Source organism: Paenarthrobacter nitroguajacolicus (genome assembly GCF_031455195.1).
Lineage (GTDB): Bacteria > Actinomycetota > Actinomycetes > Actinomycetales > Micrococcaceae > Arthrobacter > Arthrobacter nitroguajacolicus_D.
The window spans coordinates 115,344-172,734 of the sequence record NZ_JAVDSH010000012.1 but is presented as its reverse complement, the minus strand read 5'-3'; the positions used below and the strand labels follow the sequence as shown (position 1 = coordinate 172,734).

Below are 57,391 nucleotides of genomic sequence, written 5' to 3'. Positions count from 1 at the left end.
CAGGGACCGGGCGCTCCTGGAGTTCCTCTACTCCACCGGGGCGCGCATCAGCGAGGCCGTTGGCCTGGACGTGGATGACGTCTCCCTTGAAGACTCCGGTGGCGATCCCGCGATCGTCAGGTTGTTCGGCAAAGGTTCCAAGGAGCGTTTGGTGCCTCTGGGTTCGTATGGTGCCCGCGCCGTCAGCGCCTATGTAGTCCGCGGCCGGCCGCTGCTGGCGTCCAAGGGGAAAGGGACGCCGGCGTTGTTCCTCAATGCCCGGGGCGGCCGGATCAGCAGGCAGAGTGCGTGGACCATCCTCAAAGCTGCGGCCGAGAAGGCCCAGATCACCAAGGATGTTTCGCCGCACACGCTGCGCCATTCCTTTGCCACCCATCTGCTTGAGGGCGGAGCAGATGTCAGGGTGGTGCAGGAACTCCTGGGCCACGCGTCTGTCACCACTACGCAGGTCTACACCCTGGTCACGGCGGACACTTTGCGGGAAGTCTACGCAGCTGCGCACCCGAGGGCGCTCGGCTAGGCCGTCCTGCCAAGCCGGAGGAGGCTAGCCTATGACGTTCAAGGTCAACTCGACGGCGTCCACAAACAGGGCAAGCAGAGACGTGCCCAGCCCAGCCACCAGCAGGAGGCCCGGGTGGGCCAGGCCGACCACCACCCGCTTGAGCCGGGGCCGGCCGCGGAGGAACTTCTTGGGAACCCGCGTCTTGACCGGCACTTGCCGCCAACCGCGCAGCCGCCGGAGGAACCACGCGCACCGGACAATGAACGCCATCCAGAGGACGGACAGCACCAGGGGAACGGCGGCCAGCATGAGGTTGAAGCCAAGAGCAGTGACTTCCTTTTCCGAGTCGCCAATGACGGACTGGACAGTGGTGGAGATGGACGCGCTCATTACCACCGAAGCCGCCCACACCATGAACGCCGCCACCAACGCCAGGAACCGGACAAAGAAATGTCCGAGTACTGTCGCATCAACCGCCCGGAGATGGCTGCGTGGGGTGGCATGCAGCACCACAAGCGTGGAGATCAGCGTGGGCATCGCTGCCATCAGGACCAGCAGGTACCAGGTCCATCCAGCCAGGTCCACCACTTCGTCCAGGACAATCAGCCCGGCCCACAGGAGGGTCCACGCCCATCCGGCGTACAACGGATGAGCCACCAGCCAACGCGGCAGCCAGGAGTCCCGCTCGGCTTTGGCTTCGGCGTCTATAACAGTCGCCCCGTCCTCGGCGCTTCCCGCCGTAGACGGCGTCCCTCCATCTTCCTCGACGGCGGCCGCTTTGGCGCCCGCGTCACCCCCACCTTCGCTCATGGGCTCACTGTAGCAATGGCGGCTTTGGCTGGGGAGATCAGGTTAAGGTAGGCAGCATGACTGCAGCCCAGGTAACTTTGTGCTTCCTCCTTCGTGATGCCGCGGACGGTGAGCACGTGCTGCTAGGCACCAAGAAGACTGGCTTCGGCCGCGGCAAGGTGGTGGGCGTTGGTGGACACCTGGAAGAGGGCGAAACCGCGGAGCAGGCTGCTTGTCGTGAGGTCATGGAGGAAATTAACGTGGTAGTGGCGCCGGAGGACTTGGTTCCTGCCGGGACAGTTGATTTTGTTTTTCCGGCCCGGCCCGAGTGGAACATGGCTACCACCGTGTTCCTCACCCGCGCCTGGGATGGGGAACCCACCGAAAGCGTTGAAATCGCGCCTGCTTGGTTCCCGGTGGCCCGTCTCCCAGTGGAACGCATGTGGGCGGACGCCGAGCACTGGTTGCCTGCCATGATTTCGGGGCAGCGTATCGCGGTCCGTGTCGCCTTGGCCGCCGACAACGAAAACGTCGCGGAGGTCCGCACCGAGGCGTGGGTGGGTCCGGTTTAGTACCACGGACGACGGCGGTCCGGCCACCTTAGGTGACCGGACCGCCGTCGTTCTTCCTGCTTTGAGGCCTGAGCCCTACGGCACGTGCCGCTCTTCGGGGCCGTTGTATTCGCTCAAAGGCCGGATGAGGGAGTTCGATGCTACCTGCTCCATGATGTGCGCGGTCCAGCCGGTGATGCGGCTGGCCACGAACAGGGGCGTGAATGTCTGGGTGTCGAAGCCCATGAGGTGGTACGTGGGTCCGGCCGGGTAGTCGAGGTTGGGCTTGATGGCCTTGGCCTCGTCCATGGCCTGCTCCAGACCGTTGTAAAGTCCAAGAAGTTCGGGTCGTCCGTAGTGGGCGATCATCTTGTCCAGTGCGGCTTTCATGGTGGGAACACGGGAGTCGCCGTGCTTGTAGACACGGTGTCCGAAGCCCATGACCTTCTTCTTCTGGGACAAGGCGTCTTCCATCCACGTCTTCGCCCTGGATGCGGCCTCTTCAAGGGACTCCTCGCTGCGGATGCCGATTTCGTCAAACGTGTGCATGACGGCTTCGTTGGCGCCTCCGTGCAAGGGGCCTTTGAGGGCGCCGATCGCGGCGGTCACCGCTGAGTGCAGGTCAGCGAGCGTGGAGGTGACCACCCGGGCGGTGAAGGTAGAGGCGTTAAAGGAGTGTTCTGCGTAGAGGATCATCGAGACGTTGAACGCCTCAACCACTTCGGGGACCTGTTCTTCGCCGAACGTCATCCACAGGAAGTTCGCCGAGTAGTCGAGGTCTTCGCGTGGCTCCACGACGTCCTCACCGCGACGGCGGCGCTGGTCATAGGCCACGACGGCGGGCATGGCAGCCCACAGGTCGATGGCCTTCTTCATGTTGGCCTCAGGCGATGAATCCTCGGCCAGTTCGTGCCGGGCGCCCAGCACGGAAGCTGCCGTGCGGCAGACATCCATGGGGTGCGCCGTGGTGGGCAGCGTATCAATAACGGACTTGACAACGGGGTCCAAGGCTCGGCCCGCGCGTTCGCGGGCAGTAAATTCCGCGAGCTGCGATTCGTTGGGCAGTTCGCCGTTCCACAGCAGGTAGGCCACTTCTTCGAAGCTGCATTTGGCGGCCAGTTCCTGAACCGGGTACCCGCGGTACAGCAGCGAGTTGGTGTCCGGGTTGACCTTCGAGACGGCGGTGTAGTCCACCACGACGCCGGCGAGGCCCTTTTTGATGTCAACAGCTGCCATGCTGCTCTCCTTCGTTCATGATGCAGGGCCCGGTAGGGGGACCCTGCGTTCCCCTTGATGAAATTGGAACCTAGCGGATGCCAGGAACCTTGAAGTTGAATACGCCGGTATCGAACTGGTTATATGCCTCGTAGTCCACGAGTTCGTAGAGGCGGGCACGCGTGAGCATGTTCTCCACTTGCGCCTCTTGGGTCCCCGCAGCCTTGATCGATTCCAGAGTACGCTCTGCAGCGCCCATGGCAATGCGGAGGAGCGTGACAGGGTAGATGACCATGTTCACGCCGACGGTTTGGAGCTGGTCGACGGTGAAGAGATCGCTTTTGCCGAACTCGGTCATGTTGGCAAGGATGGGCACGTCCACGGCGTCTCGGATGGCCTGGAACTCGTGCAGGTCCCGCATGGCTTCGGGAAAGATCGCGTCTGCCCCGGCGTCCACCAGTGCTCGGGCGCGGTCTTGTGCGGCCTGGATTCCTTCAACGGCGCGGATATCGGTCCGGGCCATGATGAGGAAGTTCGGGTCCCTGCGGGCGTCTGCTGCAGCGCGGATGCGTTTAGTGGCGGTGTCGATGTCGACGACGTTCTTGCCGTCCAGATGTCCGCAGCGTTTCGGGTTGAACTGGTCCTCAATGTGGCAACCGGCCAGGCCGGCGTTCTCGAGTTCCTGGATGGTGCGGGCCACGTTCATCGGTTCGCCAAATCCGGTGTCGGCATCCACCAACGACGGCAAATCGGTCATACGGGCGATCTGCCCGGCGCGCGTGGCTACCTCGGTGAGGGTGGTCAGGCCGATGTCCGGCAGGCCGAGGTCATTGGCGAGGACGGCGCCGGAGATGTAGACGCCGGCGAAGCCCTTCTCTTCTATGAGCCGGGCCGAGAGCGGGTTGAAGGCTCCCGGGAACTGCTGCACGGTCCCGGAGGCCAGCAGTTCCCGGAGTTTCAGCCGCTTCTGTTCGGGGGTGACTTTGGAGTACAGCATTTAGAACAGTCCCTTGGGTGCGTTGTTGAGGTCGATCACGCCGGGGGCTGCGGTGATGTTCAGCTGGTCCAGTTCGCCTTCGCCCAGTTCAGTGACGCGTTCGACGGCGGCGAGGAACCTTTCGATCTCGGCTTCCTCCACCAGCCCGGCAGCAAGCGTGCGGAACTTGTTGATGTACTGCTCGCGGGCGAACGGCCGGGCGCCGAGCGGGTGGGCGTCGGCCACAGCGATTTCATCGGTGATGACCGTGCCGTCGTTGAGGGTGATTTCAACGGAACCGCCGAACGCCTTCTCTGCGATGTCCAGCGAGTGGTAGCGGCGGGTCCATTCCGGGTCCTCCACGGTGGTGACTTTGTGCCAGAGTTCCACCGTGTCCGGGCGGGCTGCGCGTTCGGGGGCGTAGGAGTCCACGTGGTGCCAGGCGCCGTCCTGTAGTGCGACGGTGAAGATGTATGGGATGGAGTGGTCCAGGGTTTCGCGGGATGCGGTGGGGGAGTACTTCTGGGGGTCGTTCGCGCCCGAGCCGATGACGTAGTGGGTGTGGTGGCTGGTCTTGATCAGCACGGACTTCACGTTGGCGGGATCCGTGGTCTCCGGGTGTTCGCGGTTCAGTTTGCGGGCGAGGTCGATCCACGCCTGGGCCTGGTACTCGGCGGAGTGTTCCTTGGTGTAGGTGTCCAGGATGGCGCGCTTGGCTTCACCGGGCAGCGGCAGCGGAACCTCGTAGGAGGCGTCCGGGCCGTCCAGCATCCAGGCGATCACACCGTCTTCGCCTTCGTAGATCGGCACAGGAGAGGTCTGGCCGCGCATGGAACGGTCCACGGCTTCGACGGCCATCTTGCCGGCGAAGGCTGGTGCGTGGGCTTTCCAGGTGGAGATTTCGCCCTTGCGGGACTGCCGGGTGGCGGTGGTGGTGTGCAGGGCCTGGCCTACGGACTGGAAGATCTTCTCAACATCCAGACCAAGAAGTGTTCCGATGCCAGCGGCGGCGGAGGGGCCCAGGTGGGCGACATGGTCGATCTTGTGCTTGTGCAGGCAGATGGCCTTGACCAGGTTCACCTGGATTTCGTAGCCCGTGGCGATGGCCCGGACCAGGTCGGCGCCGTTGGAGCCAACGTGCTGGGCTACAGCCAAGATCGGCGGGATGTTGTCGCCAGGGTGGGAGTAGTCCGCGGCCAGGAACGTGTCATGGTAGTCCAGCTCACGCACGGCCACGCCGTTCGCCCAAGCGGCCCACTCAGGGGAGACCTGCTCGCTGATACCGAAAACCGAAGAACCCTTGCCGTTGGCAGACGGTGCGTGGGTCAGGGCCTGGGCGCGGGCTGCGACGATCGGTGCACGGTTCAACGACGCGATGGCCACGGAGGCGTTATCGATGATCCGGTTGATCACCATGTCGGTGACCTCGGGGGACACCTCGACGGGGTCGGCGGCGACCACGGCGATCTTGTGCGCCAACTGCTCCTCGCGGGGCAGGTTCTCTTCGCTCTTGTAGACACGGACGTGATGGTTCTTAACCATGGTGCTCCTTCTGGTCAGTGGGTGTATTCAGGCAGGGGTGTGGGTGGCTTTGACGTGGGTGAGACTGCGATGCAGGTGGACTGTGGTGGCTGCTTCTGCCAGCCGGGGGTTGCCGGCGGCGATGGCTTCTGCGATGGCGGCGTGTTCGGCGGCGGCCGCGTGGAGGCGGGCGGCGTCATCGGCCGCCAGGCGGCGTACCCGGACCAAATGGACGCGCAGGCTCCGCATCGCGTGGGCCATGTAGGTGTTTGAAATGGCGGCGTCGATGGCGTCGTCCAACCGGCCCACCAGCGCGTAGTAGTCGTGCCGGGCGGGGTCGTTTTCGCTGAGCAGTTCCGGGGCGAGCAGCAGTTTGGCGTGGAGTTCGGCGAAGATGCCGGGCTCGCCGCGTTGGGCGGCCAGCCCTGCGGCCCGCACTTCGAGTGTTTCGCGCAGTTCGAACAGTTCGTCGATGCTCTCCAGCGAGATATCGGTGACGACGACGCCGCGGCCTCCTGCCGCCGCCGTCAATCCCTCAGCTGTGAGCCTGCCCAGCGCCTCCCGGACCGGTGTGCGGGACACGCCGAGGCGCTCGGACTGCTCAACCTCCGCCAGCACCGTGCCCGGACGAAGGCGCCATTCGATGATGTCTTCCCGGAGGGCAGTATAGGCCCGGTCACTGGCGCGCATGCCCTCAGTGTATACACACAAACAGGCAAAAGCGACAGAATGAGTGTTTTCTGCCCGCTGTGTATACAGAAATTAGCTTCGGTTCCAGCCGTATTCGTTTTCGGGCCGCCCTGGAGTTCCGTACCGGGCCGCCCTGGTAACCGTCCCAGCGTCGGCCAGGTACTCCAGGTACCGGCGGGCGGTGACGCGGGACATACCGAGCGCATCCATGACTTCGCTGGCCGACACAGGCTGTTGCCGCGCCCTGACCAGGTCCTTCACGGACTCCAGTGTCGAGCCGGACAGGCCCTTCGGCAGCGGCAACTCCGTCGGAGCGCGAAGGCTCGCGAACGCCTGGTCCACGTCGCTCTGCGACGCTCCGGCCTTGGAGATCCCGGACATCGACCCAGCCAACTGGTCACGGAACGTCCGGTAGCTGCCCAGCTTGTCGGCGAACGTCGCGTAGGTGAAAGGCTTGATGAGGTACTGCACGACGCCGATCGACACGGCACTGCGCACGATGTTCAGTTCCCGGACGGCGGTAATCGCGATGATGTCCGCAAAAACTCCTGCCGACCGCATGCGGCGTGCCACGTCCAGGCCGTGCAGGTCAGGCAGGTTCATGTCCAGCAGTACCAGGTCAACCGGTGCGCCGGCCGCGGCAAATTCACGAAGGATGCGCAGGGCCGACTGCCCATCGGGTGCCGTACCTACCAAAGTGAAGCCTTCAAGGCGGCCGATGTAGACGGAGTGGGCATCGGATGCTATCGGCTCGTCCTCAACCACCAGGACGCGGATGTCTGTCATTCCTGCTCTTCCTCGGGATCCGGCACGGGCAACACAACATGGAACTGCGCGCCGCCGGGATTGCTGATGGTCATCGTACCGTTCAGCCGCTGCACCGCCTGCCTCACCAACGCCAGTCCGACCCCGCGGCCATGGGCTCCTCCTGCACCGGCTGCCGGTGATTTGGTGCTGAAACCGTACTGGAGTACGTCATCAATGGACCCGGGGTTGATGCCACTGCCGGTGTCCCGCACCGTGAATTCGACGGCGGCAACCCCGGCTTCCACGTCCAACTCCACCGTTCGTGGGGACTCACCAGCGGCTGCCGCGTCGATTGCATTGTCCAGCAGGTTGCCGAGGATGGTCACCAGGTCCTGGATCTCCAGCCCGCGGACACCGGAACTGCCGGAGGTACGGACCGCCAACTCCACCCCACGTTCATGGGCTTCGGCGGCCTTGCCCATGACCAAGGCGCTCATCACCGGCTCGTCCACGGATGCCACCATGTCATCGGTAAGCTGCTGGCTCAACTCGAGGTCCTTCGTGGCGAAATCCAGGGCTTGCGGCGTACGGCCCAGCTCCAACAGCGAAACGATCATGTGCAGCCGGTTTGCGTGTTCGTGGGTCTGGGCCCGCAAGGCATCGGACAACGTCTTCATGGTCTGCAGCTCAGTGCCCAATGATTCGATCTCTGTGCGGTCGCGGATGGTGGCCACCGTGCCGTAGACGGCTGGTTTCACCCTGCTGCGCCCGGGCACCGGCGCCACCGCAGGGGCCTGGTTGACCACCAGGATCCTGGACCCCGTGAGGTGGATTTCATCATGGGCCGGCCTGCCGGACTCGAACAGCGCCCGCAGGCTGCCGTCGAACGGCAGGTCGGCCAACCGTGGGGCAGCATCAGGTGACCGATCGGCGTCGGATGGCTCCAGGCCCAGCAGTTCCGCCGCTTGGTCGTTGTACATGACTGCTTTGCCGCGCGTGTCCACCAGGATGAGTCCCTCGCGCACGGAATGCAGGACTGATTCGTAATAGGCGAAGAGTTGGGCCAGTTGTTCCGGACCCCAGCCGCGCGTCACCGAACGCAGGTATCGCCCAAGCAGCCAGGAAGCGATGGATCCGAAGGTGAGCACCACCAAGGCGATGCCGCCGATCACGCCCAGGCGTTCGGCGACGTCTGTGTCCACGGTCCGCACTGTCACACCAGCCGCTACGAGCGCCTTGACCGTGCCACCTTGGTCTTTGACGGGGGAGATGGTCCGGACCGAGGGGCCAAGTGTCCCGGCTGTGACCTCGGTGAACGTGTTGCCGTTCAAGGCTGGTTCGATGGTTCCTATGTACGGCTTGCCCAGCTCCTCTGCCCGGGGATGGGTCCACCGCGTCCGGTCCGGAGCCATGATGGTGATGAAATCCGCATCAGCCTCACTCATGACCTTCAGGGCGTAGGGCTGAAGTACCGCCGATGGGTCCGCCGTGGATGCAGCCTGGAGGACAAGCGGGTTGTTGGCTATGGACGTTGAGATGGCACGCATTCGGCTGCCCGCGTCGTCGTAAGCACGGTCCCGGGCCTCCAGCACGGAAAACGCACCGAATGCCGCCGTCAGTACCAGGACGAACAGCAGGTTCGCCACAAACAGACGGCGGGCGATGCTCCAGCTGTGAAACACGTGGGCCTCCCATGACCAATATGACCGCAATGGTGATGTGTGTCACCAGCGACTCAATGATGGATATCACACAAGGGCAGCGGATTGGACATCAGTGCAGGACCGCAGCGCCTTACACAGTATCCAGAAGGAGAATCCTATGACCTCTCAACGAGGAGAGTCGGCAGTCGCTGCCAAAGGTGGACGCAAGGGGCTCGACAAGTCCCACTACCTGTATATCGCCGTCATCCTGGCCGTTGTGCTGGGCGCCGTAGTCGGCCTGCTGTTCCCTGAGGTCGGAAAATCCCTCAAGCCGCTGGGCGACGGTTTCATCAAGCTCATCAAGATGATGATCGCCCCCGTCATTTTCTGCACGATTGTGCTGGGTATCGGTTCGATCGCCAAGGCCGCAACGGTGGGCAAGGTGGGTGGACTGGCGCTGGGCTACTTCGTGGCGATGTCTACGTTCGCCCTTGCCATCGGCTTGGTTGTCGGCAACCTCATCCACCCGGGAGAGGGACTTAAGCTGACCCCCTATGACCCGAACAAGAAGGCCGCAACGGACAGCACCGCGGACTTCCTCCTGGGTATCATCCCGGGCGACATCCCGGTCCTGCCCACCTTGCTGGCCGCTATCCTGGTTGGCTTCGCCCTGCAGAAGATGGGCAAGGAGGGTGCTCCTATCCTGAAGGCCATCGGCCACGGACAGCGGCTCGTCTTCCGCATCCTGATCATGATCATGTGGCTTGCCCCCGTCGGCGCCTTCGGTGCGATCGCCGCCGTCGTCGGTGCAACCGGTGCCCAAGCGATCTTCAGCATGTTCACCCTGATGCTGGCTTTCTACATCACCTGCGCCCTGTTCATCGTGGTCATCCTGGGAACGCTGCTCCGGGTCGTGGCCGGCGTCAACATCTTCCGGCTCATGAAGTACCTGGCCCGCGAGTACCTGCTCATCTTCTCCACGTCCTCCTCCGAAGCTGCCCTTCCGCGCCTCATCGCCAAGATGGAGCACCTTGGTGTCTCCAAGCCGGTTGTTGGTGTCACGGTCCCCACGGGCTACTCCTTCAATCTGGACGGCACAGCCATCTACCTGACCATGGCGTCCCTCTTCGTCGCCAACGCCATGGGCACTCCGCTGGACCTGGGCGCCCAGATCTCGCTGCTCATCTTCATGATCATCGCCTCCAAGGGTGCTGCCGGTGTCACCGGCGCAGGCCTGGCAACACTCGCCGCCGGCCTCCAGGCACACAAGCCGGAACTGCTGGGCGGCGTGGGCATGATTGTGGGAATCGACCGGTTCATGTCCGAGGCCCGCGCCTTGACCAACTTCACCGGCAACGCCGTGGCCACGGTCCTGATCGGCACCTGGGTCAAGGAAATCGACAATGGCCAGGTGGAGCGGGTGCTGTCCGGCAGCGAGCCGTTCGACGAGCAGACCATGATCGCCCACGGCAGTGACGAGGAAACTGTTCCCGAGGGTGGGCCCCGGGAGAAAGCAACCGTCTAGCGCCGCAACGCGAAGCATGCAATGAAACGAAGGCCGGCACCTGTTGGGTGCCGGCCTTCCGTGCTCCCGCTCCGACACAACGCCCCAACCGAAACCTTCGACCTCTACTAGAGGGTCAAGGCTCAATACGCGGCCAATGTCAAGTTCCCCGGAATACCGTGTCGGGGCCTGTAGCCTAAGTGGGTAGTAGCGCTGAAGCCGGGGGCACAGCAGCAGGGAAGATCGTCGTCGAAAGAGTGGTTGGATACGTGAGCATCGAACGGGGTTCCGCAACGTTGGAAGGTACCGGGCTCGATCTGGAAGACGCCATCATGGGGCCCACTGGGCGCCCCCACCGCGAATTTCCGGAACCCGCTCCGTTGGCCTCCCACGGCCCGGCGAGAGTCATCGCCATGGTCAACCAAAAGGGTGGCGTAGGCAAAACCACGTCCACCATCAATCTCGCGGCTGCGCTCGCAGAGTATGGTCGGCGTGTCCTCCTGGTGGACTTCGATCCTCAGGGAGCACTGTCTGCTGGGCTGGGTGCCAATCCGCACGAGCTCGACCTCACCGTCTACAACGTCCTCATGGACCGTAAGGTGAGCATCCGCGACGCCATCCAGCAGACCGGAGTGGACGGCGTGGACCTCCTGCCCGCCAACATCGACCTTTCCGCGGCCGAAGTCCAGCTGGTGAATGAGGTAGCCCGCGAGCAGGTCCTGGACCGCGCACTGAAGAGCGTCGAAGACGATTACGACGTCGTCCTGATCGACTGCCAGCCTTCCCTGGGCCTCCTGACCGTCAACGCCCTGACAGCAGCACACGGAGTCATCATTCCGTTGATCTGCGAGTTCTTTGCATTGCGCGCTGTCGCCCTCCTGGTAGAGACCATCGAAAAGGTGCAGGACCGCCTCAACCCGCGCCTGCAGGTGGACGGCGTCCTGGCAACCATGTACGACGCCCGGACGCTGCACAGCCGCGAAGTGATCTCACGGTTGGTTGAGGCCTTCGGCGACAAAGTCTTCGAAACCGTCATCAAACGCTCCATCAAGTTTGCCGATGCCACCGTGGCGGCTGAGCCGATCACCAGCTATGCCGGCAACCACATTGGCGCAGACGCCTACCGCCGCCTTGCCAAGGAACTGATTTCGCGCGGCGGCGCGCCGTAGGGGACGGTGGGACCATCGCTCGCCCCCATGACTGACACTCCCGCGGCCGCGTCAGCAACCGTGGGGGACACAGCGTCTGACGCCGGTACCTCCGAAGCCCGCAAGCCGGGCTTTGAGGTACGGCTGGCCAACTTCACCGGCCCCTTTGATCTCCTGCTTGGCCTCATTTCCAAGCACAAGATGGACATCACCGAAGTGGCATTGGCTACCGTCACCGATGAGTTCATCAAGTACATTCGCCGCCTGCAGGAACTCGGCGAGGACTGGGCGTTGGACGAGGCCAGCGAGTTCCTGGTGATCGCCGCAACGTTGCTGGACCTTAAGGCCGCGCGCCTCCTTCCGGCCGGCGAAGTAGAAGACGCCGAGGACATCGCGCTCCTCGAGGCCCGGGACCTGCTGTTCGCCCGTCTCCTGCAGTACAAGGCGTTCAAGCAGATCGCCGGGATTCTGGGCGAAACATTGGAACAGGAAGCCCGTCGATACCCCCGCCAGGTTGCTTTGGAAGGTCATTTCGCCGCCCTGCTGCCGGAGCTTGTTTGGCGGCACACCCCGGATCAGTTTGCGGAACTGGCTGCCAAGGCGCTCAAGCCCAAAGACGCCGTGCCCGAGGAAGTGGGCTTGGGCCACCTCCATGCTCCGCCGGTCAGCGTCAAGGAACAGGCCGAAATCATGGGATACCGCCTGAAGTTGGGTGCGCCCTTGTCCTTCCAGGCGTTGATAGCCGATGCCGAAAACACCTTGGTGGTGGTGGCGCGCTTCCTTGCATTGTTGGAAATGTTCCGGGACCGGGTAGTGGCCTTCGAACAGCCCGAGCCTTTGGCGGATTTGACGGTGCGGTGGACCGGTGATGACGCAGACTGGGACAGTTCCAGTCTGAGCGAGGAATACGAAGCGGGACCCGGACAGGGAAGCACGGAGAACAGCGATGAATGAGCAGGAAGCGGCCCAGGATGGCCTGGCTGAACTGGACGTGCTGCCCGGGGGTGCAAAGGCGGCACTGGAAGCAGTCCTCATGGTCATCGACGAGCCCGCCACCACCGAAGAGCTGGCCGCGGGACTGAACGTCACGGTGGCCGTCGTCGAGGGTTTGCTGCATGACCTGCAGCGGGAGTATAGCGGCTATACTGTTAAAGCCCCGGACGTGGATGCTGTCGGCTTTGCCGATGCCAGCACTGCACCCCGGGGTTTTGAATTGCGGAACGTCGCCGGAGGGTGGCGGATCTATTCGCGGTCGGATTTCGCCGACATCGTGGGCAGGTTCGTCCTGGAAGGGCAGACCACCAGGCTGACTCAGGCGGCGCTTGAGACTCTGGCGGTCATTGCCTACCGGCAACCGGTCTCCAGGGCCCGGGTGTCCGCGATTCGCGGCGTTAACGTCGATTCCGTGGTCCGGACTCTTACCCAGCGTGGTTTGATCGAGGACTCCGGAAACGATCCCGAATCCGGGGCGGTCCTGTACAGGACTACCTCCTACTTCCTTGAACGGATGGGCATTGGCTCGGTGGCGGAACTGCCCCAGCTCTCGCCCCACCTTCCTGGTTTGGAAGGGATCGACGAGTACTACGACGCCACCCGGATGTAGCCAACGGCCACAAACGGCGGCACCAGAACTTAATACGGACACACGCACCGCAACAAGGTGCACAGCAACAAGGGGCAGACGATGTCTGTCCGGCTGGCTAGTGTTGATTTCAACACCAAATGCCGGCCATTACTACACAAGGACGGGTCATGACACAGGCGGGACGCCAGAGTTCACCACGTAACGGTTCGGGGCGCAACAGCTCCGGACGCAATGAGGCCAAGGGCGGCGCAGGCCGCTCCAACGCCGGCGGCTTTTCCGGCCGCGGCGGCAGCGCCGGCGCTGGAAAGCGCAACTTCACCCAGGGCGAGGGCCGCCCCTTCAAGGCTTCGAAGCCGCGCGAAGCGGCTCCCTTCGATCCCGACAACCCCACATCGGCCGGCGATTACGATCGTGGCCAGGCCGCCAGGCCAGCCAAGCCTTTCCGTAAGCCCGGCTCCAACAAGCCCGGCTTTGGCAAGGCTCCCGGTACTCCGGGCGCGCTGAAGCCCAAGCCGAAGCAGGCAAAGCAGTTCGGCTCCAAAGCGTTCGGCAGCGAACGCTTCGGCCAGAACCTGGGCCCCATCCGCAAGCCGGGCCGCAACCGCGGCCCGCGACAGGAAGTCCCGCAGTCGGACCTTCACGACGTAGACGGCGTACGCCTGCAGAAGGTCATGGCGCAGGCCGGCGTGGCTTCCCGCCGCGTCTGTGAGGAAATGATCCTCGAAGGACGAGTCGAAGTGGACGGACAGGTCACCACCGAGCTCGGTATGCGCGTGGACCCCACGTCCGCAGTGATCCACGTTGACGGCATCCGGATCCAGCTCGACGAAACGCTGGTCTACATGGTGTTCAACAAGCCCAAGGGCGTCGTCTCCACCATGGAAGACCCCGAGGGCCGGCCCTGCATCAGCGACTTCCTCAAGAACAACAAGAACAAGGGCGAACGACTGTTCCACGTCGGACGCCTCGATGTCGCCACCGAGGGACTGCTGCTGCTGACGAACGACGGCGAACTCGCCAACCGCCTGACGCACCCTTCCTATGAGGTACCCAAGACATACCTGGTGCAGGTGCGTGGCCCGTTCCCGCAGGGCGTCGGCGCCAAGCTCAAGAACGGCGTCGAGCTCGAGGATGGCGTAGCAGCTGTGGACTCGTTCAAGCTGGTTGACTCCACTCCCGGCCACGTCCTGATCGAGGTTGTCCTCCACTCCGGCAAGAACCGTATTGTGCGTCGCATGTTCGACGCCGTCGGTTTCCCGGTGGAGCGGCTGGTCCGTGTCAAGGTAGGTCCCATCGGTTTGGGCGACCAGCGACAGGGCAGCATCCGCAACCTCGGCAGGCAGGAAGTCGGGCACCTCCTGGCATCCGTAGGGCTCTAGGGCATGTCGGCATTCGGTACGCACGGCCGGGGCCATCTCGATGGCCCGGTCGTCGTTCTCGGTACAGGCCTGCTTGGGGCCAGCATAGGCCTGGGCCTGCGCGGCCGCGGGGTTCCCGTCTTCCTTTTTGATCCGTCACCGACCAATCAGGCGGTTGCCGTGGATATCGGTGCGGGGCGTCCGTTGGCGGAGCTGGACCAAGAACCCCAGCTTGTTGTTGTTGCCGCGCCGCCGGACGTCACGGCCGATGTCGTGGAGAAGGCGCTGGGGGACTACCCGTCCGCGGTCGTCGTCGATATTGCCAGCGTGAAAGCCACCATCCAGGCTGAACTGCGTGAGCGGGGCGTTGATCTCACCCGGTACGTGGGCACCCATCCCATGGCCGGCCGGGAAAAGTCGGGCCCGGTCGCGGCGCGCGGTGAGCTTTTCACGTCCATGCCGTGGGTTATTTGTCCGACGGAGGAAACCGGAAGTGCGGCCCTGCAGGCGGCCCGGTCCCTCGCCGGAGATCTCGGGGCGACCGTTTCGCAGTTCACCGCGGACGAGCACGATGAAGCGGTGGCCTTGGTTTCGCATCTGCCGCAGATCATGTCATCCCTGCTCGCCAGCCGACTTCAGGGGACGCCGATGCATGCCTTGTCCCTGGCCGGCAACGGGCTTAGGGACACCACCCGCATCGCGGCCAGCGACCCCACCCTGTGGGTGCAGATCCTGGGCGGCAATGCGAACAAGGTGGTTTCGATTTTGCACGGCGTTCGCGAAGACCTGAACCGCCTGATCGGAACACTGGAAGAACCACTGGCACCCGGAGCCCGGCTTGACCTTGCACAGCTCATCAGCGAGGGCAATGCGGGGCAGGCCCGGATTCCGGGCAAGCACGGCGGCCCGCCGCAGGCCTACTCGTGGCTCACTATCCTGGTGGATGACAAACCGGGCCAGATCGCGCACCTCCTCACGGAGATTGGCGAGATCGGCGTGAATGTCGAAGACCTCCGGCTCGACCATTCGTCGGGTCAGAATGTGGGCATGGTGGAGCTTTCCGTGCTTCCCAGCAAGCACGACCTCCTTGTTGAAGCTTTGACTGACCGTGGATGGCGGGTACTCCAGTAATGACACGAGAATTCTTTGGCCCCGAAACGGTTGCCCGCCCCGGCAAGCCTTTGGTGATTGCCATCGACGGCCCTTCAGGTTCCGGGAAGTCCAGCGTCAGCAAAGAGGTGGCCAGGCGGTTGAAGCTGGCGTACCTCGACACCGGCGCCATGTACCGGGCCCTGACCTGGTATTGCCTGAAGACCGGGGTGGACCTTCACGACGGCGCCGCGGTGGAGGACGCTTCCAAGAAAATCCCGTTGGAAATCAGCACGTCCACAGCCACGGAGTATGTAGCCGTGGACGGAACGGACATCACGGAGGAAATCAGGGACCCCCTCATTTCCTCGTCGGTGAGTGCGGTCGCCACCACGCTTGGGGCGCGCACGGAACTCATTCGCCGGCAGCGGGAGCTTATCGGCCAGCACCACCACCGCATGGTGGTGGAAGGACGCGACATTACTACCGTCGTCGTCCCCAATGCCGAGGTCCGCATGCTGCTGACCGCCAGTGAAGAAGCCAGGCTCCGGCGTCGTGGCATCCAGCTGGGTGGCACGCAAAGCAAGGAACAACTTGCCGCCCAGGTGATCCAGCGTGATGCCAAGGACTCCACGGTGGTGAACTTTACGCAGGCTGCCGACGGCGTAGTGACGCTGGATTCTTCGGACCTGGACTTCGAGGAGACGGTGGATACTGCCCTGGCGATCGTCAGCAAGGTCATCTATGGCGACTGAGAACCAGCTTCCCGCGCCATGGACCCGGCTGTGGAGCCGTCCCATCGGATGGATCATCGATCATCTGTACTACCGGACCGAGGTCACGGGCAAAAGCAACGTGCCCGCCGCCGGCCCGGTGGTTTTCGCCGCCAACCACATCAGCTTCCTCGACGGCCCGGTCATGTTCGGTGCTTCGCCCCGCCCCATGCACATCCTGGTCAAAAAGGAGATGTTCACAGGTATCCTCGGCAAGGTCCTCAGGGGCTCCGGGCAGATTCCCGTGGACCGTACAGGGGACCGCGTGGCCCTGCACACCGCCAAGAAACTGCTCGACGCCGGCCGTTGCGTCGGTATCCTGCCGGAAGGAAGCCGGGGGAGCGGTTCCGCCGAAAGCATCAGCAGTGGAGTTGCCTGGCTGGCACTGAACTCTGCCGCGACAGTCATACCGGTCGCCATTCTTGGAACCCGCCAGGGTGATGAGCATCGGGACCATATCCCCAAACCACGCCGGAAGCTCTATGTCAGCTTCGGCGAACCAGTCACGGTGAAGCGCCGGAAGGGCGAGCCGGGGCGTGTTTCAATGGACAGGGCGGCTGCGGACATCCGCGACGCCCTGGCCGAACACGTCCAGGACGCCATCCGGGCCACGGGCCAGGGCCTCCCCAGCGAGCCTGCGCCCGAAGCATCCACTTCGCAGCACCGCCAAACAGCAGTAGCCGGGACGCCGGCAGACCACCCCTAAGGAAAGTGCAATGAGCGATACGACTCAAAAATCCGGCCTCCATGGAGCCGGCGACGACGAATACACGCCCACCGGCACCGACCAGGTGGCGGAGAACCTGGCTGCCCTGGACGACGACGAGGCCGAACTCCGCGCTGCGTCCCTTCGGGCGGGCCTGGACGATTACGAGCTCGATGAAGAAGACGCGGCGCTGCTGAGCGGCGAGTACGGCGACGAGGGCGACGAAGGCCCCCTGAAGCTGGACCCCGTCCTCGCCATCATCGGCCGGCCGAACGTGGGTAAGTCCACCCTGGTGAACCGCATCCTGGGACGCCGTGAAGCAGTGGTGGAAGACACGCCCGGTGTGACCCGCGATCGCGTCATGTACTCCGCTCACTGGAACGGCCGTAACTTCACCTTGGTGGACACCGGCGGTTGGGAGCACGACGCCAAGGGTATCCACGCCCGGGTCGCCGAGCAGGCCGAGATGGCTGTTGAACTGGCAGACGCCGTGCTTTTCGTCGTGGACTCCGCCGTGGGCGCAACGTCCACGGACGAGGGCGTCATGAAGATGCTCCGCAAGAGCAAGAAGCCGGTCATCATGGTGGCCAACAAGGTTGACGACTTCGCCCAGGAAGCCGACACGGCGACGCTGTGGGGCCTTGGCTTTGGCGAGCCGTACCCCGTGTCCGCACTCCACGGCCGTGGAGTCGCCGACCTCCTTGACCACGTCATGGACACCCTGCCCGAATACTCCCTGGTGGAAGGCGTGGACCGCACCGGCGGACCGCGACGCATCGCGCTGATCGGTCGCCCGAACGTGGGCAAATCCTCGCTGCTGAACAAGCTTGCGGGCTCGGAGCGTGTGGTCGTGGACACCCTCGCCGGCACTACACGTGACCCTGTTGACGAGTTCATCGAACTCGGCGACCGCACGTGGCGCTTCGTGGATACTGCCGGTATCCGCCGTCGCCAGCACATGGCCCAGGGTGCGGACTTCTATGCGTCCCTGCGTACGCAGGCCGCGCTCGAAAAGGCGGAGGTCGCGGTCGTGCTTCTTGCCGTCGACGAGGTCCTCAGTGAGCAGGACGTCCGCATCCTCCAGTTGGCTATCGAGTCCGGCCGTGCGCTGGTTCTCGCGTTCAACAAGTGGGACCTGCTGGACGACGAACGCCGCCGGTACCTTGAGCGTGAAATCGAGCAGGACCTGGCCCACGTTGAGTGGGCACCGCGCGTGAACATCTCAGCCAAGACCGGGTGGCACAAGGACCGCTTGGTTCCTGCGCTGGACACTGCACTGGAGAGCTGGGACCGTCGTATCCCCACCGGACGCCTGAACGCGTTCTTGGGCGAACTGGTTGCCGCGCACCCGCACCCCGTCCGTGGTGGCAAGCAGCCGCGCATCCTCTTCGGCACGCAGGCATCAAGCCGGCCGCCGAAGTTCGTGCTGTTCACCACCGGCTTCCTGGACCCCGGATACCGCCGTTTCATCACCCGCCGCCTCCGCGAAACGTTCGGCTTTGAGGGCACGCCCATCGAGGTCAACATGCGTGTCCGCGAGAAGCGCGGCAAGAAGCGTTGATTGAGACGGGCATCACAGCCGAGTTTGGCTGAGATGGCGTTGGCACCCTCCAACTTCGTGTAAGCTTTTGGAGGTGGTTCGGCCGGACTGCTTAGGTGGGACTCTTCGGAGGAAAACTTAGGCGGAGAACGGTGGAACCAGCGGGCTGTAGCGCAGCTTGGTAGCGCACTTGACTGGGGGTCAAGGGGTCGCAGGTTCAAATCCTGTCAGCCCGACCATAAAGGCCGGAATCACGCGGAAACGCAGTGATTCCGGCCTTTGGTCGTTAACATGCCATGTTCTCCCGGCTTGTCCGTTGGTCCCGGGCGTTCATGCCTGGGAAAACGAACAAGACCGGGATTTTGGCTACACCTTCTGCAGCGCGCCGAGTGCCCGGACCAGGGGTTCAAGCTCCGGCACGGCCTCGGCCGCATCCAGTGCTGCAGCCAGGGTGTCGTCATGGACCGGCTTGGCTGCCTCGAGCAGTTTCTGACCGGCCGCCGTCAGCTCGGTGTAAATGCCCCGACGGTCGTCTGCGCACAGAATGCGGGTGAGGAGCCCGCGGTCTTCAAGCCGGTTGACCAGGCGGGTAGTGGCGCTGCTGGACAGGGCGGTGGCGCGGGCCAGTTGCTGCATCCGCATGTGCCACCCGTCCTGGCGGCTCAGGGCGTCCAGGACCGTGTATTCAACCACGGACAGGTCGTTGGCCGCCTGCAGCGCCTTCTCCAGTTCCGCCTCGATGCTTCCGTGCAGGGCTGCAAGGGTGCGCCAGCCCTGTGCCCGAACCTCGACGGCGTCATCCTTGATGCCCATGTGTGCTGTGCTCCTCAGTTGTTTGGCGGATCTGGGCAGACGCACCAGGAAATGTAGTTGCTTGCGCAAGTATCTAGCGTGTGCAACTATATATAGAGCGTCTGCAAATATTATTCTACGGTTCCCGGCGGCGCACTTCCACTCCCGTGGGAACCACCCAGCTAAGGAGCTTCACATGCCCGCAGGGTTGATTGCCCTTGCCCTAGGCGGATTTGGCATCGGATTGACCGAATTCGTCATCATGGGCCTCCTCCCGGAGGTTGCTTCCGACTTCCAGGTCAGCGAGGCTTCTGCCGGATGGTTCATTTCCGGTTACGCCCTCAGCGTTACTGTCGGTGCCCTGCTGGTGACGGCTGCGGTAACCCGCCTGCCGCGTAAACCTGTCCTCATGGGTTTGCTCGTCCTCTTCATTGCCGGCAATTTCCTTTCCGCCATCGCCGACAGCTACACGGCCATGCTGATTGGCCGCATAGTCGCCGCGCTCTGCCACGGTGCCTTCTTCGGCATCGGGTCGGTGGTGGCCGCGAGCCTGGTCCCGTCCCACAAGAAGGCCGGAGCCATCGCCATCATGTTCACGGGCCTCACGGCCGCCAATGTGCTGGGTGTACCCTTTGGAACCCTCCTGGGCCAGAACTTCGGCTGGCGCTCCACTTTTTGGGCAATCACCGCTATCGGTGTCATCGCCCTCCTCGGTATCGCGCTCATGGTTCCCAAGGCCAGCACGGAACCGACCAAGGGCCTTCGCAGCGAACTGGGTGCCTTCAAGTCCGGCCAGGTCTGGCTCTCCATCGTCGTCACTATCCTGGGCTTCGGCGGAATGTTCGGTGCCTTCACCTACATTGCTTTCACCCTGACGGAGGTCTCCGGTTTCGAGTCGGGTGCGGTGCCGTGGCTCCTGGTGCTGTTCGGAGGCGGACTCTTTGTTGGAAACTTCCTCGGTGGCAAGGCAGCAGACAAGGCCTTGGACAGGACACTCATCGTCATTCTCGCGGGGCTCGTCGTAGTACTGGTGTTCTTTGCCCTCACTGCCTCCAACGGCATTGCCACGTTGATCTCCCTCGCCCTGATGGGCGGGTTTGGGTTCGCGACAGTCCCTGGCCTGCAGATGCGGGTCATGCATTTCGCCTCTACAGCGCCGACGCTTGCGTCCGGGGCGAACATCGGTGCCTTCAACCTGGGCAACGCCCTGGGAGCCTGGCTAGGCGGCGTGACCATCACGGCAGGGCTCGGGTATACGTCACCCATCTGGGCCGGCGCCGGCATCACCGTCGCAGCACTGGTGGTCATGGTTATTGCCGCCGCCGCAGCCAAGCGCGGAGGAGCCGCGCTGCAGACTGCAACGGCCGGCGTCGAACGCGAACCGCGCGGGGCGACTGTCGCCTGAGGCTGGACCGCCCGAAGAAAAGAAACCCGCCACGAACCTTTCCGTGGCGGGTTTCGCTGTCCTATGCCAAGGGCGTTGTGCCCGGCGTTTCCGCGGCTGCGTTCTTGGCGGCCCTTACGCGTTCGTTTTCGGCTTGCTTCAGGGCCTTCATTTGCTTTCCGCGCCTCCTCCATACAGCCCACAGCACAGTGACTCCAATGAAGGCCACCACGGCGGCAATGGCGGAAACCGCGGTCCAAGTGGTGAAGAATCCTGCATCCACGCTCAAGGTCCGCTGGCCCGCATGGGCTGACTCGGTGCTGCCGAAAACTATCCCGGCCGTGAGCAGGTTTGGCGTGGCGATCGCGACAGCTACCAGAACAATGGCGACTTTCCACGGCCAGGTCACGGCTTTGCGGGTGGCCTGCCAAGCCACCAGCAAGGGAAGGAAGGTGAAAGTGAAGCCGTAAAACATGCCCACCAGGACACTCGCTCCAAGGTCACGCCGTATTTGCCCGGCGATGACATCGGACCACCAACGGGGAAGGATGGCACCAAGAACAAAATAGGCGCACACAGCAACAAGCAATGCCACCAGTATCAGAATGACTTTGACCCCCGCATTGCCCTTTTTCCGAGCTGGTACTTGTGCTTGTTCAGTCATGGGTCAATCATGGCAGAGACCCCAAATAGGTGCAGGGGAATTGTGCCTATACTTTCAGCGGTGGCCAGCATTGCGGGCCGCCGTCGAGATTCGTCATTATCCCGATGAAAGGCCACCCGTGAGCAATATTCCAGCAGATCTTTCCTATACCGCAGAACACGAATGGGTGTCTGCGCCGGACTCCGAAGGTGTGGTGCGGATTGGCATCACCGACTTTGCGCAGGACGCGCTGGGGGATGTGGTGTACGCCCAAATGCCCGAGCCCGGCACCAAAGTCACCGGGAACCAAGTGGTGGGGGAGGTCGAGTCGACCAAGAGTGTCAGTGATATCTACGCTCCGGTGACGGGAGAGGTCACTAATCGCAACGACGCCCTTGATACTGATCCTGCCCTCATCAACTCGGACCCTTACGGCGAAGGCTGGCTGATCGAAGTAAAACTGGCCGAAGCTGATGCCGTGGATTCTTTGCTCAGTGCATCGGAGTACGAACAACAGGTAGGCTAAAGTTATCTGGCCCGTCAGGCCGTTTCCCCTTGTGGGAGGGGGTACGGCGGGCCGGGAACCGATTTGCCCGGCGGTACCGGGATGCGGAAGTGCTGGCAGGGTTTGGAACTGTCGGCGGATGAGGAGGAAATTCCATGGTTGGCGGCGAACAGAATCAAGCCAATGTCGGGAACGGCGCGGAGGAGCAGCCTACGTCGGAGACCACCTCGATCAGCATCACGCCAACGTGGGATGAGCCCAGCATCGCCCCCCAGCTGGGCGCCGAGGAACGGGCGTCGGTGGACGCCCTGCCTCCGAACTCGGCTTTGCTGATCGCGCACAGCGGACCCAACGCCGGCGCCAGGTTCCTGCTCGACGCGGACACCACTACGGCCGGACGTCATCCCGATGCGGATATCTTCCTTGACGATGTCACTGTGTCCCGCAAGCACGTCCAGTTCATTCGGACGGCTACCGGTTTCGAGTTGGTGGACATGGGCAGCCTCAATGGAACGTACGTCAACCACGACCGTGTTGACCGCGTGCAGCTCAAGAGTGGCAATGAGGTCCAGATCGGCAAGTTCCGGTTGACTTACTACCTGAGCCCTGTCCGCGCAGCAGGCCAAGTCTGACGGGGTATCTGCCTGTGGCTATTGCCCAGCCGGACCGCCGCGGACCGCAGGTCCTCAACATCGGGGAAGTCCTCGCGCAGCTGAGCGACGACTTCCCGGGGATGTCTGCGTCCAAGATCCGTTTCCTCGAGGAAAAGGGCCTCATTAACCCGAAGAGGACACCTGCCGGGTACAGGCAGTACGCCGATCACGATGTGGAGCGGCTCCGTTTTGTCCTCGCCCTGCAGCGCGACCAGTACTTGCCGCTCAAAGTCATCAAGGATTATCTCGATGCCATCGATCGTGGAGAGCGGCCGGAGAACCTGCCCCCGGGCGTCACGGTTTCTCCCCGGGTGGTTTCGGCGGAAATGGCAGCAGAAGTGCAGGGTCGTGCCCGGGCACTGACGGAGGAGCAATTGCGTGCCGAGTCAGGCGCCAGCGTGCCCTTGTTGGAGTCGCTCCTGAGTTTCGGACTGATCAGCCATAGTGGCGGGAAGTTTGACGAGCACGCCCTGCAGGTCGCCAGGGCATGTGTCCAGTTGGAAAGCCATGGTCTTGAACCACGCCACCTCCGGCCGTTCCAGGCGGCGGCTGAACGCGAATTCGGATTGGTCGAGCGGGCTGTTGCTCCGTTGACCTCCCGACGCGACGCCGCTTCCCAGGCGCGGGCAGCCGAGGCCGCCCGCGAGATCAGCGATCTCTGCCTGACTCTTCACAGGGCACTGGTCCACGGCCACATCTCCCGGATGGACGGCTAATGATCGAGGTCGAAATCGTCGGCGTCCGGATCGAACTGCCGTCCAACCAGCCGCTGGTCCTCCTGCGGGAAATCAATGGCGAGCGTCACGTTCCCATCTGGATAGGTACCCCTGAGGCCAGCGCCATCGCCCTTGCCCAGCAGGGCGTCGTCCCTCCGCGGCCCATGACCCACGATCTCCTGGTGGATGTGGTGGAATCCTTGGGACATTCGATTATCAGCGTCAACATTGTGGCGGTGGAGGACAACATCTTCTATGGCCAACTGCAATTCGACGACGGCACGGTGGTCAGTTCGCGCGCGTCGGATGCGTTGGCACTTGCTTTACGGGCGAAATGCCGTATCTGGTGTGCCGACGCCGTGATGGACGAAGCCGGCGTCCGCATCACCGAACACGACGAAGGCGAAGACTCCGAACCGGATCCAACAGTGGACGAAGAACGTGAAATGCGTCGCTTCCGCGAGTTCCTGGATGACGTTGAGCCCGAGGATTTCGAGGGCTGAAGGCACCCTAAGCCTAAAGTTGAGGGTGAAACTTTCGACACGACTGGAATTCGGGCCCAAGGTCTTTGACCTCGGAGCCCCACGGGCCTAACGTCGAAGGTATCAAGTTCCCGTTGCATCCACTGCCAACGCAAGTCACACTGGAAGGTGCCGCCTTGCGGGAATTACAATGCTGCATTTCGGTGTTGTATCGGTGTGTGCACCGTCCCCAAGGGAACTGAGAACAAGGAGGTCACGTGAGTCCGAAAGGCGAAGCAGGCGAGCTGAAGCAGTCCTCTGCCAGCATTGCTGCGCCCGCATCCGGCGCCCAAGGTTTGCTCTTCACAGAGGACCTTCCTGTGCTGGACGAGGACGCGGGCTACCGCGGCCCCACCGCTTGCAAAGCCGCAGGCATCACGTACCGGCAACTTGACTACTGGGCGCGTACCGGCCTTGTGGAGCCTGCCGTCCGCGGCGCCGCCGGTTCCGGTTCGCAGCGCCTCTATGGCTTCCGGGACATCCTGGTCCTCAAAGTGGTGAAGCGACTTCTCGATACTGGAGTCTCCCTGCAGCAGATCCGGACCGCCGTGGAGCACCTGCGGGAACGCGGCGTTGAGGATCTGGCCCAAATCACCCTGATGAGCGATGGCGCCAGCGTCTATGAATGTACGTCAGCCGACGAGGTCATTGACCTTGTACAGGGCGGACAAGGCGTTTTCGGCATTGCCGTTGGGCGCGTATGGCGGGAAGTTGAGGGAAGCCTGGCTGCTCTTCCAAGCGAGCACGCCGCCGAGCAGTCCTTTCCGGACGACGAACTGAGCAAACGGCGTGTAGCGCGCCGCATCGGCTAGGAACCAGCCACCCAAAGAATTCGCATGACAGAGTAAGAGCCTCTTCCCCGCCGGGGAGAGGCTCTTCCTTTATTGCGAAGTATTGGACCTGGCCTTACCGCTGGCGGCGGTCCCGCAAGGCGGCCTGGCCTTCCAGGAGGTTCTGGAGCAGGGCGTCGAACAGCTTGGCGGAGTTCTTGGCCGAGTCGCCGGGCCAGTGGTGCACCGAATGCGCGGCGCCCTGGATCTGCTGCCAGTTGGCCTGTTCAGGAATGTGGGGCGTCAAGAGCAGCTCCCCGAACATGGATTCCATCTCCGCCAAACGGAACGTGTGCTCAGCCGATCCTGTGCGGACCCGGTTGGCAACGATGCCGGCGGGAGCCAGGTTGGGGGCGAACTCCTGCCGGAACAGCTGAATGGCCCGCATGGTGCGTTCGGTGCCGGCCACGGAGAACAGCCCTGGCTCGGCGACCAGGACCACGCGGTCGCTGGCGCTCCAGGCCATGCGTGTCAGGCCATTCAGGGACGGAGGGCAATCCACCAGGACGAGTTCGTATGCGGTAGTGCCGGCCAGTACCGCGGACAGCCTGCGAAGATCGCGGCGACCCAGGTCCGGGCGGTCATAGATTCCAGTGAAGGCCGAGCCTACTGCGACATCCAACGTGCCGTCGCTGGATCCGTTGGACACCCAGCTGCTGCCGGCAACGTTTTCTTGGATCCTGGCCTTGCGGGGGCTCTTCAGCATCCGGCCGATGTCCAGCTGCGAGCCCGGTTGCACGCCAAGTGCCGTAGTGGCATCGGCATGGGGGTCGAGGTCCACCACCAGGGTGGGGATGCCGGCTGCGAGGGCCGCGGACGCCAGGCCAGTGGTCACGGACGTCTTGCCGACGCCACCTTTGAGGCTGCTGATGCTGACTACTTGCACTTGAAAAACCAAAACCTAACGCCGGTTGCCGTATCGCGCTGATTCGGCTCCGGAAGCACCGGAGCCGGGGTTTGCCGAAGCCCCCTCAACATCATATGGTGCATCGCCGCGGATTCCCGCTTTCTACGCGCCAGGGCGGTGAACGGAGCCTTCCCCGATAGCATGGCGTGCGGTCGCGCGCACGCATATACAGCCCAAATGACGATTCCTTTGTGATGGTTGCCACAAAGATTTGTGTTTGATGCTGGCGGCACTACACACTGTGACCACCGACCGATCCACCCGCAATGATGCAGGAGAAGTATGTTTTCGAAAATTCTGGTGGCCAATCGCGGCGAAATCGCGATCAGGGCGTTTCGCGCTGGTTATGAACTGGGCGCCAAGACCGTAGCCGTCTTTCCGCATGAGGATCGCAACTCGATCCACCGGCAGAAGGCCGACGAAGCTTATTTGATCGGCGAGGTGGGCCACCCCGTCCGCGCCTACCTGGACGTCGAGGAGGTTGTCCGCGTCGCCAAGGAAGCCGGCGCTGACGCCATCTACCCCGGTTACGGGTTCCTCTCGGAAAACCCGGACCTGGCGCGTGCCGCCAAAGCTGCCGGAATCACCTTCGTGGGTCCTCCGGCCGAGGTGCTGGAGTTGGCAGGCAACAAGGTCGCAGCCCTGGAAGCGGCGCGCAAGGCCGGTGTCCCGGTCCTTAAGTCGAGCAAGCCTTCCAAGGACCTCGACGAGCTCATTGCTGCCGCAGATGAGATAGGCTTCCCCATCTTCGCCAAGGCCGTCGCCGGTGGCGGCGGCCGTGGCATGCGCCGCGTGGAAACACGCGAGGCCTTGCCGGAGGCGTTGCAGTCCGCCATGCGCGAGGCTGACGCCGCCTTTGGCGATCCCACGATGTTCCTCGAGCAGGCAGTGCTGCGCCCGCGCCACATTGAGGTGCAGATCCTGGCTGATGCCGAGGGCAACGTCATGCACCTCTTTGAGCGTGACTGTTCACTCCAGCGACGCCACCAGAAGGTAGTGGAGATCGCTCCTGCGCCAAACCTGGACGAGAACATCCGACAGGCGCTATACCGCGATGCTGTCGCTTTCGCGAAGGCCCTCAACTACGTCAACGCCGGAACGGTCGAGTTCCTGGTGGACACCGAGGGTGAACGGGCCGGCCAGCACGTCTTCATCGAAATGAACCCCCGTATCCAGGTGGAACACACGGTGACCGAAGAGATCACGGACGTCGACCTCGTGCAGGCCCAGATGCGGATTGCTTCGGGGGAGACCCTCGCGGATCTCGGACTGAGCCAGGACTCGGTCTCCATCAAGGGAGCGGCTATTCAGTGCCGCATCACCACGGAGGACCCGGCCAACGGCTTCCGCCCGGATGTCGGAAAGATTACCGGATACCGCTCCGCTGGCGGCGCTGGAGTCAGGCTCGACGGCGGTACCGTCTACTCAGGTGCCGAGATCAGCCCGCACTTCGACTCCATGCTGGTCAAACTTACCTGCCGTGGCCGGGATTATGGCGCTGCGGTAGCCCGCGCACGACGGGCGCTGGCAGAGTTCCGCATCCGCGGCGTTTCCACGAACATTCCCTTCCTTCAGGCTGTTCTCGCGGACCCCGACTTCAACGCGGGCAACGTGGCTACCGACTTCATCGACAAGCGCCCTGAACTGCTCAAGTCGCACATCTCCGCTGACCGCGGCACCAAGCTGCTCACTTGGTTGGCGGAGGTGACAGTGAACAAGCCGAACGGCGAGCTCAAGGTCCACTCCGACCCTGCCAGCAAGCTCCCCGCCGTCGAGGGCCCCGTCCCCACTTCAGGGTCCCGACAGAAGTTGCTGGAGCTGGGTCCGGAGGGCTTCGCGAAGGCTCTTCGCGAGCAGCAGGCCGTGGCGGTTACGGACACGACCTTCCGTGACGCCCACCAGTCCTTGCTGGCCACCCGCGTCCGTACGCGTGACCTGGTGGCTGCCGGCCCCGCAGTGACGGCCCTGATGCCGGAACTCCTCTCCGTCGAAGCCTGGGGTGGGGCGACCTACGACGTCGCGCTCCGCTTCCTTGGCGAGGACCCCTGGGACCGCTTGGCTGCTTTGCGCCAGGCGTTGCCGAATACCTGTATCCAGATGCTCCTCCGCGGACGCAACACCGTGGGTTACACCCCGTACCCGGAAGAGGTGACGGAGGCATTCGTTAACGAGGCCGCCGCCACGGGTATCGACATTTTCCGTATTTTCGACGCCCTCAACGACGTGAACCAGATGGCCCCGGCCATCCGCGCCGTCCGTGCGACGGGTACGGCGGTGGCGGAAGTCGCCCTGTGCTACACGGGCAACCTCCTTGATCCCAACGAGGACCTGTACACGCTTGACTACTACGTGGACCTCGCCCAAAAGATCGTCGACGCCGGGGCACACATCCTCGCGATCAAGGACATGGCTGGCTTGCTGCGTCCCGCAGCTGCCGCGAAGCTGGTTTCGGCATTGCGTGAGCGCTTCGACCTCCCCGTTCACCTGCACACGCACGACACCGCGGGAGGCCAGCTGGCCACCCTGCTTGCTGCCGTGGACGCGGGCGTGGACGCCGTTGACGTCGCTGCTGCCTCCTTGGCCGGTACCACGAGCCAGCCTGCAGCTTCTGCCCTGGTAGCGGCATTGGCCAACACTCCGCGGGACACCGGACTCAGCCTGGCCAACGTCGGCGCCATGGAACCCTACTGGGAAGCTGTCCGGCGCGTATATGCACCCTTCGAGTCCGGCCTGCCGGGCCCCACAGGGCGCGTGTACCGGCACGAGATTCCGGGCGGCCAATTGTCCAACCTCCGCCAGCAGGCCATTGCGCTGGGGCTGGGTGAGCAGTTTGAGGCCATTGAGGACATGTACACGGCAGCGGACCGCATTCTTGGCCGCCTGGTGAAGGTCACGCCGTCTTCCAAGGTGGTCGGCGACCTCGCACTGCACCTGGTAGGCCTCAATGCCGATCCCGCGGACTTCAACGAAAACCCCCAGAACTACGACATCCCGGACTCCGTCATCGGCTTCCTCTCAGGGGAACTCGGTGATCCTCCCGGAGGCTGGCCCGAGCCGTTCCGCACCAAGGCCCTCCAGGGCCGTAGCGTCAAGGTGCGCGACGTGGACATCAGTGCCGAAGACAGCGCTGCGCTGAAGGGTGACTCCAAGACTCGCCAGCACACGCTGAACCGACTCCTCTTCGCCGGGCCCACCAAGGACTACCTGAAGAGTGTTGAAACCTACGGAAACATCTCGGTTCTCGACACCCGCGACTACCTGTACGGGTTCCAGCAGGGCGAAGAACACGTCATCGAGTTGGAGAAGGGCGTCCGCCTGATCGCCCAGCTCGAGGCAGTCTCCGAGGCCGACGAAAAGGGCATGCGCACAGTCATGTGTACGCTCAACGGACAGTCCCGCCCTGTGGTTGTCCGCGACCGTTCCGTGGTCAGCAACGTCAAGGCTGCCGAGAAGGCCGATCCTGCCCAGCAGGGACAGGTAGCCGCCCCGTTCGCCGGTGCCGTCACCGTCACGGTCAAGGCTGGGGACGTCGTCAACGCCGGCGACACCGTTGCCACGATTGAGGCCATGAAGATGGAAGCGTCGATTACGACGCCGGTGGCGGGCACGGTTTCCCGCCTCGCCATTTCTTCGGTCGAGCAGGTCCAGGGCGGCGATTTGCTGCTGGTGATCGGCTAGTTACCGGCCAAAAAAGTACCCCGTCCGCATTGAACAGCTCAATGTGGGACGGGGTACTTTTTTTGTTCGTCGTGGCCCGGGTTTCCTAGGAGGCGCGGGGAGCCGAGTACATCTCCTCGATGATCGCGTCGAAATCCTTCATGACCTGGGCGCGCTTGACCTTCAGCGAGGGCGTGAGGTGGCCCGAGGCCTCCGTGAAGTCCGCGGCAACGATCCGGAAGGACTTGATTGCCTCGGCCTGGGAAACTGACTGGTTGGCCTTGCTGACCAATTCCTGCACTGCGGCCTTCACCACCGCGTGACCGGCGGCCTCATCGAGCGGCATTTGTGCAGGGAGTCCGTGACGTTCCAGCCAACCCGGCAGGGCTTCTTCGTCCAAGGTGACCAACGCGCCAATGAAGGGACGGTTATCGCCGACCACCAGGACCTGGGAGACCAGTGCGTCGGCCCGGATCTGGTCCTCCAGCAAGGCCGGAACCACGTTCTTACCGCCGGCGGTGACAATGATTTCCTTCTTCCGGCCCGTGATCTTCAGGAAGCCGTCGCTGTCCAGTTCGCCGATGTCGCCCGTGCGGAACCAGCCGTCGGTGAAAGTCTCCTCGGTCAGGTCCGGCCGGTTGAAGTAGCCGCGCATGACGCACACACCCTTGGCAAGGATTTCGCCGTCGTCCGCGATCTTCACGGAGTTCCCCGGCAGGGGGGCGCCCACGGTGCCGATCTTGATCATGGATGGCGTATTGACCGAGATGGGGGCCGTGGTCTCCGTGAGCCCGTAGCCTTCCAGGATCTGGAGGCCGATTCCTTGGAAGAAGTGGCCGAGGCGTTCCCCCAGGGGCCCGCCACCGGACACCGCGTGGGCCACATGGCCGCCCATGGCATCCCGGAGCTTTCCATAGACGAGTTTGTCGAACACGGCATGCTTGATCTTCAGGCCGAGCCCCAGGGATCCGGACTGGCGGGCTTTGGAGTAGGCGATCGCCGTGTCCACGGCCCGGTGGAAGATGGCGCCCTTGCCGCCGTCTTCGGCCTTTGTCAGCGCCGAGTTATAAACCTTCTCGAAAACGCGGGGGACAGCGAGGATAAAGGTGGGCTGGAAGCTCTGCAGATCGGCCAGCAGGTTCTTGATATCCGGGGTGTGCGCCACCTTGACGCCACCGGCCACGGCCAGGACGGAGATGAAGCGTGCAAACACGTGGGCCAGGGGCAGGAACATGATGGTCTTGCCGTCCTCGTTGATGATGCCCGGCAGGGAGGCCCGAGCATTCTCCGAAAGCTCCACGAAATTGCCATGGGTCAATTCGCAACCCTTCGGCCGGCCGGTGGTTCCCGACGTGTAGATGATGGTGGCAAGATCGGCCAGCCCCGCAGTGGAGCGTCGTGACTCGAGTTCATCATCGGGTACCCCTGCGCCGGCATTGCGCAGGGCATCCAGGCCTGCGCCCTCCAGCTGCCACACGTTGGCCACTGAGCTGATGTCTTCCGCGGCAACCGCCTGGCGGATGATGTCCTCGTGGTGGGCTGCTTCGCCAAAGGCTGCCACTGCGCCGGAATCGCCCAGGTTCCATGCCACCTGCGAGGGCGAGGACGTTTCATAGATTGGCACCGAGACCGCGCCTGCGAACCAGATGGCAAAGTCCACGAGGGACCATTCATAGCGGGTCCTGGACATGATTCCTACCCGATCGCCCGGCCCCACTCCACTGGCAATGAGGCCCTTGGCCAGTGCCTGGACGTCTGCCAGGAAATCCTTGGCTCGAATGTCCTGCCACTGCGCGTTGCTGTCCAGCTTGGAAAACAGTGCAGGGTTGGATGCCTTCTCCGCTGCCCGGATCACGAAGTCCGTGATGTTGGTTTCCGGAGCGATGCTCACGAGGGGCGGAACACTGATTTCACGCACGGTAGCTCCTTTGATATGCACGGGCCACGAGGGGCTGCTTTCACTCTAGTATGCCTGCTCGTGGAGGTGTGTCCTATTTCACCTACTGGCGAGTAACTTTACGGATTACCCGTCATTTCAAGCAACTCGGGCCCTTCCGGAAGGCCCGTTTCCCGTTGTGTGGCGGCTGCGGAATAGGATGATGGGATGCCCGCAATTAGGTCCAGCTCCCGTGCCCGACTCAGGCCTCCAGCGCCGGTTTTCAAGGATGTGCCCTGGGGTGCGCGCCGCAGCCATATGGGCCGGCGCGGGCTCGCGATCGGGATCGACATTGGCGGTACCAAGGTGGCGGCCGGCGTGGTGGACGCGGAGGGGCGCGTCCTGGCCGAAGCACGCCGCTCGACTCCTGGCGCCGACCCGCGGGCCGTGGAACAGACCATCGTGGAACTCGTGGACGAGCTCAGTGCCGGGCACCGGGTCGCTTCAGTGGGAATCGGGGCTGCCGGGTGGATGGACCTCGACGGCGGCACAGTCCTTTTCAGCCCACACCTGGCATGGCGTAACGAGCCACTGCGGGAGAGCCTGCAGAAGATGCTTCGGCGGCCCGTCCTCCTGACCAACGACGCCGACGCGGCGGCCTGGGCTGAGTGGCGCTTTGGCGCCGGGCGCGGCGAGAGCCGACTGGTGTGCATCACGTTGGGTACCGGCATTGGCGGTGCCATGGTGATGGACGGCAGGGTGGAGCGCGGCCGTTACGGCGTGGCCGGCGAATTCGGTCACCAGATCATTTTCCCGGGCGGACACCGTTGCGAGTGCGGCAACCGAGGGTGCTGGGAGCAGTACGCCTCCGGCAACGCCTTGGGAAGGGAAGCACGGCAGCTGGTCCGGACGAACTCCCCGGAGGGGCGCGCGCTCCTGGAAAGGGCGGGTGGCACAGCCGAGAACATGACCGGGGCCACCGTCACGGCCCTGGCCCTGGCCGGCGACGCCACCTCGCGCGAGCTTTTGGCTGACCAGGGAGAGTGGTTGGGACTTGGGCTGGCCAACCTCGCAGCTGCCCTCGATCCCGGAACTTTCGTGATCGGTGGAGGATTATGCGACGCGGGGGAGTTGTTGGCCGGCCCGGCCCGCGAATCGTTCGCCAAGAACCTTACCGGGCGGGGATTCCGCCCCATGGCCAGGATTGACCTGGCTGCCCTCGGCCCACGGGCCGGGATGATCGGAGCCGCAGACCTTTCGCGGGTCAGCGGCCGCGCGCACAGCTAAGTCCGTGGGGCAGAATCCGGCGCTGGCACCTAGAGGCGGGCGCCGTCGTCGTCCTCATTCTTTTCCTGCGGAAGCCGCATGATGAGGTAGACCACCGAGACCACGAAGGCGGCGACGATCCCCATAATCGCGACGAGCGGGGCGGACCGCCAGAACATGGCCGTGAAAAGCAGTGCGACAGGACCTCCCACTGCGCCCACCCACGCCAGCATGATCAGGGGCTCGGTGCCCGCCAAACTGGGTGGGTCCTCGGGGACAAAAGCATCATCAAGGTCATCAGCCTCAAAATCGCGGGGTCCCAGGGGGCGGCCCGGGCTGTCAGTCGTGGCCGGGACCGCCGACGCGTCGGGCGCAGGTTCTGTCGCAGGCGTCGTCAAACCCAGCGGATCAAAATCCTTGAAAGCCTTGCCGGTTCCGCGCTGCGACGGTCCGACGGCCCCCGGGGCACGGTCCGCAAGCGGTGGGTCCGGCGATTCCGTCGACGAAGAAGGCGTGGACTCCAGCCGGGCCACGAGGTCCAGCCAGACGGCGTCGTCATCCTTGTTCGCGCTTTGATCGGCAGAGTTGGGATCAGGCCTGTTCATGGGCTGTGTCCTTTTCGGGGGAAGGAGCGTGTCCGGCCAGGTTCGCAACGGTCTTTTGGATGAATTCCACCGTGCCCTGGAAGATCTCGGGGGCATCGTTGTCCAGCGTGGCCACATGGTAGCTGTTGGCCAGGTAGTGGATGTCGACGGGTGCGCTTGCGCGGGAACGAAGGAGTTCCAGGCTTGCCTTCGAAATGACGTTGTCCACCGTGGATTTGTACACCCGAACAGGCGCATTGATGCGGGGGAGTAGTGCAGCAGTGTCCTTATACATCTTCTTCAGCTGATGGGCTGCCGCGACAGGAGTTCGGGCGTAGGCACCTTCATCCTGGTCCGGCTTGAGGATGTCATTGGCGATGGCCGGAGTCGACTTCACTACATACTTCAAAGCGGCCACGACGACGGCGCGCGGGTCATCGAGGACCAGTCCCGGGTTGACGACGATGGTGCCGGCTACCGGACGGGTGGCCGCGATCCGCAGGGCCAGGGTGCCGCCCATGGATAGGCCAGCGGTGAAGACGTAGTCGCATTCGGCCGCCAGTTCGAGGTAAGCCTCGTCCACTGCCCGGTGCCACTCCCGCCAGGAACGGGTAGCCATGTCCTGCCAGGTGGTGCCATGGCCTGGAAGCAGCGGCAACCGTACCGCGTAGCCAGCAGCGGCCAAGTGTTCGGCCCACGGCCTGACGCTGTGCGGGCTGCCTGTGAACCCATGCGACATCACGACACCAACGCGCGGCCCAATCCCGCTCCACTGGCTGAGGAACGGCGACAAATCCGGAAGCTTGTTCATGATGACTCTGAGGCTACTCTCTCGCCGGCATACTGACGGAAAAACCCGGCGGATTCTTCGAAAATGGTCGGCGCGTCTACGTCAAGGGTGGCCACGTGCCCGCTATGGGGAAGCGTGACGACTTTCAGGCGGGAGGAAGCGATGTGCCGTTCGATGGTGGCCACGGAACTCGGAGGTATGACGCCGTCCACCGCCGATTTGAACACCAGTGCAGGCGCCTCCACTTCAGGCAGGCCGCGGGCGGCAGCGCGGAAGAGCTTTTTCAGCTCATGCACTGACTTCAAGGGAGTCTTGGAGTAGTCGCCCGTCTCATCGGTGGCCGGCGCCGGTGAGTCTTCCACGATGGGGGTGGTGGTCCGCATCACGTACTTCAGGGCGCCCACGTACCTCACCCGCCGGTCGTAGAAGCTGAGGCCGGGGTTGACAAGGACCAGTCCCGGAACGTCGTGGAGGGCGGCGACCCGAAGAGCCACGGCGCCTCCCATGGACAGCCCGGCAACAAAACAGGTCTTGGTCTGGCCGGCGAGTTCCAGGTAGCTCTGCTCGAAGGTCCGGTACCAGTCCTGCCAGCGTGTGGTAGCGAGATCCCGCCAACTGGTGCCGTGGCCGGGGAGGAGCGGCACCGATACGGCAAATCCCTGGGAAGCCAAGTACTCAGCCCACGGGAGCATGCTCAAGGGGCTGCCCGTGAAGCCGTGGCAGATGGCCACGCCCGTCGAGGCATTGGGTCCATGCCCGGCATGGTGGAAGGCGAGCGGCGCGGCAGGTGAAGGGCGTTCCGTCATGCGTCCCATCGTGTCACTCTTCCTGGATTTTCTCACTGGAGTAGGGTTGCCTTTGAGTGCCGGCCGGGTTGCCGGAAGCATGTCAACCGTCGGCCGTGAGGGGACTAACGTGTTCTATTGGGTCATGAAGAGGATCTTTCTTGGTCCGATCCTCAAGCTTCTGTTCCGCCCCTGGGTCAAAGGACTGGACAACGTTCCCGAAAACGGTGCCGCCATCCTGGCGTCCAACCACTTGTCCTTTTCCGACTCCATCTTCCTTCCGTTGATGGTTCGTCGTCCCGTGATCTTCCTGGCCAAGTCCGAGTACTTCACGGGTAAAGGCATCAAAGGACGCCTCACGGCCCTGTTCTTCCGGTTGAGCAACCAGCTCCCCATGGACCGTTCGGGCGGCGCTGCGTCGGAAATGTCACTGCAAGCGGGTAAGGATGTTCTTGCATCCGGAGGCCTCCTGGGCATCTACCCTGAAGGTACCCGCAGCCCTGATGCCAGGCTCTACCGCGGCAAGGTGGGCGTCGCCAAACTGGCCCTTCAGACACGGGTGCCGGTGGTGCCGGTGGCCATGATCGGGACCGAAAAGGTCCAGCCCATCGGTAAGAGACTGCCGAACATCCGACGGATCGGCATCATCTTCGGGCAGCCAATGGACTTCAGCCGTTACTACGGCATGGAGGACGACCGCCAGGTCCAGCGGGCCGTAACCGATGAAATCATGTCCGGTCTGATGCGCCTCTCCGGCCAGGAGTACGTGGACGAATATGCTGCAGTGGTCAAGGCCCAGCTGGCCGGAAAAGGCCCGGAGCCGGTCCGAAAAGTCGAGGTTGCCGAAGACTCCACCCCAGACATCTCCGAGGACAGGGATGAACCGCGGGGCGGCGGGAACGGATCAGCGGAGAAACTGTGACGCAGCGGCCATCATCGGTTACGGCTGCAGTCCCGCAACCCCGCCGGAGGCTACTACTCTTGAAGGGTGACTGAGCTAACCGCGAACACCGCACCCTCCATTGCAGACCCCCTCGCCAGCACCGCCCAGAGCGGAGCTGCGAACTATCCCGGGCTTGACGCCTGGCGGGACCTGCCGATCTCCCAGCAGCCCACATGGTCGGACGCCGAGGTCTTCAAGGCTTCCGTCAAGGAGCTTTCAGCGGTGCCGCCGCTGGTTTTCGCCGGCGAAGTGGACGTCCTTCGGGAACGGCTCGCCGCCGCGGCCCAGGGCAAGGCCTTCCTCCTGCAGGGTGGAGACTGCGCCGAGACGTTCGAGGCCGCTACGGCGGACAAAATCAGTGCCCGGGTGAAGACCATTCTCCAGATGGCCGTCGTCCTCACTTACGGCGCTGCCATGCCCGTCATCAAGATGGGCCGCATGGCCGGCCAGTTCGCCAAGCCCCGTTCCTCCAACGACGAAACGCGCGACGGCGTGACCCTCCCCGCGTACCGCGGTGACATCGTCAACGGCTACGAATTCACTCCCGAGTCGCGCGCGCATGATGCAGGCCGGATGCTCAAGGCGTACCACACGTCCGCCTCCACCTTGAACCTTATCCGGGCCTTCACGCAGGGTGGCTTTGCCGACCTTCGCCTGGTGCACCAGTGGAACAAGGGATTCACCGAGAACCCCGCCCATGCACGTTACGAGTCCCTGGCGCGGGACATCGACCGGGCCATCAGCTTCATGGATTCATGTGGCGCCGACTTTGAGGCACTCAAGCGCGTCGAATTCTTCGCCAGCCACGAAGCACTGCTGCTGGACTACGAGCGCGCGCTGACACGTATCGACTCACGAACGGGCTTGCCGTACGACACCTCATCGCACTTCCTTTGGATCGGGGAGCGAACCCGCGAACTGGAGCACGCCCACGTGGACTTCCTGTCCCGTGTCCGGAACCCGATCGGCGTCAAGCTTGGCCCGTCCACCAGCGGTGACGACGCCCTTCGCCTGATCGACAAGTTGGACCCCAACCGGGAACCGGGCCGCCTCACGTTCATTACCCGCATGGGTGCCAAGAATATCCGCGAGAAGCTGCCCGCCGTCGTCGAGCGCGTTACCGCCTCTGGCGCCCAGGTCCTGTGGGTCACCGACCCGATGCACGGCAACACAGTTACGTCGCCCAACGGCTACAAGACCCGAAATTTTGATGACGTCATTGACGAGGTCCGCGGCTTCTTCGAGGTCCACCACTCGCTGGGTACGGTCCCGGGCGGCCTTCACGTCGAAATGACGGGCGACGACGTCGCTGAGTGCCTGGGCGGTGCCGATCCGATCGACCAGGACGCGTTCCTGGACCGATACGAGTCGGTCTGCGACCCGCGCCTGAACCACATGCAGTCACTGGAAATGGCGTTCCTGGTCGCGGGCGCCCTCTCCAAGCGCTGACCACGTGAGCTGACAAAACGAAAGGCGCGGTCCGGCTGAATCCGGACCGCGCCTTTTGTCGTTTTCTTGGGTGCTAGACCACCGTCAGCGTGATGAGGGAACCCTCGGCCACTTCTGTGTTGACGGGGTTCTGGTCGCGGACGGTCCCGAAGAAGCCGCCCAGGATTTCGTTGATTTTAACCTCGAACCCCAGGTCCTCAAGCTGTTTGCGGGCTTCTTTGGCCTGCTTGCCGACGAAGCTGGGTACCTTGACCAGGCGTGGCCCATCCGACACGGTGAGGGTCACGGTGTCGCCCTTGACGAGGTTGCCGCCTGCCGGGGCCTGGGAAAGAATGGCGCCTTTCGGTACCTTCTTGTCGTTGACCGCGTCCGGAGCGATCGCTGCCTTCAGCCCCACGTCCTGGAGGGCCTTGATGGCGGCGTCCTTCGTCAAACCCCTGACATCGGGGACGGGAATCGGCTGCGGCCCCTTGGATACCACCAAAGCCACTGGCGTGCCGTGGCGCACTTCCTTGCCGGTTGCGGGGTCCTGTGAAATTACGACGCCGGCCGGCACCTTGTCGTCGAAGGCTTCGGTGACGTTGCCCAAGGCCATTTGTGCTGTGTTGAGGGCGTTCTTAGCCTCTGCCAGGGTGACTCCCGTGAGTGTTGGCAGTGGGAAAAGCTGTGCCCCCTTGGAGACGAAGACTGTGACGGATTGGAACTTCCGGACTTCCGCGCCGGACTCGGGCTCGGTCCCAACAGCGAAACCGGGCATGATGTCGTCGTCGAACACGTCCTGCGGCTCAGACTGGAAGCCGGCGGTGCGAAGCAGCTGCTGGGCTTCAGCCACGGTCTTGTTCTTGACGTCGGGTATGGTTCCGGGAGATCCGGGACCCATGCCGAAGAACCACCCTGCGGAAGCGGCCAGCAATGCCAGGATGACGATCACGATGGTCCAGATGATGCCGCGGCGGCGTGGGTTGCCTTCGCGGAGTTGACGGACCGGAGTTGCCGCGGCCCTGGCGCGGTCTTTTGCTTGCTGCCGTTCAATCCTTTTCAGCTCACGCTTGCCAGGCTGGTTCAGGTCGCGGTCGGTGGCGTCCTGTGCGGAATGTTGGAGCCCCGTGCCAGCGGCGGCCATGATGGTGGTGGGATTGCGCTGGTGGGAGATGAACTCAGTGGGTGAGGCCGTGGCGGCCAATGCCTCCGTCGGATGTCCGGCGGGGTTGCCCACCGGCGTCGTTTCGTTTGCGGTCGCGGGGGAGTGCGGCGTCTGCGCGGGCGACTGCCGGTGGTCCAACTGCTCATCGGTGAGCGTGGTTCGGATGTGGCGCAGCTCCGTCAGCAGGGCAGCACCGTCCACCGGGCGGTTTTCGGCATCTGTGGCGGTGCACCACTGCACCAGTTCATCCAGGTCGTCGGCGAGGCCGGGGGCCACGTCTGAAGGCCGTCCGACAACCGAGTTGACGTGCTGGTACGCCACCTGGATGGGTGAGTCGCCTGCGTAGGGTTGCTTACCGGTCAGCATTTCGTAAAGCATGATGCCGGCCGAGTAAATGTCGCTGCGGGCGTCCGCGGCCTGGCCGAGCACCAGTTCGGGCGCCAGATAAGCCACGGTGCCGATCAGGGCACCCGTGCTGGTGTTGGCTGAGACTGCCCTGGCCAATCCGAAGTCAGCTACTTTGATGCGTCCGTCGTCGGCAATGAGGACGTTCTCGGGCTTGATGTCGCGATGGATCAGTCCGGAGCCGTGGGCGGCGGCGAGTCCTTCGATGACAGGATCGATCAGCGCCAGTGCGAGGCGCGGCGGAAGGGCGCCCTGTTCAGTCATGACGTCGCGAAGGGTGTGCCCCTTGACGTATTCCATGACCAGGTAGGCGATGTGGCCGTCCTCGCCTTGGTCCAGGACTCCCACGATGTGCGGGTGGGAGAGGCTGGCTGCTGCCTTCGCTTCGCGGCTCAGGCGTTGCAGGAAGGTGGGATCGTTGGCCAGGTTCGGGTGCAGGACTTTGAGGGCTACGTCGCGCTCCAGGCGTTGGTCCGTAGCCAAGTACACGGTGGACATTCCGCCTCTCGCGAGGCGTGAACAAACCGTATATCGCCCGTCCACGGTGGTCCCGATGAGGTGGTCCTGCGTTGGTTCTTGCACCATACGATCCTAAACGAGACGGGGAAGGGGCCCGAATCCACGCAGGATGCGGGCCCCTTCCGAGGTGCTGTGCAAGACCTAGCCGAAGGTGCGCTGGCGGGCCTTGATCGACTCGACGTAGCGCTTGGTGTCGTCGTACATTCCGTATTTGCTCACCGAGTACTGGCCCTGGTAATAGCCAGCGATCGCGTTGTCCAGGTCCTTGCTCGTCGCAATGAGCGCCCGGATGATGGCGACACCGGCAGTGGCGTTGTCGTACGGGTCCAGGAGGTTGAGTTTCCGGCCTACAAGGTCGGAGGCCCACTGGCCCGAGGAAGGGATGACCTGCATGGTGCCGATGGCGTTCGCCGGGGAGACAGCGCGCTGGTCAAAGCCGGATTCCTGTTCGGCGAAAGCCAAGGCCAAGGACGGGCTGACGCCCATTCGCCGGGCGGTATCTGCCACAATGCCCTTCATTTCGGCGCGGGTCGGCACCGGGGAGGCATTGAGGAGTGCCTTGTTTTCGTTGGCGGAACTGACTACTGCCGGCGGATAGGTGAAACCCAGGAAGGTGCTGGGAACCAGCGGCTTGGTTTCGCCCGCGGGCTGGAGGCTGCTGCCCGCGCCGGGAATGGTGAGTTTCTGGCCGGGATAAATGACGGTGGTGGCCGTGACGTTGTTGGCACTCATCAGTGCGGCAAGGGAAACACCGTGCCGCGAGGCGATGGAGCTGAGCGTGTCACCGGCCTTGATCACATAGGAACCCGCGCTCGTCACTGGTGCCGGCGTCGGTGCTGCCGGGGCCGACGGTGCTGTCGGCGCTGATCCGCCGCTGACCTTGATTTTCTGGCCCGGGTAGATGATGGAGCTGCCGTTGAGGTTGTTCCAGCTGAAGATGCTGGACAGCGGCACGCCGTGCTTGGCGGCAATGGCGCCCAGGGTGTCTCCGGATACCACTGTGTAGACAGTGGCGTTGCCCGGGGTGCTCGGCGTGCTGGGTGCTGCCGGAGCCGAAGGCTGGGCGGGTGCGGCGGAAGCCGTCCCAGTGAGCTTGATGGTCTGACCGGGGAAGATCAGCGTGGTCGCAGTGAGCTTGTTCAGTTCAAGCACCGCGTTGGTGTCCAGGTTGAAGCGGCGCGCAATCGCACTGATGGTGTCGCCGCGGACGATCGTGTAGGTATCCGGAACCGAGGGCGCCATCGGGCGCAGGGCAGCGGGAAGCGTAGCCGCGACCGCCTGGGCAGGAATCACCGTGCCGGTGTTGACGGCCTGGGCCTTCATGGCCGCCGCAAGGGTGGCCGGAATTTTGCGGGGCTGCGGAGCCGGTGTCGCCATGGAGGGTTGCGCCAAGGCCAGAGAGGACAAAACCACGGCGGGAAGCGCAGCCGTGGTTGCCGCAATGACCGGCATGCTCATGGTTCGTTTCGGCGAGCGGGGCGTCGTCATGAAAGTGTCCTCATCTCAACAGCGGGGGCGATTGTTAGCGCTGTTGTCAGTGTTACCAATGTTACTGATGTTATCAATGGTGCAAGAGTGATCAGTGTGAATCTCTCATACTTATTCCATCGGCACAACAATTCGACGCGTAATGGATTATGCTGACCGATTTATAGGGCAGAAATGGCGACTTCATGGCGATCGGCCCGCACCGCCGTCGTGCTCCGGCTAGGCGAGGGGCGGGGCGGCGTGGCAACCTTGTTCCGTGAGTAATGTAGAAAGCCTTGTTTCCGACTGGCTGCCCTTGCCGGATGTCGCCGAATTGCTGGAAGTTTCCATCACCAAGGTCCACGGACTTTTGGATGAGCGTGCCCTCGTAGCCATCAGGCGGGGAGAACGTAATGTCCGTTCGATCCCGGCCCTGTTTATTCAGGACGGTCACGTCGTTGACAGCCTGAAGGGGACGGTCGCGGTCCTCAGCGACGCCGGATATACGGACGAAGAGTTGATTGTTTGGCTTTTCACCCCCGACGAGTCGTTGCGGGGACGGCCCATCGACGCCTTGCGGGAAGGCCGCAAGACGGAGATCAGGCGCCGCGCCCAGTCACTGGCCTGGTAGGGGCCGCGCCCCCTCGGGGGTAACACACACTTAAACGCGTACGACGACGGTTCCCACCGTCGTCGTACGCGTCATGTCGTGTTACTGCCGGCTGCCGTATGGCAGGAAGGTGCGCCGGCGGTCAGGCCGCGCGGCTCACGGCGGCTTCGGCAAGCCGGCTGAGCGCTGTCAAAGGGACTTCCTGCAGGGGCAAGCGCTCAAGGGCTGCGAAGGCCTGCGAACTCAGTTCGGCAATGAGCGCCTCAGTGGCCTCCAGCGCGCCGCTTTGGACAATGATGCGCCTGATCGCTTCCACTTCTTCCGCCCCCAAGCCGGGATTGCCCAGAGTGCGGTCAAGGTAATCGGCTTCGGCCGGGCTGGCCTGGTTAATGGCGAAACCCACAAGGACGGTTCTTTTTCCTTCGCGGAGGTCGTCCCCAGCTGGCTTGCCAGTGGTTTCGGGATCGCCGAAAACTCCCAGGACGTCATCCCGCATCTGGAATGCCTCGCCGAGCGGCAAGGAGAACTCCGAGTATGCCCTCAGAAGTTCGGCGGGGGCGCCGGCCAAAGCCCCTCCCAGGGCGAGGGGATGTTCGGTGGAATACTTCGCGGACTTGTATCGGATGATCGACTTTGCCCGGTCCACGGAACCCGCACGGTCGCGGACTGGTCCAGCCACTTCTTCGAGGATGTCAAGGTACTGGCCGGCCATCACCTCTGCCCGCATGACGTTGAAGATGCTTCGTGCCGGTGTTCCGGACGCCGCGCGTGGCCCGATGCCGGTGAACGACTCCTCACTGAAGGACAGGCAGAGATCGCCGGTCAGGATGGCGGCGGCGTCCCCGAAACGCCCGCTGTCCAGGGCCCACCCTTGGGCCTCGTGGAGTTGGCTGAATCTCTTATGTACGCTGGGCCCGCCCCGTCGCGTATCCGAACGGTCGATGATGTCGTCGTGGATCAGCGCTGCGGCTTGGAAAAGTTCAAGGGCGCACCCGGCGGTGACGATGTCAGGATCGCCGGCTCCGCCGCCCGCGCCCCGCCAACCCCAGTAGCACAACAGCGCCCTCAGGCGCTTGCCGCCAGTGACCAGCTGCGAAATGGAACCGATGAGCGGTGCGACGTCGGCAGAGACACCCGCCATGAGGTCCTGCTGCCCGGAAAGGAAGCCGTTCAGTTTCCCGGCAACGGCACTGACGAATTCCGCTTGTTCAGAGGAGACCTGGGAGGAAACCGTCACTTGACGGATCCTGCCGCCACGTTGGCGCCAATGGTGAAGGTGGAAACACCCTCCTTCTGCCGGATGGATACGTTGACGGTCTCCCCGTCGCCCCGGATGAAGTCAAGCGAGGTGACGTTGCCGACTGCTTCGGGGCCAGGAACCAGCTTGAAACCTTGCGCTTCAAGAGAGGCCTTGTAGTAGTCCACCACCCCTTCCGGGGGCGCTTTCACCGTTCCGACCAGTGCCACGTTGGTCAGGGAATCTTTTTTGTCCACGCTGCTGGAGCGAACCGAAGTATTGGGCATGACCGGTATGAGTTGCTGGGGGAAGCCGGGGACCAGCGCATTCACGGTGGCAGTTGCATCGGGTACGGGAGCGGTTGTCCCGGTCGAAGCGGTCGCTGAGGGGGCAGCGGAGCCGGACGGAGTCGCGGCAGCGCTTGACGTTGCAGGGGACGACGTCGAGGCCGCGCCGCTTGGAGACGGAGCTGCTGAACCCCCGGTCGACGGTGTGCAGGCTGAGGCCGCCACTGCGACACTTACTGCGAGCAGGGCAAACCCTCGCGATTGAGGAGTTCCAAAGAGCTTCACAGGGTATCCTTCCTGGGGCTGAGCCGGATTGTGCCTCCAGTTTAGTCAGTGGCCGGGCATAGTATTGCCGGTGTGAGGCAGGAAGCATTCGGTGGCACCCAAGGTGCCCCCAACGGATCCGCCCGCAGCGCTGGAGATGCCCTGCGGGAACTGAGGCGAACCAGCATACTTCATGTGGACATGGATGCCTTTTTTGTCTCGGTGGAACTTCGCAGCCGCCCCGAGCTTCGCGGCAAGCCGGTGATAGTGGGTTTCCCGGCTGAGCGCTCAGTGGTCCTGTCCGCGTCGTACGAGGCCCGGGCAACAGGCGTGAAATCGGCGATGCCCATGTCCATTGCCATGAGGCGGTGCCCGGCGGCAGTCATCATCAATCCCCGGCATAAGGCCTACTACGAGGTCTCGGAACAGTTGATGGAGATTTTCGCCTCGATCACCGACCTCGTGGAACCCCTGAGCGTAGACGAGGCCTTCCTTGACGTGGGTGGCGCCATCCGGCGGTTGGGATCGCCGCTGGAGATCGGTCACCTCATCCGCCGGAGGGTCCAATCGGAGCTCGGCATCACCGCCTCTGTGGGCATTGCAGCGTCCAAGTTTGTGGCCAAGATCGCATCAACGCGCTGCAAGCCGGATGGCATCCTTCAAATCGACGCCGATGACACTGTTCCCTACCTGCACAGCTTGCCTGTCAATGCGTTGTGGGGGGTTGGTGGAAAGACCGGAGAAGTCCTGGCCCGCCTGGGTATCCGCACCGTTGCCGACGTGGCCGCGACGCCACTCGCATCCCTCAAGAAGGTGCTCGGAGCAAGTGGCGAGCACGTCCACCGCCTGTCCATGGGAATAGACCCCAGGCCGGTGACCCCTACCCGGCTCGAAAAGAGCATTGGTGCTGAGGAAACGTTTGCCCAAGACACGGGAGACAACGCCTTGCTGCACCGGGAGCTGCTGCGGTTGTCGCATAGGACCGCTTCCCGCCTTCGCAGTTCCGGCATGCTCGCGAGGACAATCGCCCTTAAGCTCCGCTACTCCGATTTCTCCACTGTTTCGCGGAGCCGGACTGTGCAGACTCCCGTGGACAGTGCCCAGTTGATCTACCAGGTGGCGGTGCAGCTCATGGAGTCTTTGGGACCGCGATCCATGAATGTCCGCCTGGTGGGGGTTCGGGCTGAGCAATTGGAGCCGGCCGGGCAAACATCCATGCAGTTGAGCCTTGATCGCAGGGACGACAATTGGCGTGCCGCGGAGCAGGCCCTGGACCGCGTGTCCGAGCGCTTTGGCTCCAGGACCTTGCTGCCTGCCCGGCTTTTGGAACCCGGTAAGCCTCAGCCCGGGAGCTGACGCCCGGGAGGGCGCTTTGCGGACGACTGCGTGTCTTTCAGATCGGCCTCCGACAAACTATCCTATTTATTACAGAGATTTAGATCGTCTGGACAAACTGTTTCCTCAACAGTCGGTCCCTGAATGCCCGCTGAACCCAGAGAGTATTTTGGGAACGATTCCCTTGGTCCGATCGTTTTGGTAACAGACGCACAGGACGCGTTATGTCCAGACGCTGGCTGACTAAAGGAGGTCGCGATGCCCCTCTCGGAGCACGAACAGAAGCTGCTTGAGCAACTGGAGAAGCAACTTCATGAGGACGATCCGAAGTTTGCCAACACAATGGGCTCGGATCCCATACGCAGCTGGTCCACCCGGCATGTGATTATCGGTGTGCTCGGCGCTATCGCAGGCATCCTCCTCCTGCTGGTGGGTGTGTCCATCCAAGCGATTCCCATAGGCGTGCTCGGGTTTGTCGTCATGGGTGCCGGGGTCTATTTCGCCACGTTGCGTGGCTCGGCCTTCGGTAAAGGCGGCAAGGCCAAGCCAGGAAAGGCCAAGCCCAAGAGCACGTTCATGAGCAGCCTCGAAGAACGCTGGGACGAACGCCGCCGCGACGACAACTGACCTCCTGTTCCCGTTCGGCAGCCGACATCACCGGACAGGAACTGAAGCAAGCATTCCCTGACTACCGCCGGGGATAACGAAAGGCCCGCATTGCGGGTCTTTTCGCGTTTATCCACAGTTCCCTGGCGCCCTCATCCGGCGTGCATATTCTTAGGTCCTTTAAGGGTGCTCCCTGCCGCGAGCCGAAGCACTCCACTTTCCGCCACCCGGCCCACTAATCCGGGCTGTTGCCGCCGTTGGGTCAGCTTGTAAGCCTCCGCGCCGGACCCCACCTAAGAAGGACCTCCCACAGCCCTCCACTGTGCTCCCTCCCTGGAAATCCGCGGGAATATTGGCCGACCGAATCTCAAAGTGGTGGAGAAACGTCCCAACGTGCGTTGACTGTGGGGCGTTGTGGAGTAAAGTGGAGAACATAAGAGGGTAGTGGCAGTGTTGGGCATGTGCGGGCACCTTGACTGAGGGGCGGTGGGGCCAGTGTTCTTGGGCACTCACTCTCCACGTCTCGACGAAAAGGGCCGAATCATACTTCCCGCCAAGTTCCGTGAAGAGCTTGCCGAGGGGTTGGTCCTCACAAGGGGCCAGGAGCGCTGCATCTACGTCTTCAGCCAGAAAGAATTCGAGCGTATTCACGAGTCGATGCGGGAGGCGCCACTGTCCTCCAAGCAGGCCCGCGACTACATCAGGGTTTTTCTGTCTGGGGCCTCGGACGAAGTACCTGACAAGCAGGGGCGCGTGACGATTCCGCCGGCGCTCCGGACGTATGCCGGCCTTGGCCGGGAACTGGCAGTGATTGGAGCCGGTACCCGCGCAGAGATCTGGGATGCCGAAGCTTGGAATGAGTACCTCAACGAGAAGGAAGCAGCCTTCTCGGAAACGGATGACGACAATCTGCCCGGGTTCTTCTAACCGGTCGGAGCGAGCAGGGATCCCGCTTCTTGGATGGGATCTCCAGCCGCCCATTGGACAGTCTTCCTGGCTCAACTTCCCCTGAGCCAGGCCGGCAGGACGATAGGCGCGGATGGGGATCCGATTCAAGAATCAGCGTGCAAGCACTAAGGAAAGAGGAGGCAGCGTGGAAGAGCAGGACGCGGCAAAGCCCACATCGGAGCGCCACGTGCCCGTCCTGAAAGACCGCTGCATTAATCTGCTCGCCCCCGGCTTCGAGGCTGCACGGAAGCTGGGCAGGACGCCCGTCGCCATCGACGCAACGCTGGGCATGGGCGGCCACTCCGAAGCGATGCTCCAGCGCTTTCCCGACCTTCACCTGGTGGGCATCGATCGCGACGAGGAAGCACTCGCCCTGGCCGGGGCCCGTTTGGAACCCTTCTCGAACCGGACAGACCTCGTCCACGCCGTCTACGACGAGATCGAAGACGTCCTCGCGGATCTTGGCATCCCGGAGGTCCACGGCATCCTCATGGACCTGGGGGTTTCCTCCCTGCAGCTCGACGAGCGTGAACGCGGTTTCGCCTACTCCTACGACGCTCCGCTGGATATGCGGATGGACACCAGCCGTGGCCAAACGGCAGCAGATGTGGTCAACAACTACAGCGAAGACGAATTGGTGCGCATCATCCGCAAATGGGGTGAAGAGAAATTCGCCGGACGGATCGCTAATAGGATCGTCAACGCCCGGGCCGAAAAGCCTTTCGCTACAACTGGCGAGCTGGTGGAGCAAATTCGCAGCGTCGTTCCCGCTGCCGCAGCGAAGAGTGGCGGACACCCCGCAAAGCGAACGTTCCAAGCGCTGAGGATCGAAGTCAACGAAGAACTCGATGTCCTCGAGCGGGCGGTTCCGGCGGCCGTTGCTTCTACGGCCATGGGCGGGCGGATTGTGGTGATGTCCTACCACTCACTGGAGGACAAGATCGTCAAATCGGTCTTCCAGTCCGGATCGAAGTCTTCCGCACCGCTCGGCTTCCCGGTGGAGCTCGAAGAGCACAAACCCGAACTCAAGACCATCACCAAGGGCACGGAAGTGCCTACAGCAGCAGAAATCGCTGAAAACCCGCGTGCGGCGTCTGCCCGCCTTAGGGCAGTGGAGCGTATCAAACCAAGGAGAGACGCATGAGCAACGCCGCAGCGAAGACAATGCCCTCCGTCGTGGGCAACACGGCACGGGCGCTGCCGGTTCCCGCGGGAAAACCCGATGCGCCGCGGAAGACCCGCACACCGCTTTCCTTGGTCCGCAGTACGCCCGGGAAGCGGAGGACTCCTTTTGTCGTCCTGTGCTTCGTGGCCATGGCAGCTGCATTGTTGACAGTCCTGGTCCTTAACATTTCAGTGTCCACTGCGCAGTACCAGTTGGTGCAGCTCAAAGCGGAAGCTGCGACGCTGAACAAGGAAAACCAGGACCTGACACAGAAGAAGCAGAACTACGAAGCTCCGCAGAATCTGGCCGCGAAGGCTGCAGAATTGGGAATGGTACCGTCCACGGTGAAAGGCCAGATCAATGTGGACACCATGACAGTTACGGGGAAGGCGACTCCTGCGGTCAAGGGGGACAACCCCGGTGCGCAGCTCGCTCCTCCCGCGGTGGCAGGAATGCTTGATGTTGTTCCCTCGGTGACTACCAAGGACCCGCTGGAGAACCTCAAACCAGTGACACCGGCCGCACCGGCTCCCACGCCGGCCGCTCCGGCTGCTGGAACGGCAGCAACACCGCCGGTTGAACTCCACGGCGGATCGGTGCCTGCTCCGCAACAGAAGGCACCAGGGCAGTAGTCCATCAGTCCATTGAAGTAAGGCCAGCAGCAAGGAATCCACGTGGCTCAGAACCCCGGCACATCGAAAAAACCGAAGACGCCGGCGGCAAGGAAGCGGCTGCGCGTTGGCCTTGGCATCATGCTGACGCTGTTGCTCGTAGTGGGCGGCAAGCTGTTCATGGTGCAGGGACTGGACGTTGGCGGAATGGCCGAAGCTGCCCTTGCAAGCCGCCTGACGCCCCAGGTATTGCCCGCCGAGCGGGGCAAGATCGTGGACGCGAACGGCACAGTCCTGGCCAGCAGCGTTATTCGCTACAACATCGTGGTGGATCAGGTCCAGAACACCAACACGGCTTCGTTCAAGCGCTACAACGAAAAGACCGAAGAACTCGACGTCGTTACCCGGGACCAGGGCATCGCCGAGCTGGCCGGCCTGCTGGGAGCTGACGAAAGCAAAGTCCGTGATGCCCTGACCGGCGATAAGAAATATGCTGTGGTGGCCAAGGACGTCAAGCCGGAGCTCGAGGACCGGATCTCCAAACTCCTGATTCCGGGCATCGTGGCCGAAGGTGTCAGCAAGCGGGTCTATCCCAACGGCAGCGTGGCCGGCGGCGTCATAGGGTTCCTGCAGGACGGCACCACCGGGCAAGCAGGCATCGAGCAGACGCAGGATGATGTGCTGCGGGGAACCGAGGGAAAGCGCGTCTTCGAAATTGGCGCAGACGGCCTCCGGATTCCCGTGGCGACGGACGAACTAACACCTGCCGTGGACGGCAGCGACGTCAAACTGACCCTCAACACGGACATCCAGTACTTCGCCCAGCAAGCCATCCAGAACCAGGTGGATAAGCTCAGCGCCGAGTGGGGCGTGATCATCGTCATGGACACCAAGACCGGCAACCTCATCGCATTGGCCGACACCAACGCACCCGATCCCAATGATCCGGGCAAGGTCGATGCCAAGGACCGCGGCGTTCGTTCGGTAACAGCGGCCTATGAGCCGGGTTCCGTGGAGAAGATGATCACGGCTGCAGCTGTCATCGAGGAGGGAAAGTCCAACCCGCTGGACCACTTCACCATCCCGCCGTCGTACACCATCGACGGACAGACCTTCACCGATGCGTTCGAGCACGGCACCGAAGAGCGAACGCTGGCCGGCATCCTGGGTTGGTCCATGAATACCGGGACCGTGATGGCAGGCAGCCGGCTGACCAAGGAGCAGCGTTATGACTGGCTCAAGAAGTTTGGGGTAGGGGAGCAGACCGACATCGGCCTTCCCGCCGAGGCCACCGGTATCCTTGCCAAGCCCGAACAGTGGGACGATCGTCAGCAGTACACAGTGCTGTTCGGACAGGGCGTGTCGCAATCCACGCTGCAGACGGTCCGTGCCTACCAAAGCATCGCCAACAACGGCGTCATGCTCCAGCCCAGGCTCATTGACAGTTACATCGCGCCAGATGGGGAAGAGCACAAGGTTCCCGCCAAGGATCCCCGCCAGGTGGTGTCCAAAGAGACCGCGGAACAGGTTCAGGACATCCTGGAAAGTGCCGTGACCGAGGGCCAGATCAAGGACGCAGCCATCGACGGCTATCGCGTCGGTGCCAAAACCGGAACCTCCCAGGCGCCCCGTGAAGACGGTTTGCCCGGCTTCGATGGTTACACGGCCTCAATGGTGGGTATGGCTCCCATGGAGGATCCCCGGTTCATCGTGGAAGTGGTGCTCCAGCGTCCCAAGGGAAGTATCTACGGCATTACCAACGGGCCGGTGTTCCGTTCCGTCATGGCACAGGTCCTCCGGACGTACAACGTGCCGCCGTCAACGGGAACCCCAGCGCGGTTGCCGCAGTTCGTCAAGTAAGCTTTTTGGGCGTCTGTTTCGGCCAAATATCGATCCACCACTAACGGCCCGGGCGCCGCTGGCCCACGGCCGGTCGTTCCACGAGCACCAACGGAGAACCACGTGTCAGAGCACAATCAGGCAGATGTCCAAGCCACCACGCCGGAATCCGGCCGATCGGGCTTCCGTCCCGGGTCTGTGGCTGCGGTGTCCTTGGCCACCATTGCTGAGTCGCTCGGACTTGCGGCCCCGGACGCCAGCCATGAGGCCGGTGTGACCGGTATAAGCCTCAATTCGAAGGCCGTCGAAACCGGGGACCTCTACGTGGCCTTGCCGGGTGCCTCACGGCATGGCGCCGACTTCGTGGCGCAGGCAATCGACGGCGGCGCTGTCGCGGTGGTGACGGACGACGCCGGGGCACGCCAGCTTGCGCTGGCCGGCGAGCAGCCCGTGCCCGTACTGGTCGTCGACCAGCCGCGTACCGTCGTCGGGCGCTTGGCCGCACTGATCTACCGCAGCCAGCCCGCCGAGGGCGGTTTCCCCTCCCTGTTCGGTGTCACCGGAACCAACGGGAAAACCACCACCACCTACTTCATCAATTCGCTGTTGCGTGCCCTCGGCAAAAAGCCGGGGCTTATCGGCACCATCGAGATCGTTGCCGGTGGCGAGCCCATTCCCAGCCTCCTGACCACGCCGGAATCCACGGACGTCCATGCGTTGCTCGCCCTGATGCGCGAACGGGGGCTGGATGCTGCCTCCATGGAAGTTTCATCGCACGCGATCTCCTACCACCGGGTGGACGGCGTGATGTTCGAGGTCGCGGGCTTCACCAACCTCACCCAGGACCATCTGGACCTGCACGGAAGCATGGAAGAGTACTTCCGCACCAAGGCGGAGCTGTTCACCAGTGGGAGGGCCCGCCGCGCCGTCGTCACGGTTGACGATGCCTGGGGACGGAAGCTCGCCGGGACTGCCGGCATCCCGGTGACAACGCTCTCGGCGAAGGGTTCTGACGCAGACTGGCACGTGGCGTCCACCACTGCCCGCGGACTCGGCTCTGAGTTTGAACTCAGGCACACCGACGGCCGCTCCCTGCGCGTCCACACGGGGCTCCCCGGAGGCTTCAACGTGGCCAATGCGGCACTGGCCACCGTCATGGTCCTGGCGTCCGGCGTCGATGTGGAGACCCTCCAATCGGCCCTGGACACCCATGATCCATTCACCGTGGCCGTTCCTGGCCGCATGCAGCTCGTCTCCAGCGCCCCTGCCTCCGTTGTTGATTTTGCCCACAATCCTGATGCCCTCGCCCGCGCTTTGGAAGCGGTTCGCTCGCCCAAGGAGGGATCGCGCGTGATCGTGGTCTTCGGTGCCACGGGCCAGCGGGACCAAGGCAAGCGGCCCACCATGGGGGCCATCGCGGCGCGCCTGGCCGATGTGGTGATCATCAGCGATGACGATCCCCACGACGAAGATGCAGCGGCAATCCGCGCCGACGTGATGCAGGGCGCCATAGCGGCACGCGATGCCGAAGGTCTGGGGTGCGAGGTCATCGAGTCCTACCCGAGGGATACTGCCATCCGCCTGGCCGTCGACAAGGCAACGGCAGAGGACACCATCCTCATCGCCGGCCGCGGCCACGAGGTCTGGCAGGAAGTCAAGGGAGTGAACCTGGCACTGGATGACAGGGTGGAGTTGCGCGCCGCCTTGACATCCAAGGGATTCAGCGTTTCAACGGACCAGCGGATAGAGTCCTAAACCGAGATGATTGCACTTACTGCGGCGGAGATCGCCGACATCACCCATGGCCGCTTGACCGGAGCTCCGGGCATCGCGCCTACCTCCGTCGTCACTGATTCACGGGAAGCAGCCCCTGGTTCGCTGTACGTTGCCAAGCCCGGCGAGCACGCCGATGGCCACGACTTCGTCGATGCCGCGTTCGAACGCGGCGCCGTCCTGGTCCTTGCCGAACGTGAAGTGGCCGATGCCGCCGGGAACCCGCTTCCCGCCGTCGTGGTTGAGGACGCAGTCCTTGCCATGGGTGCGTTGGCGGCTGAAGCCGTCCGCCGGATCCGTGCAGCGCGGCAGCAGCGCGGCGAAGACTTTACGGTGATCGGCATCACCGGGTCCGCGGGCAAGACCACCACCAAGGACCTCTTGGCGGGCGTGCTGTCCACCGCTGGCCCCACAGTCGCGCCGCAGGGTTCCTACAACGGCGAGGTCGGGGTACCACTGACCGTCTTTTCCGCAGATGAGAACACCCGCTTCCTGGTCATCGAAATGGGCGCCACAGGCCTGGGCCACATCAAGTACCTCGCCGACATGGTCAAACCGGACATCGGTGTTGTCCTGGTTGTTGGCACAGCCCACGCCGGCGAATTCGGTGGCGTGGAGAATATCGCCAAGACCAAGGGCGAACTTGTCGAAGCACTGAGCGAGCACGGAACCGCGGTCATCAACCTCGACGACGGTCGCGTCGCCGCCATGCGCTCACGGACCAAAGCCAAGGTCCTCGGTTTCACTGCCTCGCCGGCCACCACCGAAGAGGTGGAAGCCCGCAACGTGGTTGTCAACGACCAAGGCTTCCCGGACTTTGACCTCGTACTTCCCGACGGCGGCCCGTCCGTTCAGGTGCGGAGCCGGCTGATCGGTGGCCACCACGTGACGAACCTGTTGGCAGCAGCTGCGGCAGCGTTCGCGGCCGGCCTTCCGGCCGCTGACATCGCCTCCTCGCTCAGTTCCCAGTCCGCGGCCAGCCGCTGGCGCATGGAACGGACTGAGCGCGCCGACGGCGTCACCATTATCAACGACGCGTACAACGCAAACCCCGAATCCATGCGGGCGGCCCTGCGCACCTTGGCCGACCTCGGACAGGGCCGCAGAACCTGGGCGGTCCTGGGCGCCATGCTCGAGCTGGGGGAGGACTCCATCCGCGAGCACACGGCCGTGGGCACCCAGGTGGTGCGCCTGAACATCTCCAGGCTGGTAGTAGTGGGCCGGGAAGCCCGGGCCCTCTACGTCTCCGCCATCCAGGAAGGGTCCTGGGGCGACGAGTGCTCGTTCACCGAAACCGTGGAGGAAGCCTACGAGCTCCTGCGCAACGAGTTGGAACCCGGTGACCTCGTCCTTTTCAAGTCCTCCAACGGGGTGGGCCTGCGGCATTTGGGTGATCGGATAGCATTACCTCCACGGGCCGAGCCCACCGGAGACACCGCGGATGAAGCTGCCGCAAGCGAAGGGAACGAGCTGCTGTGATTGCACTTTTGATCGGCGCCGGCGTCGCCCTCCTGGTCGCCCTTATTGGGACGCCCCTGTTCATTAAGTTCCTTGTGGCCAAGAGCTACGGCCAGTTCATCCGCGACGACGGACCGACGTCGCACCACACCAAGCGCGGCACACCCACCATGGGCGGAACCGTGGTGGTGGCAGCTGTCCTGATCAGCTACTTTGCCACCCACCTGGTGATGTGGATGATGAATCCACGCTCTCCGGGACCGTCCGCGTCCGGGCTCCTGCTGCTGTTCCTGATGGTCGGCATGGGCTTTGTGGGCTTCCTCGATGACTACATCAAGATTTCGAACAAGCGGAGCCTGGGCCTCAACGCACGGGCCAAGCTGATCCTGCAGGCAGCCGTTGGCATCATCTTCGCGATCCTGGTTTTGCAGTTCCCCAACGAAAACGGGCTGCGTCCTGCCTCGACCCAGATCTCGCTGGTGCGGGACATTCCATGGCTGGACCTCGCCTTCGGCGGCACCGTGGTGGGCGCAATCCTTTTCGTGCTCTGGTCCAACCTGATCATCACCGCGGCCACCAACGGCGTAAACCTCACCGACGGCCTTGACGGCCTGGCCGCGGGCGCGTCGATCATGGTGTTTGGCGCCTACACCATCATGGGAATCTGGCAAAGCAACCAGGCTTGTGGATCCCCGCGGGAAGCAGGCAGCGGCTGCTACCAGGTCCGTGACCCCATGGACCTGGCCCTGCTGGCCGCCATCCTCAGCGCGGCTTTGGTGGGCTTCCTCTGGTGGAACACGTCGCCGGCAAAGATCTTCATGGGAGACACCGGGTCCCTGGCCATCGGCGGAGCCGTTGCAGCCTTCGCCATCCTCTCCCGGACCGAGCTTCTGCTCGCCTTCATCGGCGGCCTTTTCGTGCTGATCACCCTGTCCGTGATCATTCAGGTGGGCTTCTTCAAGCTCAGCGGCGGCAAGCGTGTCTTCAAGATGGCTCCACTGCAGCACCACTTCGAATTGAAGGGCTGGGCGGAGGTCACAGTGGTGGTCCGGTTCTGGATCCTCGCCGGGCTCTTCGTAGCTGCCGGCCTGGGAGTTTTCTACGCTGAATGGGTGGTACTGCTGTGAATGGAAGCCCCGAAACTACTCCGTCCACCGGGGACAGGCTCAACGAACTCACCAGCTGGGACGCTGACTGGAGCGGCCTTCGCGTGGTAGTCACGGGAATTGGAGTGTCCGGCTTCTCAGCCGCCGACACCCTGATCGAGCTCGGCGCGAAAGTGGTAGTGGTTGATGCTGCCACCACAACCCGTGCCAAGGCCCAGGCAGACACCTTGAAGATCGTGGGCGCCGTTGACGTGCTGTTGGGCGAGGAGGCGGTAAACGCCCTTCCGCTGATCGACGGTGCGTTGCCCGAGCTGGTTGTGACCTCGCCGGGGTGGCGGCCGGACCAGGCCCTCCTGGCGGCCGCCAAGCGCAAGCACATCGCAGTTTGGGGGGATGTCGAGCTTGCTTGGCGCCTGCGCGTCCGGGCGGGCCACAAGACGGCGGATTGGCTCACCATCACCGGCACCAACGGCAAGACAACCACTGTTGGCATGACGGAATCCATGCTTCAAGCAGCCGGACTGAAGGCCATCGCCGTCGGCAACGTGGGCACGCCGATCCTCGACGCCCTCCGGGATCCCGTGGACTACGATGCCTTCGCAGTGGAGCTCTCCAGTTTCCAGCTGCACTGGAGCCACTCGCTGTCTCCCGTGGCAAGTGTTTGCCTCAACGTGGCCGAAGACCACGTGGACTGGCACGGTTCCTACGCCTCCTACCTCGCCGATAAGGCCAAGGTGTACGAAAACACCCAGAAGGCTGCCGTCTACAACGCCGAACAGATCGAAACTGAGCGGATGGTGGAGAACGCGGACGTCGTCGAGGGCTGCCGGGCCATCGGGTTCACCACCAACACACCGTCCATCAGCATGCTGGGCGTGGTGGATGGCCTCCTGGTGGACCGCGCCTTCATTGCTGAACGCAAGGACTCCGCCGCCGAACTCGCGGCCATATCTGATCTCGGGCCTGTTGCGCCGCGGCACATGGTGGCCAACGCCTTGGCCGCTGCCGCCCTGGTCCGGGCTTACGGAGTTGAGCCTTCAGCGGTGAAGCAGGGTCTGGCCAACTATTTGCCGGGCGCCCACCGCATCCAGCTGGTGGCCAAACACAACGACATCCTGTGGATCAATGATTCAAAGGCCACCAATCCGCATGCAGCTTCCGCGGCACTTTCCGCCTTCCAGAACGTCGTGTGGATCGCCGGTGGCCTCTCCAAGGGCGTCAACTATGACGACCTGGTCAAAGAGCATGCCCAACGCTTGAAGGCCGTGGTACTGATTGGTACCGACACCGAAGCACTGGAAGGCTCCCTCCAGCGACACGCAGCGGATGTCCCCGTGATCGTGCAGCCCAAGGGTGACACTGAAAGAGTGGAGACCGCAGCCGGTAATGCCGCTTCGCCTATCTACGGTGAGGCCGTCATGGCCCAAGCCGTCGCTGCGGCGGCCACCGTGGCAGCGTCAGGCGACACTGTGCTCATGGCGCCGGCGGCAGCATCCATGGATCAGTTCTCTTCCTACGCTCACCGTGGCGACGCTTTCGTCCAAGCAGTTCGCGAGCTTGTGGAAGGGCAGGCACCGACCACCGAGGAGTAACAATGGTCAGCACGCCCACCCGCACCCGCGGCAAAGCGCCACGGGACGGGAAACCCGAGGCATCGCCCGGTCCGGCGAAGAAGCCTTCCGGGCTCCGCCGGCTCGTGCGCAACTTTTGGGACAGCCTCGAAGGCAAGGACAGGGCTCCGAACAGCTCCACCTACTACCTGATCCTTGGTTGCGCCCTGGCACTGACGGCCATCGGCGTCATGATGGTCCTGTCCGCTTCCAGTGTCGAGGCAATTTCCGAAGGCAAATCACCCTACGCGGACGCCCTGAAGCAGGCCATGTTCGGAGTCCTGGGTGCTTTGGCCATGTACGTCATCTCGCGAACCAACGTGAACTGGATGAAACGGTTGTCATGGTGGGCACTCGGTGCCGTAGTGGTCCTTCTTGCGCTCGTCCAGGTCATGGGCAACAGCGTCAACGGCAATAAGAACTGGATCGACATCGGTGGAGTGACGCTCCAGCCCTCCGAAACGGCCAAGCTGGTGCTCTGCGTCTGGATCGCTGCCGTATTGGCCCGCAAGCAGAAGCTCCTGCACCGTTGGTGGCACGTGATCATTCCTGTCGTTCCCGGCGCAGGGCTGGTGATCGCCCTGGTGATGCTTGGCAACGACCTCGGCACAGTCATCGTCATTGCCGCGATCACGGCGGCGGGGCTGTACTTCGCCGGGGTTCCCGGCAAGATGCTTGCCATAGCAGGCACAGTCGGTGCCGCGGGCGCCATCCTCGCGACGGTCAGCAGCGCAAACCGTATTTGCCGTATCACCTCGTGGCTCGGTACTGCCTCCGCCTCCTGCACGGCCGACTTCGACTTCGACTTCCAATCCACCAACGGCATGTACGGCCTGGCGCAAGGCAGCTGGACCGGCCTGGGACTCGGCCAAAGCCGGCAAAAGTACAACTGGCTCCCTGAAGCCCACAACGACTTCATCTTCGCCATCATCGGCGAGGAACTGGGCCTGGTGGGCACCATTGTGGTCCTGGTCCTTTTCGCTATCCTCGGCATCGCCATCTTCCGCGTCGTCGTCCGCCAGACGGATCCGTTCCAGCGCACCCTGGCCGGCGGCATCATGGTGTGGCTCCTGGGCCAGGCAAGCATGAACATGGCGGTAGTCACCCAGCTGCTTCCCGTCGTCGGGGTTCCACTTCCGTTCATCTCCTACGGTGGTTCAGCGCTGGTGATGTCGTTGTGTGGCGTGGGCGTAGTCTTGTCCTTGGCCCGAGGCCAGTTGCCGCCGCAGCAGCGGCCGCGTTTCCTGCCGCGCCGTTCTCCGAAAACCGCACGAAAGCGTACTTAGCACTTCATGACTCCTGAATCCCTTACTGCCCGCAAGCCCCTGTCCGTTGTCCTGGCCGGCGGCGGAACAGCGGGACACGTCAGCCCCCTGCTGGCTATCGCTGATGCCTTGAGGGACAGGCATCCCGACGCCGCCATCATGACTGTTGGTACGCCGTCGGGCATGGAAACCCGGCTCGTTCCGGCTGCCGGCTACGAGCTCTCAACGATCGACCGCGTTCCGTTTCCGCGGCGTCCTTCGGCTGACCTGCTCAAGCTTCCCGGACGCTTGGGCGCTGCAGTCAAGCAGGCCCGGCGCATCCTGGAGGAAGCGGAAGCGGACGTCCTGGTGGGCGTGGGCGGCTACGTTTGCACACCCATGTACCTCGCCGCCCGAAAACTGCGGATCCCTATCGTCATCCACGAGGCCAACATGAAGGCCGGCCTGGCCAACAGGGTGGGAGCCCGGTTCAGCAAACACGTGGCTGTCGCCTTTGCCGGGACCCGCCTCCGGGGTGCACGGCATGTGGGCATGCCCATGCGCCGTGCCATCTCCGGACTCCACCGGGCCCAGGCAGCTCCGGCAGCCAAGGCGTCATTGGGGTTGGACCCGGTACAACCAACCTTGATCGTCACCGGTGGGTCATCCGGCGCCCAGAGCATCAACCGTTCCATTGCGGCTTCCTTGCCGGCACTGGCAGCGGCCGGGATCCAGACGTTGCACATCACCGGCAACGGGAAGTCGGTACTGGACGACGACGGCGGTCTCCTCGCCGCTCCCGGCTACCGCCAGGTGGAGTACGTCGACGGCATGGAGAACGTCTATGCCGCTGCTGATGTCCTTTTGGCCCGTGCAGGCGCCGGGACCGTGAGCGAAGTAGCGGCTGTGGGAGTTCCTGCAGTGTTCGTGCCCTTGCCCATCGGGAACGGAGAGCAGGCCTTGAACGCCGCCCCGTTGGTGGAAGCCGGGGGAGCACTGCTCATTGACGACAAGGACTTGAGCCCGGCATGGCTGGAAGCGGAACTCATTCCGCTCCTGTCGGACCGCGCGCGGCTCAGCGACATGGCCCGCAAGTCCGAGGCCCTTGGTATCAGAAACGCCGAT

The 57,391-nt window shown here is 63.4% G+C and carries 53 protein-coding genes and 1 tRNA gene (2 of these 54 only partly in view); 36 read left to right on the top strand and 18 right to left on the bottom strand.

Going from position 1 to position 57,391, the window contains the following annotated elements:
* Window positions 1-520, top strand: the 3' portion of a protein-coding gene (gene xerD, locus J2Y68_RS20730; RefSeq protein ID WP_309996501.1) for a site-specific tyrosine recombinase XerD. 440 nt of this gene lie to the left of the window's left edge; 520 of the gene's 960 nt are visible here — the last part of the coding sequence; its start codon lies off the left edge, out of view; the stop codon is at window positions 518-520.
* A gap of 24 nt (window positions 521-544) precedes the next feature.
* Here the strand turns inward: xerD and J2Y68_RS20725 are convergent, their stop codons facing one another.
* Window positions 545-1,312 carry a hypothetical protein gene (locus tag J2Y68_RS20725; protein ID WP_309996499.1) on the bottom strand — a complete coding sequence of 256 codons (768 nt, stop codon included), beginning with the start codon at window positions 1,310-1,312 and terminating at the stop codon, window positions 545-547.
* A 56-nt stretch (window positions 1,313-1,368) separates the two neighbouring features.
* Here J2Y68_RS20725 and J2Y68_RS20720 point away from each other — a divergent pair, with 56 nt between their 5' ends.
* Complete coding sequence (locus J2Y68_RS20720) at window positions 1,369-1,863, top strand: 8-oxo-dGTP diphosphatase (protein ID WP_309996497.1); 495 nt, start codon at window positions 1,369-1,371, stop codon at window positions 1,861-1,863.
* A 75-nt stretch (window positions 1,864-1,938) separates the two neighbouring features.
* On the opposite strand, the gene J2Y68_RS20715 is transcribed toward J2Y68_RS20720, so the two are convergent.
* The 6 genes from J2Y68_RS20715 to J2Y68_RS20690 form a co-directional block, all read right to left on the bottom strand.
* Window positions 1,939-3,078 carry a bifunctional 2-methylcitrate synthase/citrate synthase gene (locus J2Y68_RS20715; protein ID WP_309996494.1) on the bottom strand — a complete coding sequence of 380 codons (1,140 nt, stop codon included), beginning with the start codon at window positions 3,076-3,078 and terminating at the stop codon, window positions 1,939-1,941.
* 70 nt (window positions 3,079-3,148) lie between these two features.
* On the bottom strand, window positions 3,149-4,054 hold the full coding sequence (prpB, locus tag J2Y68_RS20710; protein ID WP_309996492.1) for a methylisocitrate lyase: 906 nt from the start codon (window positions 4,052-4,054) through the stop codon (window positions 3,149-3,151).
* On the bottom strand, window positions 4,055-5,575 hold the full coding sequence (locus tag J2Y68_RS20705) for an MmgE/PrpD family protein (RefSeq protein WP_309996490.1): 1,521 nt from the start codon (window positions 5,573-5,575) through the stop codon (window positions 4,055-4,057).
* A 27-nt stretch (window positions 5,576-5,602) separates the two neighbouring features.
* Window positions 5,603-6,244 carry a GntR family transcriptional regulator gene (locus J2Y68_RS20700; protein WP_309996488.1) on the bottom strand — a complete coding sequence of 214 codons (642 nt, stop codon included), beginning with the start codon at window positions 6,242-6,244 and terminating at the stop codon, window positions 5,603-5,605.
* A 72-nt stretch (window positions 6,245-6,316) separates the two neighbouring features.
* Window positions 6,317-7,030 (bottom strand): response regulator, encoded by a 714-nt coding sequence (locus tag J2Y68_RS20695; protein WP_309996485.1) that lies wholly within the window; start codon window positions 7,028-7,030, stop codon window positions 6,317-6,319.
* Entirely contained in the window at window positions 7,027-8,673 is a 1,647-nt protein-coding gene (locus J2Y68_RS20690; protein ID WP_309996482.1) for a sensor histidine kinase, read from the bottom strand. Before J2Y68_RS20690 ends, J2Y68_RS20695 begins: the two co-directional genes overlap by 4 nt.
* Window positions 8,674-8,812: 139 nt before the next feature.
* On the opposite strand from J2Y68_RS20690, the gene J2Y68_RS20685 reads away from it, so the two are divergent.
* From J2Y68_RS20685 to J2Y68_RS20640, 10 genes are all read left to right on the top strand, one after another.
* On the top strand, window positions 8,813-10,159 hold the full coding sequence (locus tag J2Y68_RS20685) for a cation:dicarboxylate symporter family transporter (RefSeq protein WP_309996479.1): 1,347 nt from the start codon (window positions 8,813-8,815) through the stop codon (window positions 10,157-10,159).
* A 248-nt stretch (window positions 10,160-10,407) separates the two neighbouring features.
* A complete protein-coding gene (locus J2Y68_RS20680) occupies window positions 10,408-11,307 on the top strand; it encodes a ParA family protein (RefSeq protein ID WP_211711355.1) in 900 nt (299 codons plus the stop codon).
* 6 nt (window positions 11,308-11,313) lie between these two features.
* Window positions 11,314-12,240, top strand: coding sequence for a segregation and condensation protein A (locus J2Y68_RS20675; protein WP_309996475.1), 927 nt, complete (start codon window positions 11,314-11,316; stop codon window positions 12,238-12,240).
* Window positions 12,233-12,889 carry an SMC-Scp complex subunit ScpB gene (gene scpB, locus J2Y68_RS20670; protein ID WP_309996473.1) on the top strand — a complete coding sequence of 219 codons (657 nt, stop codon included), beginning with the start codon at window positions 12,233-12,235 and terminating at the stop codon, window positions 12,887-12,889. The genes J2Y68_RS20675 and scpB overlap by 8 nt, the downstream gene beginning before the upstream one ends.
* A 149-nt stretch (window positions 12,890-13,038) precedes the next feature.
* Window positions 13,039-14,250, top strand: a complete 1,212-nt coding sequence (locus J2Y68_RS20665; protein ID WP_309996470.1) for a pseudouridine synthase — start codon at window positions 13,039-13,041, stop codon at window positions 14,248-14,250.
* Window positions 14,251-14,253: 3 nt separating this feature from the next.
* A complete protein-coding gene (locus J2Y68_RS20660) occupies window positions 14,254-15,360 on the top strand; it encodes a prephenate dehydrogenase (RefSeq protein ID WP_309996469.1) in 1,107 nt (368 codons plus the stop codon).
* Complete coding sequence (cmk, locus tag J2Y68_RS20655) at window positions 15,360-16,073, top strand: (d)CMP kinase (protein WP_211711350.1); 714 nt, start codon at window positions 15,360-15,362, stop codon at window positions 16,071-16,073. The genes J2Y68_RS20660 and cmk overlap by 1 nt, the downstream gene beginning before the upstream one ends.
* Entirely contained in the window at window positions 16,063-16,797 is a 735-nt protein-coding gene (locus tag J2Y68_RS20650; protein ID WP_309996465.1) for a lysophospholipid acyltransferase family protein, read from the top strand. The genes cmk and J2Y68_RS20650 overlap by 11 nt, the downstream gene beginning before the upstream one ends.
* A gap of 10 nt (window positions 16,798-16,807) precedes the next feature.
* Window positions 16,808-18,358 (top strand): ribosome biogenesis GTPase Der, encoded by a 1,551-nt coding sequence (gene der / locus J2Y68_RS20645; RefSeq protein ID WP_309996464.1) that lies wholly within the window; start codon window positions 16,808-16,810, stop codon window positions 18,356-18,358.
* 141 nt (window positions 18,359-18,499) lie between these two features.
* Window positions 18,500-18,576, top strand: a tRNA-Pro gene (locus J2Y68_RS20640).
* Between the two features lie 127 nt (window positions 18,577-18,703).
* Here J2Y68_RS20640 and J2Y68_RS20635 read toward each other — a convergent pair.
* Window positions 18,704-19,150, bottom strand: a complete 447-nt coding sequence (locus J2Y68_RS20635; RefSeq protein WP_309996461.1) for a MarR family winged helix-turn-helix transcriptional regulator — start codon at window positions 19,148-19,150, stop codon at window positions 18,704-18,706.
* Window positions 19,151-19,325: 175 nt separating this feature from the next.
* Here J2Y68_RS20635 and J2Y68_RS20630 point away from each other — a divergent pair, with 175 nt between their 5' ends.
* On the top strand, window positions 19,326-20,534 hold the full coding sequence (locus J2Y68_RS20630) for an MFS transporter (protein WP_309996458.1): 1,209 nt from the start codon (window positions 19,326-19,328) through the stop codon (window positions 20,532-20,534).
* Between the two features lie 61 nt (window positions 20,535-20,595).
* Here J2Y68_RS20630 and J2Y68_RS20625 read toward each other — a convergent pair whose 3' ends face one another.
* On the bottom strand, window positions 20,596-21,177 hold the full coding sequence (locus J2Y68_RS20625; RefSeq protein ID WP_309996455.1) for a hypothetical protein: 582 nt from the start codon (window positions 21,175-21,177) through the stop codon (window positions 20,596-20,598).
* Window positions 21,178-21,295: 118 nt separating this feature from the next.
* Here J2Y68_RS20625 and gcvH point away from each other — a divergent pair, with 118 nt between their 5' ends.
* From gcvH to J2Y68_RS20600, 5 genes are all read left to right on the top strand, one after another.
* Window positions 21,296-21,682 (top strand): glycine cleavage system protein GcvH, encoded by a 387-nt coding sequence (gene gcvH / locus J2Y68_RS20620; RefSeq protein WP_309996453.1) that lies wholly within the window; start codon window positions 21,296-21,298, stop codon window positions 21,680-21,682.
* A gap of 134 nt (window positions 21,683-21,816) precedes the next feature.
* Window positions 21,817-22,293: an FHA domain-containing protein gene (locus tag J2Y68_RS20615; protein ID WP_309996450.1), complete on the top strand. Its 477-nt coding sequence runs from the start codon at window positions 21,817-21,819 to the stop codon at window positions 22,291-22,293.
* A 20-nt stretch (window positions 22,294-22,313) separates the two neighbouring features.
* Entirely contained in the window at window positions 22,314-23,030 is a 717-nt protein-coding gene (gene ftsR, locus J2Y68_RS20610) for a transcriptional regulator FtsR (protein WP_211711377.1), read from the top strand.
* On the top strand, window positions 23,030-23,533 hold the full coding sequence (locus tag J2Y68_RS20605; RefSeq protein ID WP_309996447.1) for a bifunctional nuclease family protein: 504 nt from the start codon (window positions 23,030-23,032) through the stop codon (window positions 23,531-23,533). Before ftsR ends, J2Y68_RS20605 begins: the two co-directional genes overlap by 1 nt.
* A 236-nt stretch (window positions 23,534-23,769) precedes the next feature.
* Window positions 23,770-24,363: a MerR family transcriptional regulator gene (locus J2Y68_RS20600; RefSeq protein WP_211711341.1), complete on the top strand. Its 594-nt coding sequence runs from the start codon at window positions 23,770-23,772 to the stop codon at window positions 24,361-24,363.
* Between the two features lie 94 nt (window positions 24,364-24,457).
* On the opposite strand, the gene J2Y68_RS20595 is transcribed toward J2Y68_RS20600, so the two are convergent.
* On the bottom strand, window positions 24,458-25,267 hold the full coding sequence (locus J2Y68_RS20595) for a ParA family protein (RefSeq protein WP_309996443.1): 810 nt from the start codon (window positions 25,265-25,267) through the stop codon (window positions 24,458-24,460).
* Between the two features lie 303 nt (window positions 25,268-25,570).
* Between J2Y68_RS20595 and J2Y68_RS20590 the strand changes: the two genes are divergently transcribed.
* Complete coding sequence (locus J2Y68_RS20590; RefSeq protein ID WP_309996440.1) at window positions 25,571-28,966, top strand: pyruvate carboxylase; 3,396 nt, start codon at window positions 25,571-25,573, stop codon at window positions 28,964-28,966.
* Between the two features lie 85 nt (window positions 28,967-29,051).
* Here J2Y68_RS20590 and J2Y68_RS20585 read toward each other — a convergent pair whose 3' ends face one another.
* The gene (locus J2Y68_RS20585) at window positions 29,052-30,863 is read right to left on the bottom strand and encodes an AMP-dependent synthetase/ligase (RefSeq protein WP_309996438.1); all 1,812 of its coding nucleotides are present in this window, start codon (window positions 30,861-30,863) and stop codon (window positions 29,052-29,054) included.
* Between the two features lie 186 nt (window positions 30,864-31,049).
* Between J2Y68_RS20585 and J2Y68_RS20580 the strand changes: the two genes are divergently transcribed.
* Window positions 31,050-32,108, top strand: coding sequence for an ROK family protein (locus J2Y68_RS20580; protein ID WP_309996436.1), 1,059 nt, complete (start codon window positions 31,050-31,052; stop codon window positions 32,106-32,108).
* Between the two features lie 29 nt (window positions 32,109-32,137).
* Here J2Y68_RS20580 and J2Y68_RS20575 read toward each other — a convergent pair whose 3' ends face one another.
* The 3 genes from J2Y68_RS20575 to J2Y68_RS20565 are packed head-to-tail and all read right to left on the bottom strand — an operon-like array spanning window position 32,138 to window position 34,267.
* Entirely contained in the window at window positions 32,138-32,692 is a 555-nt protein-coding gene (locus J2Y68_RS20575) for a hypothetical protein (RefSeq protein ID WP_309996435.1), read from the bottom strand.
* The gene (locus J2Y68_RS20570) at window positions 32,679-33,482 is read right to left on the bottom strand and encodes an alpha/beta hydrolase (protein ID WP_309996432.1); all 804 of its coding nucleotides are present in this window, start codon (window positions 33,480-33,482) and stop codon (window positions 32,679-32,681) included. The genes J2Y68_RS20575 and J2Y68_RS20570 overlap by 14 nt, the downstream gene beginning before the upstream one ends.
* The gene (locus J2Y68_RS20565) at window positions 33,479-34,267 is read right to left on the bottom strand and encodes an alpha/beta hydrolase (RefSeq protein WP_309996430.1); all 789 of its coding nucleotides are present in this window, start codon (window positions 34,265-34,267) and stop codon (window positions 33,479-33,481) included. Before J2Y68_RS20565 ends, J2Y68_RS20570 begins: the two co-directional genes overlap by 4 nt.
* Window positions 34,268-34,376: 109 nt before the next feature.
* Here J2Y68_RS20565 and J2Y68_RS20560 point away from each other — a divergent pair, with 109 nt between their 5' ends.
* Together J2Y68_RS20560 and J2Y68_RS20555 are read left to right on the top strand one after the other, a co-directional pair.
* The gene (locus tag J2Y68_RS20560; protein ID WP_211711334.1) at window positions 34,377-35,168 is read left to right on the top strand and encodes a lysophospholipid acyltransferase family protein; all 792 of its coding nucleotides are present in this window, start codon (window positions 34,377-34,379) and stop codon (window positions 35,166-35,168) included.
* A gap of 66 nt (window positions 35,169-35,234) precedes the next feature.
* Complete coding sequence (locus J2Y68_RS20555; protein WP_309996425.1) at window positions 35,235-36,638, top strand: class II 3-deoxy-7-phosphoheptulonate synthase; 1,404 nt, start codon at window positions 35,235-35,237, stop codon at window positions 36,636-36,638.
* A gap of 73 nt (window positions 36,639-36,711) precedes the next feature.
* Here J2Y68_RS20555 and pknB read toward each other — a convergent pair whose 3' ends face one another.
* Window positions 36,712-38,772 carry a Stk1 family PASTA domain-containing Ser/Thr kinase gene (gene pknB / locus J2Y68_RS20550; protein WP_309996422.1) on the bottom strand — a complete coding sequence of 687 codons (2,061 nt, stop codon included), beginning with the start codon at window positions 38,770-38,772 and terminating at the stop codon, window positions 36,712-36,714.
* 75 nt (window positions 38,773-38,847) lie between these two features.
* Entirely contained in the window at window positions 38,848-40,194 is a 1,347-nt protein-coding gene (locus tag J2Y68_RS20545; protein WP_309996419.1) for a LysM peptidoglycan-binding domain-containing protein, read from the bottom strand.
* Between the two features lie 256 nt (window positions 40,195-40,450).
* Here J2Y68_RS20545 and J2Y68_RS20540 point away from each other — a divergent pair, with 256 nt between their 5' ends.
* Window positions 40,451-40,804, top strand: a complete 354-nt coding sequence (locus J2Y68_RS20540; RefSeq protein WP_309996416.1) for an Rv2175c family DNA-binding protein — start codon at window positions 40,451-40,453, stop codon at window positions 40,802-40,804.
* Window positions 40,805-40,925: 121 nt separating this feature from the next.
* Here the strand turns inward: J2Y68_RS20540 and J2Y68_RS20535 are convergent, their stop codons facing one another.
* Entirely contained in the window at window positions 40,926-42,020 is a 1,095-nt protein-coding gene (locus J2Y68_RS20535; RefSeq protein ID WP_309996414.1) for a polyprenyl synthetase family protein, read from the bottom strand.
* Window positions 42,017-42,307, bottom strand: coding sequence for a hypothetical protein (locus tag J2Y68_RS20530; protein WP_309996412.1), 291 nt, complete (start codon window positions 42,305-42,307; stop codon window positions 42,017-42,019). The genes J2Y68_RS20535 and J2Y68_RS20530 overlap by 4 nt, the downstream gene beginning before the upstream one ends.
* On the opposite strand from J2Y68_RS20530, the gene J2Y68_RS20525 reads away from it, so the two are divergent.
* The 13 genes from J2Y68_RS20525 to murG all read left to right on the top strand — a co-directional run.
* Window positions 42,306-42,572 carry a hypothetical protein gene (locus J2Y68_RS20525; RefSeq protein WP_309996409.1) on the top strand — a complete coding sequence of 89 codons (267 nt, stop codon included), beginning with the start codon at window positions 42,306-42,308 and terminating at the stop codon, window positions 42,570-42,572. The two genes, J2Y68_RS20530 and J2Y68_RS20525, sit on opposite strands and share 2 nt — an antisense overlap.
* Before the next feature lie 92 nt (window positions 42,573-42,664).
* Window positions 42,665-43,927 (top strand): DNA polymerase IV, encoded by a 1,263-nt coding sequence (gene dinB, locus J2Y68_RS20520; protein WP_309996406.1) that lies wholly within the window; start codon window positions 42,665-42,667, stop codon window positions 43,925-43,927.
* A gap of 237 nt (window positions 43,928-44,164) precedes the next feature.
* Complete coding sequence (locus J2Y68_RS20515; RefSeq protein WP_211711326.1) at window positions 44,165-44,533, top strand: DUF3040 domain-containing protein; 369 nt, start codon at window positions 44,165-44,167, stop codon at window positions 44,531-44,533.
* A gap of 474 nt (window positions 44,534-45,007) precedes the next feature.
* A complete protein-coding gene (mraZ, locus tag J2Y68_RS20510; protein ID WP_211711325.1) occupies window positions 45,008-45,439 on the top strand; it encodes a division/cell wall cluster transcriptional repressor MraZ in 432 nt (143 codons plus the stop codon).
* A 166-nt stretch (window positions 45,440-45,605) separates the two neighbouring features.
* Complete coding sequence (gene rsmH / locus J2Y68_RS20505) at window positions 45,606-46,604, top strand: 16S rRNA (cytosine(1402)-N(4))-methyltransferase RsmH (protein ID WP_211711324.1); 999 nt, start codon at window positions 45,606-45,608, stop codon at window positions 46,602-46,604.
* Window positions 46,601-47,257 (top strand): cell division protein FtsL, encoded by a 657-nt coding sequence (ftsL, locus tag J2Y68_RS20500; RefSeq protein ID WP_211711323.1) that lies wholly within the window; start codon window positions 46,601-46,603, stop codon window positions 47,255-47,257. The genes rsmH and ftsL overlap by 4 nt, the downstream gene beginning before the upstream one ends.
* A gap of 42 nt (window positions 47,258-47,299) precedes the next feature.
* Window positions 47,300-49,096, top strand: a complete 1,797-nt coding sequence (locus tag J2Y68_RS20495) for a peptidoglycan D,D-transpeptidase FtsI family protein (RefSeq protein WP_309996402.1) — start codon at window positions 47,300-47,302, stop codon at window positions 49,094-49,096.
* Window positions 49,097-49,198: 102 nt separating this feature from the next.
* A complete protein-coding gene (locus J2Y68_RS20490; protein WP_309996401.1) occupies window positions 49,199-50,830 on the top strand; it encodes a UDP-N-acetylmuramoyl-L-alanyl-D-glutamate--2,6-diaminopimelate ligase in 1,632 nt (543 codons plus the stop codon).
* Between the two features lie 6 nt (window positions 50,831-50,836).
* Window positions 50,837-52,327 carry a UDP-N-acetylmuramoyl-tripeptide--D-alanyl-D-alanine ligase gene (locus J2Y68_RS20485; RefSeq protein WP_309996399.1) on the top strand — a complete coding sequence of 497 codons (1,491 nt, stop codon included), beginning with the start codon at window positions 50,837-50,839 and terminating at the stop codon, window positions 52,325-52,327.
* Window positions 52,324-53,433 carry a phospho-N-acetylmuramoyl-pentapeptide-transferase gene (gene mraY / locus J2Y68_RS20480; protein WP_211711319.1) on the top strand — a complete coding sequence of 370 codons (1,110 nt, stop codon included), beginning with the start codon at window positions 52,324-52,326 and terminating at the stop codon, window positions 53,431-53,433. Before J2Y68_RS20485 ends, mraY begins: the two co-directional genes overlap by 4 nt.
* Window positions 53,415-55,004: a UDP-N-acetylmuramoyl-L-alanine--D-glutamate ligase gene (gene murD, locus J2Y68_RS20475; protein ID WP_309996396.1), complete on the top strand. Its 1,590-nt coding sequence runs from the start codon at window positions 53,415-53,417 to the stop codon at window positions 55,002-55,004. Before mraY ends, murD begins: the two co-directional genes overlap by 19 nt.
* Before the next feature lie 2 nt (window positions 55,005-55,006).
* Entirely contained in the window at window positions 55,007-56,308 is a 1,302-nt protein-coding gene (gene ftsW, locus J2Y68_RS20470; protein WP_309996395.1) for a putative lipid II flippase FtsW, read from the top strand.
* A gap of 6 nt (window positions 56,309-56,314) precedes the next feature.
* Window positions 56,315-57,391, top strand: partial view of an undecaprenyldiphospho-muramoylpentapeptide beta-N-acetylglucosaminyltransferase gene (murG, locus tag J2Y68_RS20465; RefSeq protein WP_309996392.1) — the 5' portion only. The gene runs 42 nt beyond the window's last position; 1,077 of the gene's 1,119 nt are visible here — the first part of the coding sequence; the start codon lies at window positions 56,315-56,317; the stop codon falls past the right edge of the window.

Bases quoted from the DNA above. Each gene is read 5' to 3' on its own strand.
- J2Y68_RS20725 (WP_309996499.1), bottom strand. From the start codon at position 1,312: ATGAGCGAAGGTGGGGGTGACGCGGGCGCCAAAGCGGCCGCCGTCGAG.
- J2Y68_RS20720 (WP_309996497.1), top strand. From the start codon at position 1,369: ATGACTGCAGCCCAGGTAACTTTGTGCTTCCTCCTTCGTGATGCCGCG.
- J2Y68_RS20715 (WP_309996494.1), bottom strand. From the start codon at position 3,078: ATGGCAGCTGTTGACATCAAAAAGGGCCTCGCCGGCGTCGTGGTGGAC.
- prpB (WP_309996492.1), bottom strand. From the start codon at position 4,054: ATGCTGTACTCCAAAGTCACCCCCGAACAGAAGCGGCTGAAACTCCGG.
- J2Y68_RS20705 (WP_309996490.1), bottom strand. From the start codon at position 5,575: ATGGTTAAGAACCATCACGTCCGTGTCTACAAGAGCGAAGAGAACCTG.
- J2Y68_RS20700 (WP_309996488.1), bottom strand. From the start codon at position 6,244: ATGCGCGCCAGTGACCGGGCCTATACTGCCCTCCGGGAAGACATCATC.
- J2Y68_RS20695 (WP_309996485.1), bottom strand. From the start codon at position 7,030: ATGACAGACATCCGCGTCCTGGTGGTTGAGGACGAGCCGATAGCATCC.
- J2Y68_RS20685 (WP_309996479.1), top strand. From the start codon at position 8,813: ATGACCTCTCAACGAGGAGAGTCGGCAGTCGCTGCCAAAGGTGGACGC.
- scpB (WP_309996473.1), top strand. From the start codon at position 12,233: ATGAATGAGCAGGAAGCGGCCCAGGATGGCCTGGCTGAACTGGACGTG.
- J2Y68_RS20665 (WP_309996470.1), top strand. From the start codon at position 13,039: ATGACACAGGCGGGACGCCAGAGTTCACCACGTAACGGTTCGGGGCGC.
- J2Y68_RS20660 (WP_309996469.1), top strand. From the start codon at position 14,254: ATGTCGGCATTCGGTACGCACGGCCGGGGCCATCTCGATGGCCCGGTC.
- cmk (WP_211711350.1), top strand. From the start codon at position 15,360: ATGACACGAGAATTCTTTGGCCCCGAAACGGTTGCCCGCCCCGGCAAG.
- J2Y68_RS20650 (WP_309996465.1), top strand. From the start codon at position 16,063: ATGGCGACTGAGAACCAGCTTCCCGCGCCATGGACCCGGCTGTGGAGC.
- der (WP_309996464.1), top strand. From the start codon at position 16,808: ATGAGCGATACGACTCAAAAATCCGGCCTCCATGGAGCCGGCGACGAC.
- J2Y68_RS20635 (WP_309996461.1), bottom strand. From the start codon at position 19,150: ATGGGCATCAAGGATGACGCCGTCGAGGTTCGGGCACAGGGCTGGCGC.
- J2Y68_RS20630 (WP_309996458.1), top strand. From the start codon at position 19,326: ATGCCCGCAGGGTTGATTGCCCTTGCCCTAGGCGGATTTGGCATCGGA.
- J2Y68_RS20625 (WP_309996455.1), bottom strand. From the start codon at position 21,177: ATGACTGAACAAGCACAAGTACCAGCTCGGAAAAAGGGCAATGCGGGG.
- J2Y68_RS20615 (WP_309996450.1), top strand. From the start codon at position 21,817: ATGGTTGGCGGCGAACAGAATCAAGCCAATGTCGGGAACGGCGCGGAG.
- J2Y68_RS20605 (WP_309996447.1), top strand. From the start codon at position 23,030: ATGATCGAGGTCGAAATCGTCGGCGTCCGGATCGAACTGCCGTCCAAC.
- J2Y68_RS20590 (WP_309996440.1), top strand. From the start codon at position 25,571: ATGTTTTCGAAAATTCTGGTGGCCAATCGCGGCGAAATCGCGATCAGG.
- J2Y68_RS20580 (WP_309996436.1), top strand. From the start codon at position 31,050: ATGCCCGCAATTAGGTCCAGCTCCCGTGCCCGACTCAGGCCTCCAGCG.
- J2Y68_RS20575 (WP_309996435.1), bottom strand. From the start codon at position 32,692: ATGAACAGGCCTGATCCCAACTCTGCCGATCAAAGCGCGAACAAGGAT.
- J2Y68_RS20570 (WP_309996432.1), bottom strand. From the start codon at position 33,482: ATGAACAAGCTTCCGGATTTGTCGCCGTTCCTCAGCCAGTGGAGCGGG.
- J2Y68_RS20565 (WP_309996430.1), bottom strand. From the start codon at position 34,267: ATGACGGAACGCCCTTCACCTGCCGCGCCGCTCGCCTTCCACCATGCC.
- pknB (WP_309996422.1), bottom strand. From the start codon at position 38,772: ATGGTGCAAGAACCAACGCAGGACCACCTCATCGGGACCACCGTGGAC.
- J2Y68_RS20545 (WP_309996419.1), bottom strand. From the start codon at position 40,194: ATGACGACGCCCCGCTCGCCGAAACGAACCATGAGCATGCCGGTCATT.
- J2Y68_RS20525 (WP_309996409.1), top strand. From the start codon at position 42,306: ATGACCGGTATGAGTTGCTGGGGGAAGCCGGGGACCAGCGCATTCACG.
- J2Y68_RS20530 (WP_309996412.1), bottom strand. From the start codon at position 42,307: ATGCCCAATACTTCGGTTCGCTCCAGCAGCGTGGACAAAAAAGATTCC.
- J2Y68_RS20515 (WP_211711326.1), top strand. From the start codon at position 44,165: ATGCCCCTCTCGGAGCACGAACAGAAGCTGCTTGAGCAACTGGAGAAG.
- ftsL (WP_211711323.1), top strand. From the start codon at position 46,601: ATGAGCAACGCCGCAGCGAAGACAATGCCCTCCGTCGTGGGCAACACG.
- J2Y68_RS20485 (WP_309996399.1), top strand. From the start codon at position 50,837: ATGATTGCACTTACTGCGGCGGAGATCGCCGACATCACCCATGGCCGC.
- murD (WP_309996396.1), top strand. From the start codon at position 53,415: ATGGGTGGTACTGCTGTGAATGGAAGCCCCGAAACTACTCCGTCCACC.
- ftsW (WP_309996395.1), top strand. From the start codon at position 55,007: ATGGTCAGCACGCCCACCCGCACCCGCGGCAAAGCGCCACGGGACGGG.